The organism is Streptomyces pyxinicus, from assembly GCF_024753135.1.
In the GTDB taxonomy this organism is placed as follows: Bacteria; Actinomycetota; Actinomycetes; order Streptomycetales; family Streptomycetaceae; genus Streptomyces; species Streptomyces pyxinicus.
Window position 1 is genome coordinate 1 of the sequence record NZ_JANUGP010000009.1, and the last position, 57,671, is coordinate 57,671.

General features: G+C 71.1%; 51 protein-coding genes (1 of these 51 running past the window's edge). 21 read left to right on the forward strand and 30 right to left on the reverse strand.

Going from position 1 to position 57,671, the window contains the following annotated elements:
• The 8 genes from NX794_RS14125 to NX794_RS14160 all read right to left on the reverse strand — a co-directional run.
• Window positions 1-366 (reverse strand): ATP-binding cassette domain-containing protein (locus tag NX794_RS14125; protein WP_258778858.1); only part of this gene is annotated, 366 nt, incomplete at its 3' end.
• A gap of 19 nt (window positions 367-385) precedes the next feature.
• Window positions 386-1,450, reverse strand: coding sequence for an ABC transporter ATP-binding protein (locus tag NX794_RS14130; RefSeq protein WP_258778859.1), 1,065 nt, complete (start codon window positions 1,448-1,450; stop codon window positions 386-388).
• A 10-nt stretch (window positions 1,451-1,460) separates the two neighbouring features.
• On the reverse strand, window positions 1,461-2,441 hold the full coding sequence (locus tag NX794_RS14135; protein ID WP_258778860.1) for an ABC transporter permease: 981 nt from the start codon (window positions 2,439-2,441) through the stop codon (window positions 1,461-1,463).
• Between the two features lie 89 nt (window positions 2,442-2,530).
• On the reverse strand, window positions 2,531-4,339 hold the full coding sequence (locus tag NX794_RS14140; protein ID WP_258778861.1) for an ABC transporter substrate-binding protein: 1,809 nt from the start codon (window positions 4,337-4,339) through the stop codon (window positions 2,531-2,533).
• 126 nt (window positions 4,340-4,465) lie between these two features.
• A complete protein-coding gene (locus tag NX794_RS14145) occupies window positions 4,466-5,500 on the reverse strand; it encodes an ABC transporter permease (protein ID WP_258778862.1) in 1,035 nt (344 codons plus the stop codon).
• 567 nt (window positions 5,501-6,067) lie between these two features.
• Window positions 6,068-7,984 (reverse strand): translational GTPase TypA, encoded by a 1,917-nt coding sequence (typA, locus tag NX794_RS14150; protein WP_258778863.1) that lies wholly within the window; start codon window positions 7,982-7,984, stop codon window positions 6,068-6,070.
• 162 nt (window positions 7,985-8,146) lie between these two features.
• On the reverse strand, window positions 8,147-10,297 hold the full coding sequence (locus NX794_RS14155; protein ID WP_258778864.1) for an ABC transporter family substrate-binding protein: 2,151 nt from the start codon (window positions 10,295-10,297) through the stop codon (window positions 8,147-8,149).
• A gap of 425 nt (window positions 10,298-10,722) precedes the next feature.
• Window positions 10,723-11,865: a glycoside hydrolase family 18 protein gene (locus tag NX794_RS14160; RefSeq protein ID WP_258778865.1), complete on the reverse strand. Its 1,143-nt coding sequence runs from the start codon at window positions 11,863-11,865 to the stop codon at window positions 10,723-10,725.
• A gap of 84 nt (window positions 11,866-11,949) precedes the next feature.
• Here NX794_RS14160 and NX794_RS14165 point away from each other — a divergent pair, with 84 nt between their 5' ends.
• Window positions 11,950-13,389 (forward strand): hypothetical protein, encoded by a 1,440-nt coding sequence (locus NX794_RS14165; RefSeq protein ID WP_258778866.1) that lies wholly within the window; start codon window positions 11,950-11,952, stop codon window positions 13,387-13,389.
• A gap of 44 nt (window positions 13,390-13,433) precedes the next feature.
• Here NX794_RS14165 and NX794_RS14170 read toward each other — a convergent pair whose 3' ends face one another.
• From NX794_RS14170 to NX794_RS14190, 5 genes are all read right to left on the reverse strand, one after another.
• Complete coding sequence (locus NX794_RS14170; protein ID WP_258778867.1) at window positions 13,434-16,136, reverse strand: SpoIIE family protein phosphatase; 2,703 nt, start codon at window positions 16,134-16,136, stop codon at window positions 13,434-13,436.
• Window positions 16,137-16,461: 325 nt separating this feature from the next.
• The gene (locus NX794_RS14175; RefSeq protein WP_258778868.1) at window positions 16,462-16,890 is read right to left on the reverse strand and encodes an ATP-binding protein; all 429 of its coding nucleotides are present in this window, start codon (window positions 16,888-16,890) and stop codon (window positions 16,462-16,464) included.
• 144 nt (window positions 16,891-17,034) lie between these two features.
• Window positions 17,035-17,445 (reverse strand): (deoxy)nucleoside triphosphate pyrophosphohydrolase, encoded by a 411-nt coding sequence (locus NX794_RS14180; RefSeq protein ID WP_258778869.1) that lies wholly within the window; start codon window positions 17,443-17,445, stop codon window positions 17,035-17,037.
• 52 nt (window positions 17,446-17,497) lie between these two features.
• Complete coding sequence (locus tag NX794_RS14185) at window positions 17,498-17,689, reverse strand: SPOR domain-containing protein (protein ID WP_258778870.1); 192 nt, start codon at window positions 17,687-17,689, stop codon at window positions 17,498-17,500.
• A 516-nt stretch (window positions 17,690-18,205) separates the two neighbouring features.
• Complete coding sequence (locus tag NX794_RS14190) at window positions 18,206-18,958, reverse strand: GntR family transcriptional regulator (RefSeq protein ID WP_258778871.1); 753 nt, start codon at window positions 18,956-18,958, stop codon at window positions 18,206-18,208.
• A gap of 320 nt (window positions 18,959-19,278) precedes the next feature.
• Between NX794_RS14190 and NX794_RS14195 the strand changes: the two genes are divergently transcribed.
• Complete coding sequence (locus NX794_RS14195) at window positions 19,279-20,490, forward strand: serpin family protein (RefSeq protein ID WP_428985903.1); 1,212 nt, start codon at window positions 19,279-19,281, stop codon at window positions 20,488-20,490.
• Between the two features lie 644 nt (window positions 20,491-21,134).
• On the opposite strand, the gene NX794_RS14200 is transcribed toward NX794_RS14195, so the two are convergent.
• The 3 genes from NX794_RS14200 to NX794_RS14210 form a co-directional block, all read right to left on the reverse strand.
• Complete coding sequence (locus tag NX794_RS14200) at window positions 21,135-21,389, reverse strand: Txe/YoeB family addiction module toxin (RefSeq protein WP_258778873.1); 255 nt, start codon at window positions 21,387-21,389, stop codon at window positions 21,135-21,137.
• A complete protein-coding gene (locus NX794_RS14205; RefSeq protein WP_258778874.1) occupies window positions 21,386-21,667 on the reverse strand; it encodes a type II toxin-antitoxin system Phd/YefM family antitoxin in 282 nt (93 codons plus the stop codon). Before NX794_RS14205 ends, NX794_RS14200 begins: the two co-directional genes overlap by 4 nt.
• A gap of 301 nt (window positions 21,668-21,968) precedes the next feature.
• Window positions 21,969-22,097 (reverse strand): hypothetical protein, encoded by a 129-nt coding sequence (locus NX794_RS14210; RefSeq protein ID WP_258778875.1) that lies wholly within the window; start codon window positions 22,095-22,097, stop codon window positions 21,969-21,971.
• 186 nt (window positions 22,098-22,283) lie between these two features.
• Here NX794_RS14210 and NX794_RS14215 point away from each other — a divergent pair, with 186 nt between their 5' ends.
• Window positions 22,284-22,865 carry a Uma2 family endonuclease gene (locus NX794_RS14215; protein ID WP_258778876.1) on the forward strand — a complete coding sequence of 194 codons (582 nt, stop codon included), beginning with the start codon at window positions 22,284-22,286 and terminating at the stop codon, window positions 22,863-22,865.
• A gap of 111 nt (window positions 22,866-22,976) precedes the next feature.
• On the opposite strand, the gene ychF is transcribed toward NX794_RS14215, so the two are convergent.
• The gene (ychF, locus tag NX794_RS14220) at window positions 22,977-24,065 is read right to left on the reverse strand and encodes a redox-regulated ATPase YchF (protein WP_258778877.1); all 1,089 of its coding nucleotides are present in this window, start codon (window positions 24,063-24,065) and stop codon (window positions 22,977-22,979) included.
• A gap of 180 nt (window positions 24,066-24,245) precedes the next feature.
• On the opposite strand from ychF, the gene NX794_RS14225 reads away from it, so the two are divergent.
• Window positions 24,246-24,860, forward strand: coding sequence for a DUF6542 domain-containing protein (locus NX794_RS14225; RefSeq protein ID WP_428985904.1), 615 nt, complete (start codon window positions 24,246-24,248; stop codon window positions 24,858-24,860).
• 31 nt (window positions 24,861-24,891) lie between these two features.
• Here NX794_RS14225 and ppgK read toward each other — a convergent pair whose 3' ends face one another.
• Window positions 24,892-25,638, reverse strand: coding sequence for a polyphosphate--glucose phosphotransferase (gene ppgK, locus NX794_RS14230; protein WP_258778879.1), 747 nt, complete (start codon window positions 25,636-25,638; stop codon window positions 24,892-24,894).
• Window positions 25,639-25,679: 41 nt separating this feature from the next.
• On the reverse strand, window positions 25,680-26,705 hold the full coding sequence (locus tag NX794_RS14235) for a 4-hydroxy-3-methylbut-2-enyl diphosphate reductase (protein WP_258778880.1): 1,026 nt from the start codon (window positions 26,703-26,705) through the stop codon (window positions 25,680-25,682).
• 65 nt (window positions 26,706-26,770) lie between these two features.
• Between NX794_RS14235 and NX794_RS14240 the strand changes: the two genes are divergently transcribed.
• The 4 genes from NX794_RS14240 to NX794_RS14255 all read left to right on the forward strand — a co-directional run bounded on the left by NX794_RS14240 (window position 26,771) and on the right by NX794_RS14255 (window position 30,369).
• Window positions 26,771-28,156, forward strand: a complete 1,386-nt coding sequence (locus NX794_RS14240) for an APC family permease (protein ID WP_258778881.1) — start codon at window positions 26,771-26,773, stop codon at window positions 28,154-28,156.
• A gap of 20 nt (window positions 28,157-28,176) precedes the next feature.
• Window positions 28,177-29,385, forward strand: coding sequence for an exodeoxyribonuclease VII large subunit (gene xseA, locus NX794_RS14245; protein WP_258778882.1), 1,209 nt, complete (start codon window positions 28,177-28,179; stop codon window positions 29,383-29,385).
• A 16-nt stretch (window positions 29,386-29,401) separates the two neighbouring features.
• On the forward strand, window positions 29,402-29,638 hold the full coding sequence (locus tag NX794_RS14250) for an exodeoxyribonuclease VII small subunit (RefSeq protein WP_258778883.1): 237 nt from the start codon (window positions 29,402-29,404) through the stop codon (window positions 29,636-29,638).
• Window positions 29,639-29,778: 140 nt separating this feature from the next.
• Window positions 29,779-30,369 carry a malonic semialdehyde reductase gene (locus NX794_RS14255; protein WP_258778884.1) on the forward strand — a complete coding sequence of 197 codons (591 nt, stop codon included), beginning with the start codon at window positions 29,779-29,781 and terminating at the stop codon, window positions 30,367-30,369.
• 107 nt (window positions 30,370-30,476) lie between these two features.
• Here the strand turns inward: NX794_RS14255 and NX794_RS14260 are convergent, their stop codons facing one another.
• Window positions 30,477-31,004, reverse strand: a complete 528-nt coding sequence (locus NX794_RS14260; protein WP_258778885.1) for a DUF4245 domain-containing protein — start codon at window positions 31,002-31,004, stop codon at window positions 30,477-30,479.
• A gap of 126 nt (window positions 31,005-31,130) precedes the next feature.
• On the opposite strand from NX794_RS14260, the gene glpX reads away from it, so the two are divergent.
• A complete protein-coding gene (gene glpX / locus NX794_RS14265; protein WP_258778886.1) occupies window positions 31,131-32,165 on the forward strand; it encodes a class II fructose-bisphosphatase in 1,035 nt (344 codons plus the stop codon).
• Window positions 32,166-32,258: 93 nt separating this feature from the next.
• Here glpX and NX794_RS14270 read toward each other — a convergent pair whose 3' ends face one another.
• On the reverse strand, window positions 32,259-32,639 hold the full coding sequence (locus tag NX794_RS14270; protein WP_258778887.1) for a WhiB family transcriptional regulator: 381 nt from the start codon (window positions 32,637-32,639) through the stop codon (window positions 32,259-32,261).
• Window positions 32,640-32,804: 165 nt separating this feature from the next.
• A complete protein-coding gene (locus NX794_RS14275; protein WP_258778888.1) occupies window positions 32,805-33,518 on the reverse strand; it encodes a DUF1707 SHOCT-like domain-containing protein in 714 nt (237 codons plus the stop codon).
• 167 nt (window positions 33,519-33,685) lie between these two features.
• On the opposite strand from NX794_RS14275, the gene NX794_RS14280 reads away from it, so the two are divergent.
• From NX794_RS14280 to NX794_RS14295, 4 genes are all read left to right on the forward strand, one after another.
• Window positions 33,686-35,356, forward strand: coding sequence for a fumarate hydratase (locus tag NX794_RS14280; protein WP_258778889.1), 1,671 nt, complete (start codon window positions 33,686-33,688; stop codon window positions 35,354-35,356).
• A 1,127-nt stretch (window positions 35,357-36,483) separates the two neighbouring features.
• Window positions 36,484-37,881: a class II fumarate hydratase gene (locus NX794_RS14285; protein WP_428985905.1), complete on the forward strand. Its 1,398-nt coding sequence runs from the start codon at window positions 36,484-36,486 to the stop codon at window positions 37,879-37,881.
• Between the two features lie 84 nt (window positions 37,882-37,965).
• Window positions 37,966-38,655, forward strand: a complete 690-nt coding sequence (gene fomD, locus NX794_RS14290; protein ID WP_258778891.1) for a cytidylyl-2-hydroxypropylphosphonate hydrolase — start codon at window positions 37,966-37,968, stop codon at window positions 38,653-38,655.
• Window positions 38,656-38,946: 291 nt separating this feature from the next.
• Entirely contained in the window at window positions 38,947-41,025 is a 2,079-nt protein-coding gene (locus NX794_RS14295; RefSeq protein WP_258778892.1) for a SpoIIE family protein phosphatase, read from the forward strand.
• 81 nt (window positions 41,026-41,106) lie between these two features.
• Here the strand turns inward: NX794_RS14295 and NX794_RS14300 are convergent, their stop codons facing one another.
• Window positions 41,107-43,419, reverse strand: coding sequence for a transglycosylase domain-containing protein (locus NX794_RS14300; protein WP_258778893.1), 2,313 nt, complete (start codon window positions 43,417-43,419; stop codon window positions 41,107-41,109).
• A 260-nt stretch (window positions 43,420-43,679) separates the two neighbouring features.
• On the opposite strand from NX794_RS14300, the gene NX794_RS14305 reads away from it, so the two are divergent.
• The 5 genes from NX794_RS14305 to NX794_RS14325 all read left to right on the forward strand — a co-directional run bounded on the left by NX794_RS14305 (window position 43,680) and on the right by NX794_RS14325 (window position 48,462).
• On the forward strand, window positions 43,680-44,573 hold the full coding sequence (locus NX794_RS14305) for an SPFH domain-containing protein (protein WP_258779101.1): 894 nt from the start codon (window positions 43,680-43,682) through the stop codon (window positions 44,571-44,573).
• Entirely contained in the window at window positions 44,570-44,803 is a 234-nt protein-coding gene (locus NX794_RS14310; protein WP_258778894.1) for a type II toxin-antitoxin system antitoxin, read from the forward strand. The genes NX794_RS14305 and NX794_RS14310 overlap by 4 nt, the downstream gene beginning before the upstream one ends.
• Before the next feature lie 94 nt (window positions 44,804-44,897).
• Entirely contained in the window at window positions 44,898-45,422 is a 525-nt protein-coding gene (locus tag NX794_RS14315) for a PadR family transcriptional regulator (protein ID WP_258778895.1), read from the forward strand.
• A complete protein-coding gene (locus NX794_RS14320) occupies window positions 45,419-46,108 on the forward strand; it encodes an ABC transporter ATP-binding protein (protein ID WP_258778896.1) in 690 nt (229 codons plus the stop codon). The genes NX794_RS14315 and NX794_RS14320 overlap by 4 nt, the downstream gene beginning before the upstream one ends.
• Window positions 46,105-48,462, forward strand: a complete 2,358-nt coding sequence (locus NX794_RS14325; protein ID WP_258778897.1) for an FtsX-like permease family protein — start codon at window positions 46,105-46,107, stop codon at window positions 48,460-48,462. Before NX794_RS14320 ends, NX794_RS14325 begins: the two co-directional genes overlap by 4 nt.
• Window positions 48,463-48,533: 71 nt before the next feature.
• On the opposite strand, the gene NX794_RS14330 is transcribed toward NX794_RS14325, so the two are convergent.
• Complete coding sequence (locus tag NX794_RS14330) at window positions 48,534-49,484, reverse strand: LysR substrate-binding domain-containing protein (RefSeq protein WP_258778898.1); 951 nt, start codon at window positions 49,482-49,484, stop codon at window positions 48,534-48,536.
• Window positions 49,485-49,617: 133 nt separating this feature from the next.
• Here NX794_RS14330 and NX794_RS14335 point away from each other — a divergent pair, with 133 nt between their 5' ends.
• The 3 genes from NX794_RS14335 to NX794_RS14345 all read left to right on the forward strand — a co-directional run bounded on the left by NX794_RS14335 (window position 49,618) and on the right by NX794_RS14345 (window position 51,186).
• The gene (locus tag NX794_RS14335; RefSeq protein ID WP_258778899.1) at window positions 49,618-50,172 is read left to right on the forward strand and encodes a peroxiredoxin; all 555 of its coding nucleotides are present in this window, start codon (window positions 49,618-49,620) and stop codon (window positions 50,170-50,172) included.
• Window positions 50,173-50,175: 3 nt separating this feature from the next.
• A complete protein-coding gene (locus tag NX794_RS14340) occupies window positions 50,176-50,718 on the forward strand; it encodes an alkyl hydroperoxide reductase (RefSeq protein ID WP_258778900.1) in 543 nt (180 codons plus the stop codon).
• A 144-nt stretch (window positions 50,719-50,862) separates the two neighbouring features.
• Window positions 50,863-51,186, forward strand: coding sequence for a DUF6234 family protein (locus NX794_RS14345; protein ID WP_258778901.1), 324 nt, complete (start codon window positions 50,863-50,865; stop codon window positions 51,184-51,186).
• Between the two features lie 49 nt (window positions 51,187-51,235).
• Here the strand turns inward: NX794_RS14345 and NX794_RS14350 are convergent, their stop codons facing one another.
• The 6 genes from NX794_RS14350 to NX794_RS14375 all read right to left on the reverse strand — a co-directional run.
• The gene (locus NX794_RS14350) at window positions 51,236-52,567 is read right to left on the reverse strand and encodes an AI-2E family transporter (RefSeq protein ID WP_258778902.1); all 1,332 of its coding nucleotides are present in this window, start codon (window positions 52,565-52,567) and stop codon (window positions 51,236-51,238) included.
• 148 nt (window positions 52,568-52,715) lie between these two features.
• Window positions 52,716-53,417: a lytic transglycosylase domain-containing protein gene (locus NX794_RS14355; protein ID WP_258778903.1), complete on the reverse strand. Its 702-nt coding sequence runs from the start codon at window positions 53,415-53,417 to the stop codon at window positions 52,716-52,718.
• A 431-nt stretch (window positions 53,418-53,848) separates the two neighbouring features.
• The gene (gene phoH2, locus NX794_RS14360) at window positions 53,849-55,174 is read right to left on the reverse strand and encodes an RNA 5'-3' helicase PhoH2 (RefSeq protein WP_258778904.1); all 1,326 of its coding nucleotides are present in this window, start codon (window positions 55,172-55,174) and stop codon (window positions 53,849-53,851) included.
• 377 nt (window positions 55,175-55,551) lie between these two features.
• Window positions 55,552-56,325, reverse strand: a complete 774-nt coding sequence (locus NX794_RS14365) for an isoprenyl transferase (RefSeq protein WP_258778905.1) — start codon at window positions 56,323-56,325, stop codon at window positions 55,552-55,554.
• Window positions 56,326-56,850: 525 nt separating this feature from the next.
• Complete coding sequence (locus tag NX794_RS14370) at window positions 56,851-57,636, reverse strand: methyltransferase domain-containing protein (RefSeq protein WP_258778906.1); 786 nt, start codon at window positions 57,634-57,636, stop codon at window positions 56,851-56,853.
• A 23-nt stretch (window positions 57,637-57,659) separates the two neighbouring features.
• Window positions 57,660-57,671, reverse strand: the 3' end of a protein-coding gene (locus NX794_RS14375) for a GNAT family N-acetyltransferase (protein WP_258778907.1). Its footprint extends 474 nt past the window's final position; only the last 12 of its 486 coding nucleotides appear in the window; the start codon falls outside the window, past its right edge; it ends in the stop codon at window positions 57,660-57,662.

Sequence of the window (57,671 nt, forward strand, 5' to 3'; positions counted from 1 at the left end):
CGAGTACGGGTCCTGGAAGATCATCTGGATCTCGGAGCGGATCGGCGCCAGCTCTTTGCGCGAGGCGTGGCTGATGTCCCGGCCCTGGTAGGTGATCGTGCCGCTGGTCGGCTCCATCAGCCGGGTGATCAGCCGGCCGGTGGTCGACTTGCCGCAGCCCGACTCGCCGACCAGACCGAAGCTCTCGCCCGCGTGCACGGTCAGGTCCAGGCCGTCCACGGCCTGTACGGCGCCCACGGTACGGCGGATCGGGAAGCCGCCCTTGACCGGGAAGTGCTTGGTCAGCCCCGAGACCCGCAGCAGCGGCTCCCCGTCCGCGCCGGCGCTCTTCTCGCGGGGGGCCGGGAGGACCAGGTCCTCTTTCATGACGGTGTCCTCCTATGACCTAGCCCAGTCGGGGCTTGATCTCCTCGACGAAGATGGTCCGCTTCTGGTCGGCGGTGAGATGGCAGGCCGACGCCCGGTCCGGGCCCAGCAGCGGGCGCTCGTTCACACAGCGACCGGCGCCCGCCACCCGGTCCTGGAAGGTGCAGCGCGGGTGGAAGCGGCAGCCGGACGGCGGGTTGAGCAGCGAGGGCGGGGATCCGGGGATCGGGGACAGCTGGGCGTGCGGGTCGGAGTCGAGGCGCGGCATCGAGTTGAGCAGACCCCAGGTGTAGGGGTGCTGGGGCGCGCGCAGCACCTGGTCCGTCGTGCCGCGCTCCACCGCGCCGCCCGCGTACATCACCATGATGTCGTCGGCCATGTCGGCGATCACGCCGAGGTCGTGGGTGATGAAGACGATGCCGGAGCCGAACTCCTGCTGGAGGTCCTTGAGCAGGTCGAGGATCTGGGCCTGGACCGTCACGTCGAGGGCCGTCGTCGGTTCGTCGGCGATCAGCAGGTCGGGGTCGCAGACCAGGGCCATGGCGATCATCGCCCGCTGGCGCATACCGCCGGAGAACTGGTGCGGGTAGTCCCCCGCGCGCTCCCGGGGGTTGGGGATGCCGACCTTGCCGAGCATGTCCACGGCGCGCGCCCAGGCCACCTTCTTGGCGGCGCCGGTGTGCTTCATGTACGGCTCGGCGATCTGCCGGCCCACGGTGTAGTACGGGGAGAGCGCGGTGAGCGGGTCCTGGAAGATCATGGCGACCTTGTTGCCGCGCAGCTTCTCCATCTCGGACTCACGGGCCGTGATCAGCTCCTGGCCGTCCAGCAGGATCTCGCCCTCGACCGTGCTGAACATCGGGTTGTGCAGGCCGAGGATGGTCAGGTTGGTCACCGACTTGCCGGACCCGGACTCGCCCACGATGCCCAGCGTCCTGCCGCGCTCCAGGTCGAAGGAGAGCCCGTCCACGGCCTGGACGACGCCGTCCTCGGTCTTGAAGCTGACGTGCAGGTCCCGTACCGAGAGCAGGGGCCCGGTGCCGGCCGGGTTCGGAGCGCCGGCTTCCTTGGTGAGAGTGGTCACGACAGTGCTCCTAGGCGAGCCGCACGCGCGGGTCGATGAAGGCGTAGGCGGCGTCGACGATGATGTTGAACAGCAGGATCATGGTGGCGGAGAAGAGCATCACGCCGAGCAGCAGCGGAAGGTCGCTGAAGAAGACGGACTGCACGGCGAGCTGGCCCAGGCCCGGCAGCGAGAAGGTGTACTCGGTGATGATGGCGCCGCCGAGCAGCGAGCCGAGGTCGATGCCGAAGATGGTGACGATCGGGATCAGCGAACCGCGCCAGGCGTAGCGGAAGAAGACGTACCGCCGGGACATGCCCTTGGCGCGGGCGGTGCGGACGTGCTCCTCCTGGAGCTGTTCGATCATCGAGGACCGCGACATACGGGTGTACTGCGCCGCGAAGATCGTGGAGAGGACCACCCACGGGATGATCAGTCCCGCGAACCAGGTGGCGGGGTCCTTGGTGAAGTCGGTGTACGACGGCTTGTCGAACCAGTGGGTCTGGTAGACGAGGATGGCCAGCGCGAGCGGGCCGAGGAAGTAGATCTGCAACGCGCTGACGATCATGGCGCCGCCGGTCGCCGCCTTGTCGATCAGCGTGCCGCGCCGCCAGGCGGCGAGCAGCCCGGTGCCGAGCCCGACGATCAGGAAGCACACGGCCGCGCCGAGGGTGAGCGAGACGGTGGTGGGCAGCCGGTCCATCAGCGTGCCCCAGACCTGCTCGTTGGTGTGGTACGAGTAGCCGAAGCAGGGGGCGGGGCACGGGCCCTGGGCGAACTGGTCGCTGCCCATGACGAGGTTGTGCAGGAAGATGCCGTACTGCTCGGGGATGGACTTGTCCAGGCCGAGCACGTGATGGATGTTCGCGATGCTGTCCGGGTTGCAGGTCTTGCCGCACATCAGCAGTGCCGGGTCCCGGGGCACCCCGAAGAACAGCAGGAACGTGACGATGCTCAGCAGGAACAGGATGACGACGGCACCGATGATCCGGCGGACGAGGAAGCGCAGCATGACAGGTGGCAGCTCTCAGACGTCGGCGGTCCGGGCGGTACCCGGCGCACCCGTGGGGTGAGGGCGCGCCGGGTACCGGCGGTGGACGGTTACTTGATGTAGAGACGACGCGGGTCGATGCCGCCGATCACGTCGTCGTAGACGAGCCCGCCGACCTTGGACCCGGCGATCTGGGTCTGCTTGTAGTAGGCGGTCGGGACGACGTTGACGACGTCCTTGACGATGTACTGGTCGAGCTTCTCCCACTCGGCCGCCGACTTGACCGGGTCGGTGATCTTGTTGATCCGGTCGATCTCGCTGTTGACCTTCGGGTCGTTGACCTGCGAGTAGTTCTGCGCGCCGTCGGCGATCACGCGGCCGTCGTACAGCGGCGGGATCACGGTCGAGGCGGACGGCCAGTCGGCGCCCCACGCGGTGTGGAAGATGTCGTAGGTGTTGTTCAGCTTGGAGACCTGGTCGTAGAAGGTCTCGGCCGGGATCTCCTGGCGCTGGACGTTGAAGCCGGCCTTCTTCAGGCCCGCCGCCATGGCGGTGGAGTACTGCTGGCCCTCAGGGGTGTTGATGTAGCCGAAGGTCAGCTTCATGTTGAGCTTGCCGGCCTTCTTCAGCAGTTCCTTGGCCTTCTCCGGGTCACCGGCCGGCTTCTTCTTCTTGCCGAACGGGTCGAAGGCGGAGTCGTAGCCGGAGACGGTCGGGGAGATCAGCCCGCCCGCGACCTCCATGGCGTCGTTGCCGCCGTAGGCACGCACGAAGGGGGTGATCGGCAGGGCGTAGGCGATGGCCTCGCGGACCGTCTTGTCCTTCATGGCCGGGTGGCTCATGTTGATGTTCATCTGGCCCACGTACGGCTGGTAGCCGGAGACAGTGCGGGACTTGAGCTTCGCGTCGCGCAGCACCTGGGACAGGTTGCCCGCGTCCACCTGGTTGTTGAAGCTGACGCCGGTCTGGTCCGCGCCGCTGTCGGCGAGCAGGGCCTTGGTGGAGGTCTCGAACTGCTGGTTGAACGTGATGTTGAACTTGTCCACGTACTGGTGGCGGATCGGGTCCGTCTTCGGGTCCCAGTTGGTGTTCTTGACCAGCACCATCGACTTGCCGGACTTGAACGACTGGACCTTGTAGGGGCCGGTCGTGACCGGCGCCTTGTCGTACTTCTCCTTGGTGTCGCCCTTCTCCGAGACCACCGCGTAGCCCGCCATGGCCAGCGCGTAGGGCAGGTCGGGGTGCGGGGTCTTGAAGTGGAAGACGATCGTCTTGTCGTCCGGCGTCTCCAGCAGGGAGCCGGGCAGGTGCTTGCCGTTGTACGGGCCGTCCTTGAGGAGCTTGCGGTAGGCCGTGCCCGGGGTGTCGGCCAGCCACTGCTGGAGGTAGGTCGGGCCCTGGTTGATGAAGGGCGCGAACAGGCGCTCGACGGTGTGCCTGACGTCCTTGGACGTGATCGGCGAGCCGTTGGCGAACTTGATGCCGTCCTTGAGGGTGTACTTCCAGGTCTTGCCGCCGTCGGTGGTGGTGCCCGCGTCGGTGGCGAGGTCGCCGACCACCTCGTGCTTGCTGCCGTCGCCGCTGGTGGCCTTGTAACCCGTCAGGCCGCGGTGGATGAGGGAGGCGAGGGAGCCCTCGTCCGAGACGTAGATCTGGGCCGGGTCGAGGTGGGCGTAGCTGTCGCGCTGGAGCACCTCCATCGTGCCGCCGGACTTGGCGCCGGGCACGTCCGCGGCCGGGCCGGTGGAGTCGGCGGCGTCGCCGAACCTGATGGACGCCTGCTGCCGCTTGGCGTTCTCCTGCTGCTTCTTGTCGTCGCCGCTGCCGTCGCTGCCGCCCTTGCTGCAACCGGTGAGCACAAGCGCTCCGGCCGCGAGCACGGAGAGTGCGCCGTAGACATGGCGTCCGCCCCTACTCATCACGAAGATTCCCACCCATCTGTGTGTCACCAGTGCGCTGTGTGTGTCACCAGTGCGAAAAGAAAACTGCGGTAAGCGCAGTCGGAGAGAACGGAACTGACGTCCCGTGTGATTGCGGTGCTGAGGTCAGCGCGCGGTCTTGGGATCGAATGCGTCTCTGACCGAGTCCCCGAGCAGGTTGAACGCGACGACGAAGATGATCATCGAGATGCCGGGGAAGAACATGTAGGTGATGTCGTTCTGCATCACCAGTTCGGTGGACGCCTTGGAGAACATCTGCCCCCAGTCCGGCGTCGGTTCGACGATGCCGACGCCCAGGTAGGACAGGCCGGCCTCGGCGGTCACGAAGCCCGGGAGCAGGTACGTCGACTGCACGAGCAGCGGGGTGACGATGTTCGGCAGGATCTCCTTGCGGATGATCCGCCACGGCGAGGCCCCGCTGACCTTGGCCGCCTCGATGAACTCCCGTTCCCGCAGGGCGAGTGCGGTGCCGCGCAGCAGGCGCCCGAGGCCCATCCAGCCCAGGAACCACTGGACGAGGATCAGCGCCACCACCCGGACGTAGGTGGGGGTCTCGTCACGGGGGCTGACGAACAGCGAGACCACGACCGGCATGCTCGCGATGAAGAACAGCTGCGCGGGGAAGGCGAGCAGGAAGTCGATGAACCGGCCGAGGAAGTAGTCGGTCTTGCCGCCGACATAGCCGGCGGTGACGCCGAGCAGAATGCCGGTGACGACCACGGCGAGGGTGACGGCGACCGAGATCATCAGCGAGGTGCGGATGCCGTAGATCAGCTTGGTGAAGACGTCGTAGCCGTTGCCGGGTTCCAGGCCGAACCAGAACTCGCCGCTGATACCGCCGTTGGGCTGCACCGGCACGCCCGCGCTGTCGAACAGCTCCGGGCGCTCGTCCGCGTACACCGTGTACGGGTTCTTGCCGTAGAGCTTGGAGATCAGCGGGGCCAGCAGGCCGACCAGGAAGAAGAAGCCCACGACGTAGGCCGAGATCACGCCGGTGCGGTCTCGCTTGAATCGCGTCCACATCAGCTGGCCGGGTGACCGGCCTTCGAGCTTGACGGTGTCGCTCTTCGTCTCCGGCTGCGGTTCGCCGTCGACGACGACCGACGTCCCGCCGCCCTCAATGTCGATAGGACTTGTCACGGTTCGTCCGTTTCACAGGTATGGGTGTGAGAGGTGCCCGGGCATGCCGGGGCCGCGCGGAACCGCAGTCGGACGCGCGTAGTTCTACAGCCGAATCACACCGCTGGAAGCGACGAACTGACCCACCTGGTGCTTGTGACACCGCGCATGGGGGGTTCCTCCTCATGACTTCACGTGTTCACCAACAGGAGGGGGTTACCGTCTACCCTCCGACACCCCTGACGGAGGGTCAGACACCCCCTGGTGCTCGTGAGTCGGCGCGCTGTCCCCACAGCACGAGACCCATTGACCCGAGCGCTACGCGGCTAACTATCTGCCATGAGCCAGGTGGCGACCACCGTCTTTAAATCTCAATTCAGTCACGGCTGCGCCGGAGAACTTCCAAAAACTGGACAAACTGTTCGAGGGGAGAAGGCCACGAAACGGACGTGTTACATGGCTATCGGTCCAGGATCTCCGCATTTCGGACACCGAACCCCGGGTGTTCGATCATCCGTCACCGGAAAACGGGTTGAAAAAAGCCCGGGTCCCCCCAACGGGGGGGACCCGGGCTCAAATGCCCCTCGGTCAGCCGTGCTTGGCGCGGCTCGCGGCGCGGGCGCGTTCGCGCTGGTCGAGGTTGACCTTGCGGATGCGGACGGCCTCCGGGGTCACCTCGACGCACTCGTCGTCGCGGCAGAATTCCAGCGACTGCTCAAGCGACAGCTTGCGCGGCGGGACGATCGCCTCGAAGGAGTCGGCCGAGGACGACCGCATGTTGGTGAGCTTCTTTTCCTTGGTGATGTTGACGTCCATGTCGTCGGAACGGGAGTTCTCGCCGACGATCATGCCCTCGTACACCTCGGTGCCCGGGTCCACGAAGAGGACGCCGCGCTCCTGGAGGTTGGTCATGGCGAACGCGGTGACGGCGCCGGAGCGGTCGGCGACCAGCGAGCCGTTGTTACGGGTCTGCAGCGCGCCGAACCAGGGCTCGTGGCCCTCGTGGATCGAGTGGCCGATACCGGTGCCGCGGGTCTGGGTGAGGAACTCGGTACGGAAGCCGATCAGACCGCGCGACGGCACGACGAACTCCATGCGGACCCAGCCGGAGCCGTGGTTGGACATGTTGTCCATCCGGCCCTTGCGGACACCCATGAGCTGCGTGACGGCGCCCATGTGCTCCTCGGGCACGTCGATCGTCATGCGCTCGACGGGCTCGTGGACCTTGCCGTCGACCTCCTTGGTGACCACCTGCGGCTTGCCGATGGTCAGCTCGAAGCCCTCGCGGCGCATCTGCTCGACCAGGATGGCCAGCGCCAGCTCACCGCGGCCCTGCACCTCCCAGGCGTCCGGGCGCTCGGTGTCGAGCACGCGCAGCGAGACGTTGCCGATCAGCTCGCGGTCGAGGCGGTCCTTGACCTGGCGGGCGGTGACCTTGCGGTCCTTGACGGCCGCCTTCGCGTCGGCGCCCTTGCCGGTGCCGCCCCGGCCGACCAGCGGCGAGGTGTTGGTGCCGATGACCATGGAGATCGCGGGCTCGTCGACGGTGATCAGCGGCAGCGCGACCGGGTTCTCCGGGTCCGCCAGCGTCTCGCCGATCATGATCTCCGGGATACCGGCGACCGCGCAGATGTCACCGGGGCCGGCCTTCTCGGCGGGCTTGCGGGTGAGCGCCTCGGTCATCATCAGCTCGGAGATGCGCACGTTCGCGATCGTGCCGTCGCGCTTGATCCAGGCGACGGTCTGACCCTTGCGCAGCTCGCCCTGCTCGACGCGGAGCAGCGCGATACGGCCGAGGAAGTTGTCCGCGTCCAGGTTGGTGACGTGCGCCTGGAGCGGGGCCTCCTCGTCGTAGGTCGGGGCCGGGATGTGCGCCAGGATGGTGGAGAAGAACGGCTCCAGGCTGTCGCTGTCGGCCGGGACCGTGCCGTCGTCCGGCTTGGTCAGCGAGGCGATGCCGTCACGGCCGCAGGCGTAGACGATCGGGAACTCGATCTGCTCCTCGTCCGCGTCCAGGTCGAGGAAGAGGTCGTACGTCTCGTTGACGACCTCGTCGATCCGGGAGTCCGGACGGTCCGTCTTGTTGATGCACAGGATCACGGGCAGCCGCTGCTGGAGGGCCTTGCGGAGCACGAACCGGGTCTGCGGCAGCGGACCCTCGGAGGCGTCCACCAGCAGCACGACACCGTCCACCATCGACAGACCGCGCTCGACCTCGCCGCCGAAGTCGGCGTGGCCGGGGGTGTCGATGATGTTGATCGTGATCGGGTCCCCGCCGTCCTTCGGGTGGTACTTGACCGCCGTGTTCTTGGCGAGGATCGTGATGCCCTTCTCACGCTCCAGGTCGTTCGAGTCCATGACCCGGTCGTCGACCTGGTCGAGCTGGTGGGCGGCGAACGCACCGGCCTGCTTCAGCATGCCGTCGACGATGGTCGTCTTGCCGTGGTCGACGTGGGCGACGATGGCGACATTGCGAATGTCGTGACGTGTCGCGGACACAGTCATATTGCGACGTACTCCCGGAGTGTGAGGAAGGCCCTCTAGGTACGTCCGTGTGACGCGGGCCCTGCCGGGCTTGACATGCCACGGCCTCACCCCATGTTACGTGGCCCCGAGGGGGGAGGCCTCCGCAGGGCCACGCGGCCCCTCGCGCGGGGCGCTCCCGGCTCAGCTGTGCGAGGGGCTCGGGGCGACCTTCGCCCCCTTCTTCAGGTAGCCCATGTCCTCGTAGACCGGTGTCTGGAAACCGAACGCCCCGGCGTTGACCAGGTTCTTCCTCACGCCCACCAGCTGGGGCCGCTGGTAGAGCGGGATCGAGCCTGCCGCCGCCCAGATCCGCGCGTCGGCCTTGCGGATCAGCGAGCGCGCCTCGCCCTCGTCCAGGGTGGCCGCCGCCTGGTCGAAGAGCTGGTCGACCTGGTCGGTACCGACCCGCGTGTAGTTCTGTTCGACGTTGACGGACCCGTCGGCCGAGGGCACCGGCTTGGCGTAGATGGGGCGGGCGTCGGTGGCCGGGAAGGCGGAGGCCGGCCAGGAGTAGAGGGCGAGGTCGTAGTCCCCGGAGGCGATGTGGTCCTTGAAGTAGCTCTCGTCCGACACCTTGGTGATCGTCGACCGGATGCCGACCCGCTCCAGCATCGCGCCGATCCGCTCGGCGACCGTGTTCAGCGTCTCGGAGCCGGGCCCGGAGGGCAGCACGAAGCGCAGCGCGAGCGGCTTGCCGTCCTTGGCGAGCGGCGCGGCGGGGGCGGCGGCCGGCGCGGCCGTGCCCTTGGGGGCGTAGGCACCGGGCGCGCCGCCGTGCTTGCCCTCCTGCGCGAGGTGCCGCTCGCCCTCCTCGCCGCCCTCGTGCTGCTTGCCCTTGCCGTCCTCGCCGACGATGTACTCGCCGTCCGTGCCGCCCTCGGACTTCTCCTCGTCCTTCTTCCCGCTGTCGCCGCTCTCCGGTCCGGCCGCCTTCTCCCCCTTCTTCGGCTCCTTGACCGGGCCGCCGGGCACCCAGCCGGCGTCGGCGAGCAGCGCCTGGGCCTCCTTGGTGTCCTGGCCGCCGACGGCACCGCTGCCGTCGGCGTAGGCGGGCTGCCCGGACAGGGCGAGGTGGCTGCCGACCGGTACGGCGGGCAGCCCGAGCGGGGTGAGGACCAGCCGGGCCAGTTCGTCGCGGTCCAGCGCGCGGGCGACGGCCCGGCGGACCCGCTCGTCGGTGAGCGGGCCGGAGGCGCCGTTGAGGGCGAGCTGGGTGTAGGCGGGCTCCAGCGAGCGGCGGACGTCGAAGTCCTTCAGCTCCTGCTGCTCCTTCAGGTACGTCGTGACGGCCTTGGCGAGCTTCTCGCGCCCGGCCTTCACCTTCCCGGAGGGGAAGCCGTGCGCGAGCGCCCAGGAGCGCAGCTTCTTCACGGAGGTCTTGCCGCTGCCCTGGAAGGGGGAACCGCTCTTGCCGCTGACGGCCAGGCCGATCCGCTGGGCCTCGGCGGCGTCGATCTCGGCGAGGTCCACGCTGCCGTCGGCGAGCGCGCCGGCCCGCTTGTCGCGGGAGACGGCGTGCAGCACGATCTCGTTCAGCTTGGCCGGCTCGCCCCACCAGCGCGGGTTGCGGGTGAGGACCACGTCCTTCTTCGCGGTGTCGACCTTGCCGACCCGGAAGGGCCCGGCGCTGACGTTCAGCTTGCGCCGGGCGCCGTCGTTGAAGGCGTCCGGGGTGCCCATGACGTCCTTCGGGTACAGCGGGGAGAACAGCGACTTCCAGTCGGCGTAGGGGCGCGAGAAGGTGACCTGGACCTGGAGGTCGTTGGCGCCGCGCTCGATCTTGGCGATGCGGTCGTACCCGGCGTTGCGGGCGGTCCAGTAGGCGCTGTCCTTGCCGGACAGGGCGCGCCACTGGGCGACGAAGTCGGCGGCGCCGATCTCCCGGCCGTCGCTCCAGACGGCCTGCTGGTTCAGCTTGTACTGGACCACCTGGCGCGGTTCGGTCTCGATGACCTTGGCCGACTCCAGGTAGGCGGGGTTGGCCACCGGGCGGCCGTCGGCGTCGAGCCGGAACATCGACGGCAGCACGGCCTGGGCGACCCGGGTGGTGCCGGCGTCGGCGTCGGCCTGGAAGGTGTTCAGCGTCTCCGGCACGGCGTCCACGGCCCACTTCAGGGTGCCGCCGTCGGCGACCTTGTCGCGGGCGACGAGGGCGATGTCCTGGCCCGCGAGGGGCTTGCTGGGCTCCTCGTCGGAGCCGCAGCCGGTGAGCAGCGGCACCGCGAGCGCGCCCGCGGTGAGGAAGGCGACCGAGCGCGTGACCGCGCGCGGACCGACGCCGTCGTAGGACATCTCTGCTACCTCCGGAAGGCCGCGGGCTCTGTGCTCACTTGTGTCGGTATGTGGAGCTGATCACTTATGGCGGTATATGGAGCTGATCAGATCTATGCGGCCACTGAAGAGGAAAGGTTCCGGCGAGGCCGGGAGACACGGCGGGACGGGGCGCCAAGCCCACCCGTGCGGCGCAACACCCGGGGCAGGCCGCCCGGTCGTGCCGGAGCCGTGTGCGTGTGGGGCACGCCGTGACCGGGCACGACGACATCACCTCGGTCCAGCGGTGCCTGGACGACCTCCACCGCCCGCCGGCCCGGCCTCGTCACCCTCTCGGACACGCCCTGCGACATCACCCTGCGGACGGACTCGGACGACGAGGGCCTGGGCGCCCGCGACCGCGGCGCCCCCTCAGCTCAGCGCCCATCCGCGCCGATCCGCGCCGGTCAGTCCACCCAGTCCCGCCGGTAGGCGCGCCAGTCCGCCTCGGTGGCCGCGAAGTCGACGTACAGGGCGACCCCGAAGCGGGCGCGGCCGGCGTCGGTGCGGGACAGGCCCAGCCGGACCCCGCGCACGGCGGCCGGGACGGTCTCGGCGTGCGCCCGGTGCCCGAAGCGGTTCTCGTGGTAGAAGGGCAGGCCCATGAGCAGGTCGGTGGAGTCCGGTGTGACCTCCAGCGCGAGGCTGGTCTGCTGGGCGACATAGCCGCCGTACAGGCTCTCCAGCGGCTGCATGGTGTCGTACGACATCACCGCGATCTGGTCGACACGGCGGGCCACCTGCCCGAAGAAGGCCTGCGACCACCACTTGGGGTGGCCGGTGGTGGCACCCCAGAAGGAGTGGAAGGCGGGCAGCGGGTCGATCTGGTGGGCGGCGACGGAGAGCAGGGCGTGCCGCTGCCGGGTCAGGGCGCGCAGCCGGTCCAGCAGGGCGAGGTAGTCGCGGTCGCCGGAGTGCAGGGGCTCCAGGTCGAAGTGGACGCCCTCGAAGCCGGCGTCCAGGATCCGGCGGGCCGAGCCGAGGATCGCGGCACGGGTCGCGGACCGCTCCAGCCGCATCCCGTCCGGGCTCTCGGTGGCCAGCTCGTCCCCGAGCCAGGCCTGCACCCGGACGCCGGGCAGCTCCCGGTGCACGGCCGCGATCAGCCAACGCGCCTCGTGGTAGGCCGAGTCGGGCAGGCTCCCGTCGTGCTCCAGCGGCCCGGAGTGCACGTACAGATCCCGGACCCCGGTCCCCCGCAACCTCCGCGCGAGCACCTCGACGTCCTGGTCCCTCTTCCGCCCGTCCACCCAGGCATGCCCCAGCCAGAGAGCGTCCCGGTGCCGGGTACGGGTGCCGGCGGCCGGATCACCGCTGTAGTTGACACGCAGGGCGGCTTCGGCGGTGAGGAGGGGGAGCAGGAGGAGGGCCAGTAGGGCGGCGGACCAGCGGAGGAGGCGGCGGGGGGGGCGGCCGGGCGGGGGGGGGGCGGGGGCTTCGGCGGTGGGTGGGGGCGAGGTGGGCGCCTCGGGTGCGGGTGGGGGCGGGGCGTCCGCATCGGGGGGCGCGGATCGCCGGCGTTCGCCGGTGGGCCGTATGTCGTCGTCCATCCCGTCCGTCCTCGTGTCCGCTCGCTCCCCCACCCGCGTCCGTCCCGCTCGCGGTGCCGCCTACCGCCCCATACGCTCCGAAAGGTGACGTCCTCCCCGATCCGCGGCCGGCCCCGGCACGCCAAGGCGCAGATACCGGTGCGGGTGGCGCACGCCGTGCTGGGTGCCGTGGCGGGCGCCGGGTGGCTGATGTCGCCGGTGATGACGGTCGCGGCCGGTGATCCGGTTCCCGCACCCGGGGCCGTACCGGTGGCGAGTGCCGCCGCGCCGGAGCAGGACGAGACGTCCACGACCGACCTCGTGCTCCCCCTGGTGGCGGGCGGTGCGGCGGTGGTGCTGGCCGGCTACGGCTATCTGCGCCGCACCCGGCGGGCCCGCACCCGTACGACTCCGGGCAGGATCTCCGCGCAGCCGCCCGTCCCGTCGCCGGCCGACTCCGAACGCCAGGCGCGGGCCGCGCTGGTCCTGGCCGACGACTGCGTACGGACCAGCCGGGAGGAACTCTCCTTCGTACGCGAGCGGTTCGGGGACGAGGAGACCGAGCCGTACGCGGACGCGCTGCGGGCGGCGGAGACGGAGCTGGCGGCGGCGTTCGCGATCTGGCTGCGGTACGAGGAAGGGGTGGCGCAGGAGGCGACGGCCCGGCGGCAGACGCTGGTCGGGGTGGTCGGCCGCTGCGCGGAGGCGGGCCGCCTGCTGGACGCGGCGGCACCGGGCCTGGACCGGCTGCGGTCCCTGGAGTCAGACCTGGACGGAGCCGTGCAGACGGCCGAGGCCCGCTTCCGCGCCCTGACGGCCGCACCGGCCGCTCGCGGCGAGGAGGGCGTCACCGACCGCCTGGTCCTGGCCACCACCCACCTCAACGGGGCGCGCCAGGCCACCGACCCGGAGACGGCGGCGGCCCACCTCCGGGTGGCGGAGGGTGCCGTCGCCCAGGCGGACGTGCTGGTGACGGCGGCGGAGGAGCTGCTGTCCCGGCTGGACCGGGCGAGGCGCCTGATACCGCCGGCCCTGACCGACGCGGAAGCCAGACTCGCGGCGATCCGGGCCGCGAGGACACCGGTGGGCCTGACCGCCCGGCTCGCTCACGCGGACACCGTGCTGGCCGCCGTCCGCACCGAGCTGACCGGGGGTTCCTACGACCCGCTGGACGCCCTGCGCCGGATCACCCGGGCCATGGGACGGCTGGACGCGGCCCGGTCGGGCGTACTGGACACCGCCGCGCGGCTGGTGGCCGAGGCGTCCCTCGCCGGCGCGGAGTCCTTCGTCGCGGTGCACCGGGGCGCGGTGGGCGTGGAAGCGCGCTCCCGGCTGGCCGACGCGGCCGGCTCCCTCGCCGCCGACGCCCCGGAGCCGGCCGACACGCGTGCCCGCGAGTCACGGGAACTGGCGGAACGCGACGTACGGTCGGCCGAGTCGACGGCCACACCGACCGCCGTCCTGGCCGGCCTCCTCACACCGACCGACCCACCTGCCTACGGCGGCCCGGCAACCCGCGCCAGACACCGGTTCGCACCACCCTGACCGAGTCCTCGGCACGGGCCGAGCCGGGCGGGTGGGAAAAAATGTCAGAACAGGCTCAGCAGCGCCTCTGCCGGGTCGGTCAGGCCCTGGTCGCCGCCGGGCAACGGCAGCTCGAACCACACCGTCTTGCCGCGAGGCGTCCGCCGCGATCCCCACGCCGCGCTGAGCAGCCCGACCAGCTGCAGCCCCCGGCCGCCCTCGTCCGTGTCCCGGGCCCGGCGCCGACGGGGCTGGACCAACCCGGAGTCCCACACCTCGCAGACCAGCGTCCGGTCCAGCAGCAGCCGTAGCCGTATCTCCCCCTCGCCGTACCGCAGGGCGTTCGTCACCAGCTCGCTCACCAGCAGTTCCGTGGTGTCGACCAGCGGCTCAAGTCCCCAGCTGAGCAGTTGCCCGCGCGCGTACTCCCGGGCCCGCCCCACACTCCGCGGCTCGCGCGGCAGCGTCCAGTCGCCGACGGACTCGGCCGGCAGCCCCTGCACCCGTGCCATCAGCAGCGCGATGTCGTCCTCGCCGTGATGGGTGTCGAGGGTGCTCAGCACGTGGTCGCAGACGTCCTCCAGGGGCTGGGAGGGGTCGGTGAGGGCGCCGACGAACGCCTGGAGCCCCTCGTCGAGGGGATGGTCACGGGACTCGACCAGGCCGTCCGTGTAGAGCGCGAGCAGCGCCCCCTCGGGCAGCTCGACCTCCACCTCCTCGAAGGGCTCGCCGCCCACCCCGAGCGGCATGCCGGGCGGCACGTCCAGCATCAGCGCCGGCTCCCCGGGCTCCACCAGCACCGGTGGCAGATGGCCCGCGTTGGCGAACGTACAGCGCCGGGTGACGGAGTCGTAGACGGCGTACACGCACGTCGCGAGGTACACCTCGGACAGGTCGGCGTCCCGCGGCTGCCGTGCCGTACGTGTGGCCTGCTGGACGCCGCCCGGTGTGCCGAGGCCGCGCGCGATCTCGTCCAGCGCGGAGAGCACCTCGGCCGGTTCGAGGTCGAGCAGCGCCAGCGTCCGTACCGCCGTGCGCAGTTCGCCCATCGCGACGGCCGCCCGCAGACCGCGCCCCATCACGTCGCCGACCACCAACGCCGTACGGTGGCCGGGCAGTTCGATGACGTCGAACCAGTCGCCGCCGACCTCGGTCGCCGCGTTGCCGGGCAGGTAGCGGCAGGCGATGTCCAGTCCGGACGCCTCCGGGTCGCCGGGCGGCAGCAGGGACCGCTGAAGTATCAGCGCCCGCTCGTGCTCGCGCCGGTACAGCCGCGCGTTGTCGATGCAGACCGCGGCCCGCGCGGCCAGCTCGACCGCGAGGTCCCGGTCCCGCTCGCCGAACGGCTCACTGCCCTTGGTCCGCGCGAACCGGGCCAGCCCGACGACCGTGTCGTGCGCGACCATCGGCACGGCCAGCGTGGACTGCACGAGCCCGCCGTCCTCGCCCGGCACGACCCGGGGCCGCGCGGTGCGCAGCGCGGCGGCGCACGGCGAGCCGAACGCGAAGTGGTGGACGGCGCCCACCGCGACGTCGTCACCCGCACCGCTGAGGGGCACGTCGGCGACGGCGCTGGCGAAGGCGACCCGGCGCAGCTCGGCGCTGCCGTCGGCGAGTCCGGGCGGGGTCTCGTCGCCGGTCAGCAGTCCCTGGTAGAGGTCGACGGTGGCGAGGTCGCAGAACCCGGGGACGACCACGTCGAGGAGTTCGCGGGCCGTGGTCTCCAGGTCGAGGGAGTTGCCTATCCGGGCGCCGGCCTCGTTGAGCAGGGCGAGGTTGCGCCGGGCGGCGGCGGCCTCCCGGGCGGCGGCGCGCCGGGAGGTGATGTCGGTGCCGAGCCAGGCGATGCCGATGGGCCGGCCACTGCCGCTGTGCACCCGGTAGAGGTTGACGGACCAGTGCCGGCGCTCCTCGGAGCCGGGGACGAACCCGGTGACGTGCATGTCGGTGATGGACTCGCCGGTCTCCAGCACCCGCCGCAGGGTGGCCGAGACCCGCTCGGCCTCGCCGCGCGGCAGGTAGTCGTGAACTCCCTTGCCGCGGTGCTCGTCCGGGCCGCCGCCGAAGGTGGAGGAGAACCGCTCGTTGGCCCGGCGCACCCGCAAGTCGGCGTCGATGAAGAGGAATCCGAAGGGTGACTGGCCGAAAATGGCCTGGGACGCGGCGAGATCGGTCTCGATGCTGCGCAGCGTGCGGACGTCCACGACGACGCACACGGCCGCCTTCTCGCCCTCGGCGGTGCGGGTGGGCATCACGTAGACCTCGGCCAGTCCGTCCGCGCCGCGCGTGCCGTCCGGCCGGTCCGGCAGCCGGAAGGGGACCACCCCGGTCCACTCGCGTCCGTCGAGGATCTCGGCCATCTTGCGCTGGCCGCGGTCGCGCAGGTCGGGGTCGATGAAGGCTTCGATGGGGTCCGTGCCGACGGCGCGTTCGGCGCTGATGCCGAGGAGCTGCTCGGCGCGCAGGCTCCACTGGTCGACCAGGCCGCCGGGGCCGATGGAGAAGGACGCGACCTTGATGTAGTCGTAGATCGAACCGGGCGGGCTGCTCTGCCACATGGCGTCACCGGGCATCGCGGAGCCCTCGGTGACGTCGCCGGGCATCGCGGAGTTCTCGCCTGCGCCGCCGGACGTCGCGGAGTTCTCGCCGGCGCCGCCGGGCATCGCGGAGCCTTCGTCGGCGTCCCCCGCGGAGCCCGCCGCGGCCTGCCGCCTCGCGCCGTCCGACGGGTCCTCGGACTCCGTCGCCTTCGCTGGTATCTCGCTCACGCGAACCGTCCCCTCCAGCTCACCGCGTCCGGTACCGGTCACCGAAAGGCGGCTGCCCGCAGTATCCAGCACTACGGCGCCGCACGACACGGTGTTCACGATCACAGCTCGGTCCAGGTCTTTTTCGGACCGTTCCGCGACCACACTCCCACTCTTCTAACCAGGGAACACACCCGCGAACCACCCTTCGTGACCCTGTTCGCGGGACCGGGGCGCACGGTGGACGACGCACCCGCGCCTGTACACCCCCTGTGACACCCCCGGTGTCGTCCCCTATGACACCCCCGGCGACTTCACTGGCGGCATCCCCGCCGGCCTCCGCTGTTCACCGGGGCACCGTCAGTTCGAACCAGACCGTCTTCCCGTCGGTACCGGGCCGGGTGCCCCAGCGGCGCGCGGAGCCGGCGACCAGTTGGATTCCGCGCCCGCTCTCGTCCTCGGGCCGGGCGACGCGTTCGCGGGGCGGGTCCGGGAGCGGGTCGGAGACCTCCACCCGCAGCGCCCCGTCGAGCCCGGCCGGCCGCACCAGCCGTACCCCGATGGGCCCGGTGGCGTGCCGCAGGGAGTTGGTGACCAGTTCGCTGACCAGCAACGCGGTCAGATCGGCGACGCAGTCGAGGTCCCAGCCGTGCAACTGGCCCCGCACCGCGGCACGGGCGGTGCGCACGGCGCCCGGTTCCGCGGGAAACGACCACTCGGCGCAGTCGCCATCGGTGTCGATCACGCCGATCACTTCCCAGGCCAGCGAGCCCACCCATGTCCGTTTTCATGGGGTTAATGGGCACATACCCGATTCCGGGTAGCCGCTACCGTGCAGATGGGCGCACTGTGGCACGAACGGCGTAGGAGGCGCACGAGGGGCCGCACCCGAGCGCCGGACGACTCCGCGCACACGGGGTCAGAAAGGGGCGAGTCGCTCGACCTCGCGCACCGCCGGCACGTCCTGGTCGAGCCAGGGCACGTCCCAGAGCGCGGCCGGGGCCAGCCAGCGCAGTTCGTCGTGGTCCTGGAGCGGTGCGGGGGCCCGGGAGCCGGGCAGCAGGCGGGCGGTCCACACCCACAGGACGTACGGCTCGCGCAGCGGCCACTGTCCGGGTACGCGCTCGACCGGCTCGGCGTCGACACCCAGTTCCTCACGCAGCTCGCGCGTCAGGGCGTCCTCGGGCCGCTCACCGGGCTCGACCTTGCCGCCGGGCAGCTCCCAGCGTCCGGCCAGGCCGGCGGGTGCGCTGCGGCGCGCGGCGAGCAGCCGGCCGGAGTCGAGCAGGGCGGCACCCACCACCACGAGGCGTTCGGACCTGGACGTCATGGGGCGGAGCCTACGGGAGCCCGCGACGGGTCACACGGGAGCCCGCGGCCGGTCAGTTGCGGACTCCGTCCCCGTTCTGCCCGAGGCGCTCGACCCAGTAGAGCTGTTTGTGTCCCCGGCCGTCGAGGCTGTCGGCGATCTTCTGAGCCTCGGCCCGGGTCGCGTACCGGCCGACCCGGTAGCGATTGCCGTTGTCGTCCTGCCGTATCACGATCCAGGGCAGGGAGACCGTCCCCTCACTCATGGCTCCCACCGCCCCAGGCACCGCTTCTCGCACCGCACCGCCCTCCCTCACGCCCGGCCGCTCCCCCACAATGCCCCAAGGAAACCGCAATCCGCATATGCCCGAGCGTACGCCCAACCTTTACGCAGCGAATACGCCTTTTCACAAAGAGGTACGCAACCAGCCAGAACGCCGGGGGCGCACAAGGGCGAATGCGCCGCCCCCGGAGGCACCGGCGGGGGTCAGCGCGCTGCGGAGCACACGGGCGCCACCAGGGAGAACGGCCGGATCGCGGCGCCCCGGCGGGCCGGATCACCACCCGCGCCGGGGGCGCTGCCCGCGAAGGGTGTGCGCTACCTCACTTCGGGGGCGCGCGGAACGCGACCAGGAACCCGGGCGATGGGCCGCCACCGGGAACCCAGGCGATGGGCCGCCACTGATAATCCAGATGACGGGTCGCCACCGGGATTTCAGATGACGGGACGTCACCGGGAATCCAGGTGCCGGGGCGTCATCTGACATGTGGTTGACGGGCCGTCACTTCACCGCCAGGTGATACGCGACCCGGTACCGGTCCGCCGGGATCACCACGTCGGCGGTCTCCACCGGGCGGCCGGAGGCGAAGTAGGTGCGCTGGATGACCAGGACGACATGACCGGGGACGCCACCGAGCACGTGCAGTTCCTCGGCAAGGCCCGGCCGGGCGCCGACCTCCTCGGTGACGTTGTCCACGATGACGTCGATGGCCCGCATCCGCTCGACCACGCCCATCCCGCCGAGCGGACCCTCCTCGGGCAGCATCACCGGGGTGCGGCCGGTGACGGCGAGGGGCTCCCAGGAGGTGGAGAGCATCATCGGCTCACCGGCCTCCCGGAACAGGTACCGCGTGCGCATGACGCGGTCGCCGGTCTGGATCGCGAGCCGCTCCGCGATGGCGGCCCCGGCCGGGGCCTGCTCGCTGCTGGACTCCCAGGTGCCGCGCGCGCCGGCGTCGGCCTGCTCCTGCCGGAAGGGGGTCGCGCCGCCGGACGGCCGGTATCCGGAGCGGGCCACCCGCCGGGGCACCGGGCGCTCGCGCACATAGGTCCCCGAGCCCGAGCGGCCCTCGACCAGGCCCTCGGCCATCAGCACCTTGCGGGCCTCCAGCGCGACGGTGTCCGAGACGCCGTACTCCTCGCGGATGCGCGCCTGGGAAGGGAGGCGGGTATGGGGCGCCAGCGAACCGTCGACGATCTTCTTGCGCAGATCACCCGCGACGCGCAGGTACGCCGGCTGCTCACCGAATGTCACTGGCCGCTCCCATCAGGTTGTACAGACAGCAACAGCGTGGCAACCGTGGGTTGTACCGTGCAAGCAAAGGCCAGAGAATCACTCGATGTGATGACAGCACGGCCGGAAGGGCTTTACGCAGGGGCTTTCTGCCTATAGAGGTGCTCGCGCCGAGGCCCGCTCACACCTGACGGGCGTGGCCGGTGGGGGCCAGGGGGCGGGGGGCCGGCACCGGTACGGTGCTCTCCGGGGGCGGCGGCACGGCACGGACCGGTGTGGCCGGGCCCCCGGACCGACGTACGACCGCCAGGCCCCCGGGGCATGGCGTGCACAAGGGGGAGTTGAGGGTGGGGAACCCGACGGGGACCAGCACGGACGGCAGGATCGTCCAGGCGGTGAACGCGCTCACCGCGCGATGGGCGGCGGCCACACAGGGGCAGGGCGGCACGGTCTTCTCGGCGGCCGGGGTCTGGCCCCTGCTGGCCTTCTTGGCCGACGGCGCGGCGGGCCCGGCGCGGGCGGAGCTGGCGGGCGCGCTGGGCGTACCGGCCGACCAGGCGGCGGGCGCGGCACAAGAGTTGCTGGCGGCACTGCGCTCGGTGAACAGCCTGGACGCGGCGCTCGGCCTGTGGACGCACCAGGGACTGCCGCTGCGTGAGGAGTGGCGGGCGGGGCTGCCGGCCGGCACGCAGGGGGCGTTCGGGGACGACCTCGTCACCGCGCAGGAACGCCTGGACGCCTGGGCGTACGAACGCACCGGCGGTCTGGTCGAGCGGATGCCGGTGTCGCTGACCCGGGACGCGCGGCTGGTGCTGGCCGCCGCCCTCGCGCTGGGCACGACCTGGCGGCAGCCGTTCGCCGAGGTGCCGCTACGACCGGACGCCGGCCCGTGGCAGGGCCGTACCCTGCGCGGACTGCACCGGCGCAGCGTGCGGCCGGACCGGGTGGGCGTGACCGGCACCCCGGACGGCTTCGTCACCGCGCTGACGGTCCCCGGCGACAACGGCGTGGACGTCCACCTGGTGCTCGGCGAGGAGCGCATGACTCCGGGCCAGGTCCTCACGGCCGGGGTCGGGGTCGTCCAGCGCGCGCTGCCGCTGACCGGCGGCGGCTCGCTGCCCCTCGGCCATGTCGGACCGGGCCTGTTCGTGGAACGGCAGCCGGCCGCGGAACCGGAACCGCTGACGCTGGACGTGCGGACGGTGGCGTTCGAGGTACGCGCCGACCACGATCTGCCGTCCCTGGCGGGCCTGTTCGGGCTCACGGCGGCGACGGACCCGCGCTACGGCCACTTCCCGGGCGTCAGCGAGGCCCCGCTCGCCCTGAGCGCGGCCCGCCAGTCGGCACTGGCCCAGTTCGGCGCGCGGGGCTTCCGGGCGGCGACGGCGACGGCCGCCATGGCAGCGCCGGGCGGCGCGCCCCCGCCGTACCGCTACGAGACCACCGTCGTCCGATCCCTCTTCGACCGCCCCTTCGGCTTCCTCGCCGTCGACCGCGAATCCCGGCTGATCCTGCTGGCGGGCTGGGTGACGGATCCGGCACCGGGCCGGTGACGGGGTTCCCGGGGACGGTACCGGGCATCTGACGGGCGCGGGCGCACTCACGGGGCCGGGACGGAGCGGCGGTCGCGCCGGCGAGTAGGGGTACGGCCCACATGACGTGGCCGGGCCGGAGCACATAGCCCTGTCCACCGGGTGCGCGCCCATACGATACGGCGGCGCCACGACGATCCTCGAAGTCCCCCTGCGGACCGGCCACATAGCCGAAGACCTCTCTCCCTTTGCGCCGCCCCAGTCCCTTCGCGACCTGTCCGACCTGGCACGGGACGGCGCCCGCCAGGTCACCGCCCTCGACGGGCCCCGCGCCCGCGGCGAATCCCCTCAGACGCGTGGTGGAGTGGGAAACCGCGGAGCGGGGTACGCAGCCGCAGAGCCTCGGGCTTTCCGCGCCGCTGACAGGACCTCTACTCGGTCGGGGCACACACCACAGGGAGCCCGTCGCGATCCAGCACATCCAACCGCGCCCGCACCCCCGCCTGCCGACGACCTGGGTGTGATGGCCGCCCTGAAAGAGGTGGACGACGCGGGTTGAACCGGAACTCAGCTACGGCGGAGCTGAACGCCGAAAACAGAGATCCCACGTGCGAAAACCGAGGTTTAACGTAGGTCATCGTCCCAGCGCACCGGACACTCACCGATCAGTAGTGGTACCGGGCAGCGAGGATGACGATCTCATCGTCCGTCACCAGATAGACGAGGCGGTGCTCCTCGTCGATCCGTCGCGACCAGGCCCCCGGCAGGTGATACTTCAGCGGCTCCGGCTTGCCTATGCCCACGAAGGGGTCACGCCTGACATCTTCGATGAGCTTGTTGATCCGGGCGAGCGTCTTGCGGTCGTTCTTGAGCCAGGACGTGTAGTCCTCCCAGCCCTGATCCTCGAAGACGAGCCTCACGCGGTACCCGCACCTGCGTCCGGCGACTCGGGATCGATCAGCTCACGCTCCGACACGTTGATGTGCGACAGGGCGTTCTCGTACGCCTTGAGCAACCGCCGGGCGTTCGCCGGCGAGCGCAGCAGGTAGGAGCCCTCGCGCAGCGCCATGTAGTCCTCGGCCGAGACAAGTACCGCGTTACCGTGCTTGGAGACGATCTCGATGGCCTCATGATTCTCGTTGACCTTTTTGATCAACGGAAACAGTTCCTTGCGCGCTTCACTCGCAGTGATGGACATGACCTCAACCCTCCCATCAAGTGGTACTCAATAACGTACCACTCTTGGTGTCATCCGAGAGGGAAACCGACTGATGGTGCCTCAGCTGATCTAGCACCCATCCAGCACGGGGAAAGGCCAGGGGACCACCTCCGGAGAGGTGGACCCCATCTGACCTGCATCTTTGTCGCGTCAACGACGTGGTGTCATTTCATCCGCTCAGACGTTGAACCGGAACGCGCAGCACAGGACTCCCACCTGCGGAAACATGGTCCTGAGAGGTCCGAGTCAGCACAGAATGAGCACGGGATCACCTCATCCATCACGCGAGAGCTTCGAGATCCACCGTGCAGGTGAGCGGGTCCACGCGACCGAAGGGGCCGTCCGACTCCACACGGAACTCGTAGACCTTGGGCAGCTCCGAGGAGAACAATTGATGGCCCACGTCCATGACGAGGAGGATGCGGCGCGTTGGAGGCAGGGTCGCGATGGGGCGACCAACAACGATCTGGACCGGTAAGTCGCTCGCGGCCGGATATCAGGTGGGGGGCTGGTCGTGGTGCGGCAAGTCGCCGATAGTCCTCCGGCGGGGATCGTTGGCTCTCCGGCCTCAGCTGCGGGCCGCTACGGTTGAGCCATGACCGCACTGCCCGACTGGATGCGCCCGCCTCGCGCGGAAGGCTGGTACGCGGAGGACTTGGACCACCTCCCGGAAGCACCGCGCCACACCGAGCTGATCGACGGAGCCCTCGTCTTCATGATGTCCCCTCAGCGGTCGTGGCACGGCCGTCTCGTCACCGCGCTGACCACCGCACTCATGGCGCAGGCACCGACGGGCTTCGAGGTCGAGCGGGAGATGACGATCCGCCTCGACGCCCGCAACCGCCCCGAGCCGGACCTCCTGCTGACAGACCTCCCCTACGATCCCGACCGCACGTGGTACGCCCCGGAAGACGTGAAGCTCGTCGTGGAGGCCGTGTCGCCCGAGTCCGCCCACCGGGATCGCACAGTCAAGCTCCGCAAGTACGCCGAAGCCGGCATCCCGCATTACTGGCGCATCGAGGACGAGGACGGGGCACCGGCCGTGCACGTATACGAACTCGACGAGCCGACCGCCACCCATGTACCCGTAGGCATCTTCAGAGGCTCACTGCACCGCCCGGTGCCCTTCGAGATCAACCTGAACCTCGACAAACTCACACCGTCCCGAAGCGGCTGAAAAGTCAGCACCAAGTCAGCACGGGAATCCGGAAGGGGCCGGGCTCACCAGAGCCCGGCCCCACCTGACCCGCCTATTTGACGAATTCGCTATCTCGCAGTAACGAACCGGCTACACATTGAACCGAAACTCCACCACATCCCCATCCCGCATCACATACTCCTTCCCCTCCATACGAGCCTTGCCCTTGGCCCGTGCCTCGGTGATCGAGCCCGTCTCGACCAGGTCGTCGAAGGAGATGACCTCGGCCTTGATGAAGCCCTTCTGGAAGTCGGTGTGGATCACGCCGGCCGCCTCGGGGGCCGTGGCGCCCCTCTTGATGGTCCAGGCGCGGGACTCCTTGGGGCCGGCCGTGAGGTAGGTCTGCAGGCCGAGGGTGTTGAAGCCGACGCGGGCCAGGGTGGCGAGGCCGGGCTCGTGCTGGCCGACGGACTCCAGGAGTTCCAGGGCCTCCTCCTCGTCCAGCTCGGCGAGGTCTGCCTCCAGCTTGGCGTTGAGGAAGATCGCCTCGGCGGGGGCGACCAGGGCGCGCTGCTCGTTCTTGAAGTCCTCGTCCACCAGTTCGTCCTCGTCCACGTTGAAGACGTAGAGGAAGGGCTTCGTGGTGAGCAGGTGCAGGTCGTGCAGCAGCTCGGCGCGCTCGGTGCCCTGGACGATGCCGTGCGTGAAGAGCGTGTCGCCCTTCTCCAGGATCTCCTTGGCCTCCTCGACGGCCTTGACCTTGGGCGCGATGTCCTTCTTGATCCGGGACTCCTTCTGGAGGCGCGGCAGGACCTTCTCGATGGTCTGGAGGTCGGCGAGGATCAGCTCGGTGTTGATCGTCTCGATGTCGTCCTTCGGCGAGACCTTGCCGTCGACGTGCACGACGTTCTCGTCCTTGAAGGCGCGGATGACCTGGCAGATCGCGTCGGACTCGCGGATGTTCGCGAGGAACTTGTTGCCCAGGCCCTCGCCCTCGGAGGCGCCGCGCACGATGCCGGCGATGTCCACGAAGTCGACCGTGGCCGGAAGGATGCGCTCGGAGGAGAAGATCGAGGCCAGCTTGGCGAGCCGGCCGTCGGGGACGCCGACGACGCCGACGTTCGGCTCGATCGTGGCGAACGGGTAGTTGGCCGCCAGCACGTCGTTCTTGGTCAGGGCGTTGAACAGGGTCGACTTGCCGACGTTGGGCAGGCCGACGATTCCGATCGTGAGCGACACGTTGCGACTTCCCGTTGATGAGTGGGCCAGGGGCTGCCAGGGGCCAGAGACACTGGCCGATCCACCAGTTTACGGCGTCCGGCGGGGGCGGCTCGCGGGAGCGGGGAACGTCCGGCCAAGCTCTGTTCACCGGCGTGTCTGTGGGCCGATTGAGCACATAAGCAGACCTAGGTTGGTCCAGTGGAGCAACACAGGACGCGGTCACCGCACGACGGAAGGCGATCGCACGAGGGAAGGCGACGAGGCATGCCACCCGGTTCCCTGCCGTCGCAGGGCCGCCGCAGGCCCGGCGGTGGCCCTGCGGCGGCCGGCGGTGAACGCGTCGGCAGGCCCCGCCGGCCGGCGGAGGGCGAGCGGCCCCGGGCCGCGCTGCGCGGGCCCCGGCCGCCCGCGCCGGGGCCGCGGCTGCCCAACCCCCGGCTCACCGGGCTGGGCAGCGGCCTGTTCTGCGCGCTGGCGATGTTCCTGCTCGGCTGTCTCGACCTGCTCCTGTTCGGCGGGTCCCTGACGGCCTACGGGGTGCTGTTCCTGCCGGTGTGCGCCCTGACCGCGCTGTGGGTGCACGACGGGGACCTGCTGACCGCGCCCGTGGTGGTGCCGATCGCGTTCGTGACCGGGCTCCTGCCCGTCGCCGACGGCAGCGGAGGGCTGCTCGGCCGGCTGATGGGCCTCGTCACCGCGCTCGCCACGCAGGCCAGCTGGCTGTACGGCGGGACGCTGGTCGCCGGTGTGATCGTCCTCGGCCGGCGGGTGCGGACGGTGCGGATGGTACGGCGGCGCCGGCGCCGGATCTGAAGGGCGTCGGCGACCGCCGGTGGCGTCTCCGCTACGCGTGTTCCGCCGCCCGCATCGCCGCCCCCACGATCCCCGCGTTGTTCTGGAGCTGCGCGGGGACGATCTCGGCGCGGATGCCCTCGATGTAGTGCAGGAACTTCTCCGACTTGCGGCTGACCCCGCCGCCGATGATGAAGAGCGAGGGCGAGAAGAGCATCTCCACGTGGGCCAGGTACTTCTGGACGCGGTGCGCCCACTGCTCCCAGCTCAGGTCGTGGTCCTCCTTGGCCTTGCTGGAGGCCCGCTTCTCCGCGTCGTGACCGCCCAGCTCCAGGTGGCCCAGTTCGGTGTTCGCGAGCAGGGCGCCGTCCGTGAAGACGGCGCTGCCGATGCCGGTGCCGAAGGTGAGCAGGATGATCGTGCCCGCGCGGTCCCGGCCGGCGCCGAAGCGCATCTCGGCGACGCCCGCCGCGTCCGCGTCGTTGACCACGTGCACCGGCAGGCCGCCGAGCCGGTCGCTGAACAACGCGCGCGCGTCCGTGTCGATCCAGCTCTTGTCGACGTTCGCCGCCGTACGGATCGTCGCGCCGCCGGTGACCACGCCCGGGAAGGTCAGGCCGACCGGGCCGGTCCAGCCGAAGTGGTCGATGACCTGCTTGACCCCGTCGGCGACGCCGTCGGGCGTCGCCGGGTGCGGGGTGAGCACCTTGCACCGCTCCTGGGCCAGGTCGCCCTTGTCCAGGTCCACAGGGGCGCCCTTGATCCCGGATCCGCCGATGTCCACGCCGAAGATCTGCATGGCACCACGTTACGACGCTCCACTGACCGTCACTACGCTCGTCACTCGGCGGGCTGCCCCTGGGCGCCCGCGCCGCCGCGCTCCGCGACCAGGGCGGCGGCCTCGTCGCGCAGGTCCCGGCGCAGCTCCTTGGGCAGCGAGAAGGTGATGGACTCCTCGGCGGCCTTGACCAGCTCGACGTCCGCGTAGCCGCGCTCGGCGAGGTAGGCGAGGACCTCCTCGACCAGCACCTCGGGCACGGAGGCGCCGGAGGTGACGCCGACGGTGCCGACGCCGTCCAGCCAGGCCTCGTCGATCTCGGCGGCGAAGTCGACCAGGTAGGCGGCGCGGGAGCCGGCCAGCTTGGCGACCTCGACCAGGCGCTTGGAGTTGGAGGAGTTGCGCGAGCCGACGACGATGACCAGCTCGGCCTCGGCGCCCATCTGCTTCACGGCGAGCTGGCGGTTCTGCGTGGCGTAGCAGATGTCGTCACTCGGCGGGGAGGTCAGGCCCGGGAACTTGGTCTTCAGGGCGTCGACCGTCTCCATCGTCTCGTCGACGGAGAGGGTGGTCTGGGAGAGCCACACCACCTTCGCGGGGTCGCGGACCTCGACCTTGGCGACGTCCTCGGGGCCGTCGACCAGCTGGATGTGGTCGGGGGCCTCGCCGGAGGTGCCGATGACCTCCTCGTGGCCCTCGTGGCCGATCAGGAGGATGTCGTAGTCGTCCTTGGCGTAGCGGACGGCTTCCTTGTGGACCTTGGTGACCAGCGGGCAGGTGGCGTCGATGGTGGCGAGCCGGCCCCGCGCGGCCTCGTCGTGCACCGTGGGCGCGACGCCGTGCGCGGAGAACATGACGATGTTGCCGGGCGGAACCTCCTCGGTCCGCTCGACGAAGATCGCGCCCTTCCTCTCCAGGGTCTGCACGACGTACTTGTTGTGGACGATCTCGTGCCGGACGTAGATCGGGGCCCCGTACTGTTCGAGGGCCTTCTCGACGGCGATCACGGCGCGGTCCACACCCGCGCAGTAGCCTCGGGGTGCGGCGAGCAGGACACGGCGGCCAGGCGAAGCGGTCATGCGTCCCATCGTAAGGCCGCGTTCGGCGGCGCGGAGATCGCGTCGGCGCGCTCCGCCGGGGAAGACTGTGTCCCATGTCCGACACCGGAACGACGTCCTCCGTGGTCGACGCCCGCCGGCGGCTGCGCCGCAGCCTGGGCTTCCGGGACCTGGTGGTCTACGGGCTGCTGTTCATCGCCCCGATGGCCCCGGTCGGCGTCTTCGGGGCGCTGGACGCGCGCTCGCACGGCGCGGTGGCGCTGGTGTACCTGGTGGCGACGGTGGCGATGGCGTTCACCGCGTTCAGCTACGCGCAGATGGTGCGGGTCGTACCGCAGGCGGGATCGGTGTTCGCCTACGCGCGCGCGGGGCTCGGGGACGGGGCGGGGTTCGTCGCGGGCTGGATGGTGATGCTCGACTACGTGCTGATCCCGGCGGTGGCGTACCTGTTCTCCGGGATCGCGATGAACGCGCTGGTGCCGGAGGTGTCCCGCTGGGTGTGGACGGCGCTCGCGGTGCTGGCGACGACGCTGCTCAACCTCTGGGGCGTACGGGCCGCCGCGCGCGTGGGCTTCCTGGTGTTGGCCCTTGAGGTCGTCGTCCTGCTGGTGTTCGTGGTGTCGGCGGTGGTGGTGCTGGCGCGGGACGGGGCCGCGCGGGGGTGGCTGTCGCCGCTGACGGGTGACGGCACGCAGGGGGCGTTCGCGTTGTCGGCGGTGCTCGGGGCGGTGTCGGTGGCGGTGCTGTCGTACCTGGGCTTCGACGCGATCGCGACGTTCGCCGAGGAGGTCACCGGCGGTTCGCGGAAGGTGGCGCGGGCGCTGCTGTGCTGTCTGGCGCTGGCCGGGGTGCTGTTCGTGGCGCAGACGTACCTGGTGGCGCTGCTGGAGCCGACGCCGTCCGCGCGGCTGGCCGCCGCGCCGGGCTTGCAGGGCTCGGCGTTCTACGACGCGGTCGACACCTCCGTCGGCGGCTGGCTGCACGACCTGGTCGCGGCGAGCAAGGCGGTCGGGGCGGCGTTCGCGGCGCTCGCGGGGCAGGCCGCGGCCGGGCGGCTGCTGTTCGCGATGGCCCGGGACCGGCGGCTGCCGCGGGTCCTGGCACGGACCGACTCGGGTGTGCCCCGGGTCGCCCTGCTGTGCGCGGCGGTGGTGACGCTGGTCGCGGCCGGGTGGGCGGCCCGGCGCGACGACGGCCTCGACAAGCTGGTCTCGGTGGTCGACGTGGGCGCGCTGACGGCCTTCACCCTGCTGCACGCCGCCGTGCTGGGCTACTTCGCGCTACGACGGTCCGGCGGCCAGGTGAGCTGGTGGCGGCACGTGCTGGTGCCGGTGGCGGGAGCGGCGATCACGCTGGCGGTGATCGTGGCGGCGGCCGGCGTCGCCCAGGCGGTGGGCGCGGTGTGGCTGGCGGTGGGTCTGGTGGTGCTGCTGATCCAGCGCCGCCGGTCCCGACAGCCGCGGAACCCCTCGCTGTCGTAGGGGACCGTTACCCTCGGCGCATGGCTGCCAACACGTCCCCCGACGCGCCGCTCCCCGTCGGTGAGGTGTCCCGGATGATCGGGGGGTGGATCGACCGGCTCGGCGCGGTGTGGGTCGAGGGGCAGATCACCCAGTTGTCGCGCCGCCCGGGTGCCGGCGTGGTCTTCCTGACGCTGCGCGACCCGTCGTACGACATCTCGGTGAGCGTGACCTGCTACCGGCAGGTCTTCGACGCCGTCGCGGACCTCGTCGGCGAGGGCGCCCGCGTCGTCGTCCTGGCGAAGCCCGAGTGGTACGCGCCGCGCGGTCAGCTGTCGCTGCGGGCCGCCGAGATCAAGCCCGTCGGCGTCGGCGAGCTGCTCGCCCGGCTGGAGCGATTGAAGAAGGCGCTGGCCGCCGAGGGGCTGTTCGCGCCGGAGCGCAAGAAGCCGCTGCCGTTCCTGCCGCAGCTGATCGGGCTGGTCTGCGGCCGTGCCTCCGCCGCTGAGCGGGACGTGCTGGAGAACGCCCGGCACCGCTGGCCCGCCGTCCGCTTCGAGGTGCGCAACGTGGCGGTGCAGGGCGTGCACGCGGTGCCGGGGGTCGTGCAGGCGGTGAAGGAGCTGGACGCGATCGAGGACGTGGACGTCATCGTCGTCGCGCGCGGCGGCGGCAGCGTGGAGGACCTGCTCCCGTTCTCCGACGAGCAGCTGGTGCGGGCGGTGGCCGCGTGCCGTACGCCCGTCGTGTCGGCCATCGGGCACGAGCCGGACAACCCGCTGCTCGACCATGTCGCCGACCTGCGCGCCTCCACCCCGACCGACGCGGCGAAGAAGGTCGTGCCGGACGTGGGCGAGGAGTTCGAGCGGGTGCGGATGCTGCGGGACCGGGCCCGGCGGTGTGTGGGCGCGTTCGTGGAGCGCGAGGCGCGGGGGCTGGCGCACGCGCTGGCCCGGCCCTCGATAGAGGACCCGCACCGGATGGTCGACGAGCGGGCCGACCACGTCGCGTCCCTGGTCGAGCGGAGCCGGCGCACCCTCGGGCATCTGCTGGACCGCGCGGACTCGGAGCTGACGCACACCCACGCGCGGGTGGTCGGCCTCTCCCCCGCGGCGACGCTCAAGCGCGGCTACGCGGTGCTCCAGAAGGCCGACGGGCATGTGGTCCGGGACCCGGCGGAGGCAGCCTCGGGAGAGGCGCTGCGGGCCCGGGTCGCGGACGGCGAATTCACGGTGAGGGTGGAGAAATGACCGGCAAGGTGGAGAAATGACGGGCACGGCGGACGAGGCGGCGCTCTCGTACGAGCAGGCGCGGGACGAGCTGATCGAGGTCGTCCGGCGGTTGGAGGCGGGTGGTACGACGCTGGAGGAGTCCCTCGCCCTGTGGGAGCGCGGCGAGGAACTGGCCAAGGTCTGCCGGCGCTGGCTGGAGGGCGCCCGGGCCCGGCTGGACGCGGCGCTGGCCGAGGAGGAGTCGGCGGCGGCGGGGGAGGACGGCGAGTAGCGGGCGCCGGAACGCGACGGGGCTGTGAAGCGGATCACCTGGCCCCGCTTTTTGTTGAACTTTGAAATTCTCCTGGCGTAGGGTCGGTGTGTCAGCCGGTCCGGAACCTCGGACCGGACGCACACCCCAGGAAGTCACGCATGTCTCTCGTTCTTGACCCCGCTGCCCAGGACCTGCTGTTCCGCGAGGCCCGCACCGCGAACACCTTCACCGACGAGCCGGTGACCGAGGAGCAGATGCAGGCGATCTACGACCTGGTCAAGTACGGGCCGACCGCCTTCAACCAGACCCCGCTGCGCGTCACCCTGGTCCGCTCCCCCGAGGCCCGCGAGCGCCTGGTGCCGCTCATGGCCGAGGGCAACCGGCCCAAGACCGCCGCCGCGCCGCTGGTCGCGATCCTCGCCGCGGACAACGAGTTCCACGAGGAGCTGCCGGCCCTGTTCCCGGCCTTCCCGGCCGCCAAGGACGCCTTCTTCTCCCAGCGCGCGGCCCGTGAGGGCTCCGCGGCCCTCAACGCCGCGCTCCAGGCCGGTTACTTCATCGTGGGCGTCCGCGCCGCCGGTCTCGCCGCCGGCCCGATGACCGGCTTCGACTTCGAGGGCGTCCGCAAGGAGTTCCTGGACGACGACCACACCCCGCTGATGATCGTCAACATCGGCCGCCCGGGCCCGGACGCCTGGTACCCGCGCTCCCCGCGCCTGTCCTACGACGACGTCGTCACCACCGTCTGAGCGGACATCGTCCGAGCGGACACCGGCGCGCGAACGTACGCATGGCGAAGGCCCCCTGGCATCGGCCGGGGGGCCTTCGTGGTGCTCGCCGGGCCGCGCGCCCCGGGCTACTTCATCTCCAGCGCCGTCGCCATCCGCTTCAGCTCCGTGAAGGACGCGGTGCCGGCCACCACCGTGGTGGCGCCGGGGGTGTCGCGCAGCACGAGGGCGTCGTAGCGGCCGCCGGTGTAGCGGGTCCAGGTGTGGTCGCCGATCCGCTCGGTCCGCTTGGTCGCCGAGGCGCCCTGGGTGGCGTCGTCGATGAACTCGGACGGCTTCAGGGTGGACTGCTCGACCTGCACGTACTGCTCGTCCGGGGTCTGGAAGCCGAGGTGCCAGCGGTCGGACTTCTCGCCCTGGAAGCGTACGGAGGTCGCCTTCCAGGTACTCGGCAGCCCCTCGGGCGCGGCGACGGGGTAGCTCACCGCGCGCCGGGCCGTGAGCAGCTCGACCCGGTAGTCGACCCGCTGGAGGTCGGGAGAGTGATCGTCGTGCGGGATGGCGAGGAAGTAGACGACCAACGCCGCGATCCCGATGAGCGCCAGGGAGAGGATCATGTCCCGGGCCGTCTTCTGCTTGCCGTTCGAACCTGCCACGCCCCCTATCGTCGCAGGTGCCCCGGGCGCTCATCCGTGGGGTCCCCTGCTCATTTTATCTGCCTGACGATAGAGTCGGAGGCAGACCCTCATCCGGCCGTCGTCGTATCAGAAAGGTGCGCTCCGATGACCGAAAATCATCACCTGCCGTCCGAGCTCGATGTCCCCTCCGAGGCACCCGACCGCAACCTCGCCCTGGAGCTCGTCCGGGTGACCGAGGCCGCCGCCATGGCAGCGGGCCGCTGGGTGGGGCGCGGCGACAAGAACGGCGCCGACGGTGCCGCGGTGCGTGCCATGCGGACCCTCGTCTCCACCGTGTCGATGAACGGCGTCGTCGTCATCGGCGAGGGCGAGAAGGACGAAGCCCCGATGCTCTTCAACGGGGAGCACGTGGGCGACGGCACCGGCCCCGAGGTCGACATCGCCGTCGACCCGATCGACGGCACCACGCTGACCGCCAAGGGCATGCCCAACGCCATCGCCGTCCTGGCCGCCGCCGAGCGCGGCGCCATGTTCGACCCGTCCGCCGTGTTCTACATGGACAAGCTGGTCACCGGGCCCGAGGCGGCGGACTTCGTCGACATCGACGCCCCGGTGGCGGTGAACATCCGGCGGATCGCCAAGGCCAAGCGGTCCGCGCCGGAGGACGTCACCGTCGTCATCCTGGACCGGCCGCGGCACGAGGGCCTGATCCGGGAGGTCCGGGAGGCGGGCGCGCGGATCAAGCTGATCTCCGACGGCGATGTCGCCGGCTCGGTGTACGCGCTGCGCGAGGGCACCGGCGTCGACCTGCTGCTCGGCATCGGCGGCACCCCCGAGGGCATCATCTCGGCCTGCGCCGTGAAGTGCCTCGGCGGCACGATCCAGGGCAAGCTGTGGCCCAAGGACGACGAGGAGCGGCAGCGGGCGATCGACGCGGGCCACGACCTGGACCGCGTCCTGACCACCGACGACCTGGTCTCCGGGGAGAACGTCTTCTTCGTGGCGACCGGCATCACCGACGGCGAACTGCTGCGCGGGGTGCGCTACCGCTCGGAGACCGCGCTGACCGAGTCGATCGTGATGCGGTCGAAGTCGGGGACGGTACGGCGGATCGACTCCGAGCACCGACTGCGCAAGCTGCGGGCCTACAGCGCGGTCGACTTCGACCGGGCCAAGTGACCGCCGGGCCTGCGGGCCCGAGCGGCTGAGCGGAGAAGGGGCACGCCCTCGGTGCGGAGCGGGCGCGCCCCTTCCGTCGGTCCGTGGCCTCGCTCAGCCCGCTATGCGGTCGGCCGCCGCGGTCGCCCGGGACGCCTTCTTCAGCTCCATCTCGCGGCGGCGGCGCCGGGCCAGGACCACGCGGCGCTCCGCGGCGGTGAGGCCGCCCCAGACGCCGTAGGGCTCGGGCTGGAGCAGGGCGTGTTCACGGCACTCGACCATGACCGGGCAGCGGGCGCAGACGCGCTTGGCCGCCTCCTCGCGGGAGAGCCGCGCGGCGGTGGGCTCCTTCGACGGTGCGAAGAACAGGCCCGCCTCGTCACGCCGGCACACCGCCTCGGTGTGCCAGGGCGCGTCTTGGTCCCTGTCCCGCGCCGGTACCCGCTGGGCCGGCACAGCAGCTACCTGCAGGGACGAATGCGGCGGTTGCAGCACGGCCTACTCCTGACGACGGCTTCGCGAGCGAGAGACGATGCAGCAAGGCCTACCCGCTGTACGCGCGCCTATGCACAGCGTCGACGGGCGCGGGCGCACGACGGCTCGTTCACGCCCCCCGGTTCGCAGGCGTCAACGGTCGTCACCGGTCGAGGTGCACGCTCGTCACCAGTCGAGGTGTCTGCGCAGCTTCCGGTCCAGCTTGTCCTGCACGCGGTCCTGGACGCGTTCGAGGATGTCGGCGACGAGCTTGCCGCGTCTGGGGCGCGCCTCCACGTTGCCGAAGACGGCCCAGCCGTCGACGTAGACCACGGGGGCGTCGGACTCCGCCGAGTCCAGCGGGCTCACCTCGAAGGCGCCCAGCACTCCGCCGCCGGTGCCGCGCAGCGAGATGTTCTCCGGCACCCGGATCTGGACCTTGCCGAAGACGGCGAAGGCCTTGATGACGACCTGCTGGTACTCGAAGATCGCCTCGCTGAGGTCGATCTCGACCGAACCGAAGACCGCGTACGCGTGCAGCCGGCGGCCGGCGCGCCAGCGGCCCCGGCGCACGGCGCTGGAGAACACCGCGACCACGTTGGCGTCGGCCTCGGCCGGTATGGCACCGGCGGTCGGCCGGGGCGGGACGGGTGTGTAGGCGGGGGCGCCCTGGCGCTGGTGGGCGGCGGGCAGGTCCCGTATGAAGACGTCCAGCTCGCCCACCGTCTTGGCGTGCAGCACCCCGTCGACACGCTCGGCGTGTTCGTCGGGGGTCAGGCGGCCCTCGGCGAGGGCCTCGCGGAGCATGTCGGCTACCCGGTCGCGGTCGGCGTCCGAGGCGCGCAGTTCGGTGACGCGCGGTCCGGCGTCCTGGATGGGGGCGGGCTTCTGAAGGTCCACGGCAGCAGCGTACCGAAACGCGATAGATCGCGACCAGGGGTGTGGATAACCCCGGGCGTGTCGAACTGAGCCTTACCTCACAGGTTCCGGCTCCGGAGCAGGTCCTACGCTGGACGGGCCCGCCAGCGTCGGCGGGGCCCGTCCGTCAGAGTGAGGAATAGGCTGAGATGCCTGAGTTCGCGTACACCGACCTGCTCCCCCAGGGAGAGGACACCACCCCGTACCGGCTGGTGACCTCCGAGGGCGTCTCCACCGTCGAGGGACCGGACGGGCGCACGTTCCTCAAGGTGGAGCCGGAGGCGCTGCGCAAGCTCGCCGAGGAGGCCGTCCACGACATCCAGCACTACCTGCGCCCGGCCCACCTCGCACAGCTGCGCCGCATCATCGACGACCCGGAGGCCAGCGCCAACGACAAGTTCGTCGCGCTGGACCTGCTGAAGAACGCCAACATCGCGGCGGCCGGGGTGCTGCCGATGTGCCAGGACACCGGCACGGCGATCGTCATGGGCAAGCGCGGACAGAACGTGCTGACGGCCGGCGAGGACGAGAAGCACCTCTCGCACGGCATCTACGACGCCTACACCAGGCTCAACCTGCGCTACTCGCAGATGGCCCCGCTCACCATGTGGGAGGAGAAGAACACCGGCTCCAACCTCCCCGCCCAGATCGAGCTGTACGCGGCCGACGGCGGCGCCTACAAGTTCCTGTTCATGGCCAAGGGCGGCGGCTCCGCCAACAAGTCCTTCCTGTACCAGGAGACGAAGGCCGTCCTGAACGAGGCCTCCATGATGCGGTTCCTGGAGGAGAAGATCCGCTCGCTCGGTACGGCCGCCTGCCCGCCGTATCATCTGGCGATCGTGGTCGGCGGCACCAGCGCCGAGTACGCGCTGAAGACCGCCAAGTACGCCTCAGCGCACTACCTGGACAACGTGCCGGCCGAGGGCTCGCCGCTCGGGCACGGGTTCCGGGACAAGGAGCTGGAGGAGAAGGTCTTCGAGCTGACGCAGAAGATCGGGATCGGCGCGCAGTTCGGCGGCAAGTACTTCTGCCACGACGTGCGCGTGGTGCGCCTGCCCCGGCACGGCGCGTCCTGCCCGGTCGCCATCGCCGTGTCCTGCTCGGCCGACCGGCAGGCCGTCGCGAAGATCACCGCCGAGGGCGTGTTCCTGGAGCAGCTGGAGACGGACCCGGCGCGGTTCCTGCCCGACACCACGGACGAGCACCTGGACGAGTCCGGTGACGTCGTGAAGATCGACCTCAACCAGCCGATGGACACGATCCTCGCGGAGCTGACCAAGTACCCGGTGAAGACGCGGCTCTCGCTGACCGGTCCGCTGGTCGTGGCCCGCGACATCGCGCACGCCAAGATCAAGGAGCGGCTGGACGCGGGCGAGGAGATGCCGCAGTACCTGAAGGACCACCCGGTGTACTACGCCGGTCCGGCCAAGACCCCCGAGGGCTACGCCTCCGGTTCCTTCGGCCCGACGACGGCCGGCCGCATGGACTCCTACGTGGCGCAGTTCCAGGCGGCGGGCGGCTCCAGGGTGATGCTCGCCAAGGGCAACCGCAGCAAGCAGGTCACCGACGCGTGCGGTGCGCACGGCGGCTTCTACCTCGGCTCCATCGGCGGTCCGGCCGCCCGCCTCGCCCAGGACTGCATCAAGAAGGTGGAGGTCGTGGAGTACGAGGAACTGGGCATGGAGGCGGTCTGGAAGATCGAGGTCGAGGACTTCCCGGCGTTCATCGTGGTGGACGACAAGGGCAACGACTTCTTCCAGGACCCGGCCCCGGCACCGACGTTCACGTCCATTCCGGTACGGGGGCCTGGGCTGGCCTAGGGCCTCTCGGGCGCGGCAGGGGCGGTTCTCGCCCCCGCCGCCCCTACCCGTCCCATCCCAGGGGCTCCGCCCCTTCGACCCCGCTGGGGCTGCGCCCCAGACCCCGCGCAGGCCTGGGCGGCCTTGTCCTCGAACGCCGGACGGGCTGACGGGTGCCGTCCGGCGAACAAGCTGACCGCGGAGGTCCGCCGAGGCGGCCGCCTCGGCGTTCCGGCGTGCGCCACGGCACCTCCGCGCGGCCGGTACCGCCCGCGCACCCCGGCAGCACGCCACCCCGGGCCCCTCCGGCCCGACGGCCACACGGGCCGGTGATGCCCTCCGACGGACAAGCCGACCACAAGGCGCAGCCGAAGCGACCCTCGCGACAGCGGAGGCCGCTCCGGCGCTCCGCCTCCCCCGGAAGAGCACCGTCCCGCGCCCCGGCAGCACGCCGGCCCGGGCCCCTTCCGCCCTGACGGCCACCTCCCCGGACACCGGGCGGGCCGAGTGACACCATCCGACGAACAAGCTGACCACGGGGGTCCGCCGAGACGGCCGCCCCGGCGCTCCGGCGTGGGCCACGACACCTCCGCGCGGCCGGTATCGCCCGCGCACCCCGACAGGGCGCCACTCCGGGCCCCTCCGGCCCGACGACCACACAGGCCGGTGATGCCCTCCGACGGACAAGCCGACCACAAGGCGCAACCGAAGCGACCCTCGCGACAACGGCGGCCACCCCCGCCTTCCGCCCCCGCAGGGCACCACCCCAGGCCCCTTCCGCCCTGACCGCCACCTCCCCGGACACCGGGCGGGCCGAGTGACGCCATCCGGCGAGCAGAACGAGCCGGAGACTCCACCGAGGCGGCCATCGCGGCGACGGAGGCCGCCCCCGCGTTCCGCCCCGGCAGGGCACACCCCAGGCTCCTTCCGGTCTGACCGCCACATCCTCGGACGCCGGGCGGGCCGAGTGGGGCCGTTCGGCGAGCGAGTCGAGCGAAGGGCTCCGACGGGGTGGCCATCGTGCCGGCGTCGGCCGTCCCCGCCTTCCGCCTCTCCGGGGGCGGGGTCGGCCCCGGGTGTACTGGCCGGCGGTTGCGCAGGGAATACGCATGCCGCGACGACCGCTCACGTCTGACGGAGGTATGACGATGACGACCGAAGAGCCGCAGTACCGGATCGAGCACGACTCCATGGGGGAGGTGCGGGTGCCGGCCGGTGCCAAGTGGCGGGCGCAGACGCAGCGGGCCGTCGAGAACTTCCCGGTGTCCGGGCAGCGGATCGAGCGGGCCCATATCGAGGCGCTGGCGCGGGTGAAGGCGGCCGCGGCGAAGGTGAACGCCCGACTGGGGGTGCTGGACAAGGACATCGCGGAGGCCATCCAGGAGGCGGCCGGGGAGGTCGCGGCGGGCAGGTGGGACGAACACTTTCCGGTGGACGTGTTCCAGACGGGGTCGGGAACCTCGTCCAACATGAACGCCAACGAGGTGATCGCGACCCTCGCCACCGAGCGGCTCGGCCGGGACGTGCACCCCAACGACCACGTGAACGCCTCGCAGTCGTCCAACGACGTCTTCCCGTCCTCCCTGCACATCGCGGCCACCGCGGCCGTCACCCACGACCTGGTCCCGGCCCTGGAGCACCTGGCCGCCGCCCTGGAGCGCAAGGCGGACGAGTTCGCGGACGTGGTGAAGTCCGGGCGCACGCACCTGATGGACGCCACCCCGGTGACCCTCGGCCAGGAGTTCGGCGGCTACGCGGCGCAGGTCAGGTACGGCGTCGAGCGGCTGCGCGCCTCGCTGCCCCGGCTCGCGGAACTGCCGCTCGGCGGCACCGCGGTCGGCACCGGCATCAACACCCCGCACGGGTTCTCCGGCGCCGTCATCGAGGAGGTCGCCCGCACCACCGGGCTGCCGCTCACCGAGGCCCGCGACCACTTCGAGGCGCAGGGCGCCCGGGACGGCGTCGTGGAGACCAGCGGACAGCTGCGGACCATCGCGGTCGGCCTGACGAAGATCGCGAACGATCTGCGCTGGATGTCCTCCGGACCGCGCACCGGCCTCGCCGAGATCCGGCTGCCCGACCTCCAGCCCGGCTCCTCGATCATGCCCGGCAAGGTCAACCCGGTGGTACCCGAGGCCGTGCTGATGGTCGCCGCCCAGGTCATCGGCAACGACGCCACCATCACCACCGCGGGCGCGGCCGGCAACTTCGAGCTGAACGTGATGCTCCCGGTCCTCGCCAAGAACGTGCTGGAGTCGATCCGGCTGCTCGCCAACGTCTCCCGGCTGCTGGCCGACCGGACCGTGGACGGCATCACCGCCGACCGCGAACGCACCCGCGAGTACGCCGAGTCGTCCCCCTCCGTGGTGACCCCGCTGAACAAGTACATCGGCTACGAGGAGGCCGCGAAGGTCGCCAAGAAGTCCCTCGCCGAGCGCAGGACCATCCGCGAGGTGGTCCTGGAGGGCGGGTACGTGGAGCGCGGCGACCTGACGCTCCAGCAGCTCGACGAGGCCCTGGATGTCCTGCGGATGACACGGCCGTAACACCGGACGAACCTTTCCGGCCGGCGCCGTACAACCGTGGCACGCGCCGGAGCGTCGTATGCCTACGGCACCTAATATCTGTGCATGACGGACGACGGAGCGGTGACACGAGTGGAAGCGGGACCTGTCGCGTACTGGACCCCCGGAACGCGCATCCTGTGGCGCTACCGGGAGAACGCCGGTGAGCACGTCCACATCGCCCGCCCCGTCACCGTCGTCCGGGACGACTCGGAACTGCTCGCCGTGTGGATGGCGCCCGGTACCGAGTGCGTCCGGCCGGTCATGGCCGACGGCACGCCGGTGCACCAGGAGCCGCTGCGCTCCCGCTACACCAAGCCGCGCACCGTCCAGCGGGACCGCTGGTTCGGCACCGGCGTGCTCAAGCTCGCCCTGCCCGGCCGGCCCTGGTCGGTGTGGCTGTTCTGGGAGCCGGGCTGGCGCTTCAAGAACTGGTACGTCAACCTGGAGCAGCCACTCGTCCGTTGGGCCGGTGGAGTGGACTCCGAGGACTATTTCCTGGACATCTCCGTGCACCCGGACCGCACCTGGCACTGGCGGGACGAGGACGAGTTCGCCCAGGCCCAGCGGGACGGACTGATGGACCCGGCGACCGCCGAGCGGGCGCGGGAGGCCGGGCGGGACGCGGTCGCGGCCATCGAGGCCTGGGTGCCGCCGTTCGGCGACGGCTGGCCGCGGTGGCGGCCCGATCCGTCCTGGGAGGTGCCCCCGCTGCCCGACGACTGGGACCGTACGCCCGCGCACGTGTCCTCATGAGACCCTTGATGCGCCCCCGGGCAAGAAACGTAGGATCGTCCTCCGCAAGAGCGCGCTAAGGCAACTGCCGGAGCACGGAACAGGCTTGATCTATCGTCACCGAGGGGCGGCAGACGTGAGCGAGGGGCACCAGGGCACAACCGCCGGCCGCCGCGGCCGCGCCGGTGGCACGGCGACAATCTCCGCGCCCGCGGGAAATCCGTTCCCGGGGCACGTATTGCGGGTATCGGGATTTCTGCGGGACCGACTGCGCGCCGGGCGCGCAGCCCCGGACGGATGGATGCGACACGCGTGACGGAGCAGCCCACCTCCTTCGAACGCCCCCAGCCGGGCGTCGACCCCGCGGAGAGCCGCGGGGCGCTTCCGCGTACCCGGAAGCCGCCCGGCGGCACCGGGTTACCGGTCCAGGCCCGGCCCGAGGGGACGGCCGCCGCTCCCCGCGGCAAGGACGGCGAGGACGGCAAGGGGAAGGAGACCCCAGTCAACGGCCCCGAGCACTCCCAGCCCGCCGCCACCGAGCCCGGCGCCCACCGCCCGCGCCCGGCACCGGAGGCCATCCCGCCGCAGCCCGGCGCCGAGCAGGACCGGGGCTCCGGCGGCCCGGAGCGCCGTACCGGCCGGGGGCTGCCCCCGGGCCGGCCGATGCCGATGCGGCGCGACGGCGACCGGCTGCGCTTCGTGGGCGCGGCCACCCGGCGGATCGCCCGCGGTCTCGACCTCGACGAGATCGTGATGGGCCTGTGCCGGGCCACCGTGCCGACGTTCTCGGACGCGATCCTGGTCTACCTGCGCGATCCGCTGCCGGTCGGCGACGAGCGGCCCACCGGTCCGGTGGTGCTGCGGCTGCGCCGTACCGACCGGATACCGGAGGAACGGGACACCGACGGCGTGCTGCTGCCGCCGGCCTTCGAGCCGGACCCGGAGGCGACCGCGCTGGCCGACCTGTCCGCGCTGACCACCGAGCTGTGCGAGGTACGGCCCGGCGGCGCGCTGAACGAGGTGCTGCGCGGGGTGCGCCCGGTGTTCGCGGACACCCCCGCCGCCCGGGAGGCGCTGCCCGAGCTGCTCGGTGAGGGCGGCGAGGAGGTGGTGCCGGACGGGCAGCACGCGATCCTCGCGCCGCTGCGCGGCCGGCGCCGGGTGATCGGCGCGGCCCTGTTCCTGCGCCGCCCGGAGCGGCCCGCGTTCGAGGCGGACGACCTGCTGGTGGCGGCGCAGCTGGCCACGCACAGCGCGCTCGGCATCGACAAGGCGGTGCTGTACGGCCGGGAGGCCTACATCGCCGACGAGTTGCAGCGCACCATGCTGCCCGAGACCCTGCCCCGGCCGACCGGTGTCCGCCTCGCGTCCCGGTATCTGCCGGCGGCGGAGACGGCGCGGGTGGGCGGCGACTGGTACGACGCGATCCCGCTGCCCGGCAGCCGGGTGGCGCTGGTGGTCGGTGACGTCATGGGGCACTCCATGACCTCGGCGGCGATCATGGGCCAGCTGCGCACCACCGCGCAGACCCTGGCCGGTCTCGACCTGCCGCCGCAGGAGGTGCTGCACCACCTGGACGAGCAGGCGCAGCGGCTGGGCACCGACCGCATGGCGACCTGTCTGTACGCGGTCTACGACCCGGTCACCCATCGCATCACCATCGCCAACGCCGGTCATCCGCCGCCCGTGCTGCTGCACCTGGGCGGCCGGGCCGAGGTGCTGCGGGTGCCGCCGGGCGCGCCGATCGGTGTCGGCGGGGTGGACTTCGAGGCGGTCGAGCTGGACGCGCCGGCCGGGGCCACGCTGCTGCTCTACACCGACGGCCTGGTGGAGTCCCGGCTGCGGGACGTGTGGACCGGCATAGAGCAGCTGCGTGAACGGCTGGCCGCGACCGCCCAGTTGACCGGCCCGGACCATCCGCCGCCACTGGAAGCCCTGTGCGACGAGGTGCTGGACATGCTCGGCCCGGGCGACCGGGACGACGACATCGCGCTGCTCGCCGCCCGCTTCGACGGGATCGCGCCGAGCGATGTCGCCTACTGGACGCTGGACCCGGAGGACTCCGCCCCCGGCCAGGCCCGCCGGCTGGCCCGGCGCGCGCTCAGCCGCTGGAACCTGGAGGAGCTGACGGACTCGGTGGAGCTGCTGGTCAGCGAGGTCGTCACCAACGCCGTCCGGTACACCGAGCGCCCGGTGACGCTCCGGCTGCTGCGCACGAACGTGCTGCGCTGCGAGGTCGGCGACGACGTGCCGCAGCTGCCCCGGCTGCGGCAGGCGCGGGCCACGGACGAGGGCGGCCGGGGTCTGTTCCTGGTCAACCGGCTGGCCCGGCGCTGGGGCGCGACCCGGCTGAGCACCGGCAAGGTGGTGTGGTTCGAGCTGAACCGCTGAGCACGGAGGACGGAGAGGGCGCCCGGCCTGTCGCCGGGCGCCCTCTTGTCGGGGTCCTTCGGTCGTCCTTGTCGTGGCCCGTCAGTCCTCGTCGGGGTTCAGCGGGTTCTCCGGCGGTGTGATCTCGCCGTCGCCCGTGGGCTCCCCGGTCGGGGTCCGGCTCGGCGTCGACGAGGGGGTGCCGGACGGCGTCTCGGTGGGAGTCCTGGACGGCGTCCGCGACGGGGCCGTGGACGTCGTCGACGGCGGTGCGCTGGACGGCGTCCGCGAGGGGGTCTCGGACGGCGTCTGGCTCCACGTGAGGCTCGGGGTCGGCTCGACCGCGGCGCCCTGCGTGGTGTTCAGGTCGAACTTGGCCTTGCCGCTGACCCCGAAGGTGTAGGCGGCCCAGACCTTCGCCGGCGGCCCGCCGCCGGCGATCCGGCCGTCTCCCATGGCGCCCTTGAGGGTGACCTGGTTGTGGTTCTTGGGGTTCTCGCCGAACAGGCCCACCGAGGTGACCAGGTCGGGGGTGTAGCCGGTGAACCAGGCGGACTTGTTCTCGTCCGAGGTTCCGGTCTTGCCCGCGACCTGCCGACCCTGGCGCAGCGGGTTGCTCGCCACCGAGACCTTGGCCGTGCCGTCGTCGACCACGCCGGTCAGCACGGAGGTGACGCTGTCGGCGGCCGTGCGGCTGATCACCGAGCCGCCGACCGGGTCGGGCATGTCGACGCTGCGGTCGCGCTGCTCCGCCGACTTGACGATGGTCGGGGTCACCTTCTCACCGTGGTTGGCGAGCGTGGCGTAGATCCCGGCCATCTCCAGCGGGCTCGCGCCCATCGAGCCGAGTGTCTGCGCGGGCACCGCCTGCATGCCGCTGGTGTCCATCCCCAGCGCCTTGGCGGTGTCCATGACCTTGGTCATGCCGACGTCCACGCCCATCTGCGCGAAGACGGAGTTGACGGACTGGTTCATCGCCTTCTGGACCGTGATCGGGCCGTAGTCGACGTGGTCCTCGTTGGGCGGACCGAAGCCGACCTTGGCGCCGTGGTCCACGACCTGCCGGCCGCTGGTGCCGTCGTAGACCGTGTCGGCGTTGATCGGCTTGCCGTCCTGGGTGGTGGCGTTCTGCTCCAGGGCGGCGGCCAGGATGACCGGCTTGAAGGTGGAGGCCGGCTGGTAGTCCTGGCGCGTGGCGTTGCTGTAGTAGTGCTTGAGGTAGTCCTCGCCGCCGTACAGGGCGACGATCCTGCCCGTCTTGGGGGACACCGACACGGCACCGGCCTGGACGTCGCCGTCGACCTTGCGGCTCTTCGGGTCCAGCTTGCCGGTCACCTCGGCCTTGACCGCCTTCTCCAGCGCGGCCTGCCTCTTCTTGTCGATGTTGAGCGTGATCGTCCAGCCGCGCTTGATCACCTGCTGGACGGCGTCGTTGCGGCTGATGCCCTCCTGCCGCATCAGCTGCGCCTCCAGCTGCTGGTTGGCGAGTTCGACCAGGTAGCCCTTCTGCCCTTCCTCGCCGGGCGCGCCCTTGGGCTCCTTCGGGACCGGGAACTTCATGGCCTGCCGCTTGTCCGGGTCGAGCCAGTGCTGCTTGACCATGTTGTCCAGCACATAGTTCCAGCGGGCCGTGACCAGACGCTTGCTCGTGGCGCTCGCGACCGCCCAGTCGTACTGGCTCGGCGCCTGGAGCAGGGCGGCGAGGTAGGCGCCCTGCTCGACGGTGAGCTTCTGGGCGTCCTTCTGGTAGTAGGCCTGGGACGCGGCCTGGATGCCGTAGGCGTTGCGGCCGTAGTAGCTGGTGTTGATGTAGCCGGCCAGGATGTGTTCCTTGGTCTCCTTCTGGTCGACCTTCAGGGAGATGACCATCTCCTTGAGCTTGCGGGTGACGGTCTGGTCCTGGTTCAGGTAGTAGTTCTTGACGTACTGCTGGGTGATCGTCGAACCGCCCTGGGTGCCCCGGCCGGTCACCGTGTTGAACAGGCCGCGGGCGAGGCCCTTCACGTCGATGCCGGAGTCCGTGTAGAAGCTCTTGTTCTCCGCGGCGACGAAGGTGTGCTGCACGTCCTTGGGCACCTTGGAGAGGTCGACGCTCTCGCGGTTGGTCTCGCCGACCCGGGCGAGGAGGCTGCCGTCGCTGTACTTGTAGACGTTGCTCTGCTGCTGCGCCTCCGGGTTGCCGGCGGGCACGTCCACGTACAGGTACAGCCCGACGAGTCCGAGGATGACCAGCAGGCAGCAGCCGAGGAAGGTGCCGAGGATCTTCTTCCAGGTGAAGAGCCTGCGTATTCGGCCCTTGGCGGGTGTGCCGCCGGCCGTGGGCGCGGCGCCCGCCTCGGGAGTGGAGCGGCGGCGTTTGGGCGCCGCGCGGTGGCCACCGCGCTGTCGCGCTCGTCTCTCTTCCGCTCGTCCCATGGGTCCCTACGCTCGCTTCCGTCTCGGGGTCAGCTCCGAAAGCTAACACCCCTCTATATGACAAAGTCCGCCCGATCCGCTCTTTTACGGACGTGACAATCAGCACCCGCCCCAGGAGAACCGACGTCTCAGGGGGCCGCGAGGTTGCTTCCGGGCGGGAAAGTGATATCACTTAGATAGAAGCATGCTAGGTGCCACGAGAACCCGGGGGGTCCCCTGTGTCCGTAACCGATCCGGCCGCCACCGCCGACGTACCCGAGATGCCCGCGCCGCGCGTGCGGGAGGTCGCCGCGCACAGCATCGGCGGCGGGCTCGCCCTGCTGCTCGGGCTGGTCGGACTCGGTGCCGCCGTCGCGCTGCTGGCCGGCGCCGCGGGGACCTCCGCCGCCGGGGCCAAGGCCGGGCTGATCGTCGGCGGTGTCCTCGTCTTCCTCGCCGCCGTCATCGCCATGCGCGGCCTGAACACCGTCGCGCCCGGCGAGGCCCGGGTGGTGCAGCTCTTCGGACGTTACCGGGGCACGATCCGCCAGGACGGCCTGCGCTGGGTGAACCCCTTCACCTCCCGCACCAGGATCTCCACCCGGGTGCGCAACCACGAGACCGCCGTGCTGAAGGTGAACGACGCCTACGGCAACCCGATCGAGCTGGCCGCGGTCGTGGTCTGGAAGGTCCAGGACACCGCGCAGGCGGTGTTCGAGGTGGACGACTACACCGAGTTCGTCGCCACCCAGACCGAGACGGCCGTCCGGCACATCGCGATCGAGTACCCCTACGACGCGCACGAGGAGGACGCGCTGTCGCTGCGCGGCAACGCGGAGGAGATCACCGAGAAGCTCGCGGTCGAGCTGCAGGCCCGGGTGGAGGCGGCCGGGGTGCACATCGTCGAGTCCCGCTTCACGCACCTCGCCTACGCGCCCGAGATCGCCTCGGCGATGCTCCAGCGGCAGCAGGCGGGCGCCGTGGTCGCGGCCCGGCGGCAGATCGTGGACGGCGCGGTGGGCATGGTCGAGGAGGCGCTGGCCCGGATCGCCGAGCGGGACATCGTGGAGCTGGACGAGGAACGGAAGGCGGCGATGGTGTCCAACCTGATGGTCGTGCTCTGCGGTGACCGGGCGCCGCAGCCCGTCCTCAACACCGGGTCGCTCTACCAGTGACGGAGTCCGGGCAGACGCCGGAGGGCCGGCCGCGGCAGCGCAAGCAGGTGCTGCTGCGGCTGGACCCCTCCGTGCACGACGCGCTGGCCCGGTGGGCCGGGGACGAACTGCGGTCCACCAACGCGCAGATCGAGTTCCTGCTGCGGCGGGCGCTCGCCGAGGCGGGCCGGCTGCCCAGGGACGCCGGGCCGCTGCCGCGACGGGGCCGGCCGCCTGTGTCGGAACCGTGACAATCGGCCCCCACCTGCGCGGACGTACGGACCGCCATGATCACCGCACACGGTGTATACATCCTGCGTATACACCGTGTGTAGAGTGCTTCTCATGTCCATCGGTCACACCCTCCTAGGGCTCCTGGAGTCCGGCCCGCGCCATGGTTACGACCTCAAGCGGGCCTTCGACGAGAAGTTCGGTCACGACCGGCCGCTGCACTACGGCCAGGTCTACTCGACGATGTCGCGGCTGCTGAAGCACGGCCTCGTGGAAGTCGACGGCATCGAGGCCGGCGGCGGCCCCGAGCGCAAGCGGTACGCGATCACCGACGCCGGCATCACCGACGTCGAGCGCTGGCTCGTCACCCCGGAGAAGCCGGAGGAATACCTCCAGTCGACCCTCTACACCAAGGTCGTCCTCGCCCTCCTCACCGAGCGCGACGCGTCCGACATCCTCGACACCCAGCGCTCCGAGCACCTGCGCAGCATGCGCATCCTCACCGACCGCAAGCGCAAGGGCGACCTCGCCGACCAGCTGATCTGCGACCACGCCCTGTTCCACCTGGAGGCGGACCTGCGCTGGCTGGAGCTGACCGCCGCGCGTCTGGACAAGCTTCGTGAGGCGGTAACCCGATGACTCCTCCCCCCGGTTCCCTGCTCGCCGCCGAGGACCTGCGCAAGGCGTACGGCCCGACGCTCGCCCTGGACGGCGCCGCCTTCTCCATCCACCCCGGCGAAGTCGTCGCCGTGATGGGCCCCTCCGGCTCCGGCAAGTCCACGCTGCTGCACTGCCTCGCCGGGATCGTGCCGCCCGACTCCGGCTCGATCACCTACGCCGGCCGTGAGCTGGCCGGCATGAGCGACGCCGAGCGCAGCGCGCTGCGCCGCAGCGAGTTCGGGTTCGTCTTCCAGTTCGGCCAGCTGGTGCCCGAGCTGACCTGCGTGGAGAACGTGGCGCTGCCGCTGCGCCTCAACGGCACCTCCCGCAAGCAGGCCGAGCGGGCCGCGCTCACCTGGATGGAGCGCCTGGAGGTCGACGGCCTCAAGGACAAGCGGCCCGGCGAGGTCTCCGGCGGCCAGGGGCAGCGGGTCGCGGTGGCGCGGGCCCTGGTCACCGAGCCGCGGGTGCTGTTCGCCGACGAGCCGACCGGCGCCCTGGACTCCCTCAACGGCGAGCGGGTGATGGAGCTGCTGACCGACGCGGCCCGGTCCACCAACGCGGCCGTCGTCCTCGTCACGCACGAGGCGCGGGTCGCCGCCTACTCGGACCGGGAGATCGTCGTACGCGACGGCAAGTCCCGGGACATGGAGCGCGCCGTATGAAGGTGAGGCAGTGGTCCAGGGATCTGGGCCTGGGGCTGCGCTTCGCCTTCGCCGGCGGACGCGAGGGCTGGTTCCGGGTGCTGCTGACGGCGGTGGGCGTCGGACTGGGCGTGGCGCTGCTGCTGCTGACCACCGCCATACCGAACGCGCTGGACGTACGGCACCAGCGGGACGAGGCCCGCCTGGACTACACCTACGACCAGACTCACCGGCCGAAGGGCGCCGACACGCTGGTGATCTCGGACATCGACGGTTCCTACCACGGCGCGGACCTCCGCGGCCGGCTGGTGGAGCCCGAGGGTCCGCGCGCGCCGCTCGCGCCGGGGCTGTCCAGGTACCCGGCACCGGGCGAGATGGTCGTCTCCCCCGCGCTGCGGCGGCTGCTCGACTCCGGCGACGGGAAGCTGCTGCGCGAGCGGCTGCCGTACCGGGTGGTCGGGACCATCGGCGAGCCCGGTCTGATCGGCTCGCAGGAACTCGCCTACTACGCCGGCGCGAAGGGCCTGGCGTCCCACATCAACGGCTGGCAGACGGCCCGGATCAAGGAGTTCGGGCGTCCGCAGGCGAGTGGGAGCAGCTCCGAGGGGCTTGACCCGGTGCTGTTCCTGCTGGTGCTGGTCGTCTTCGTGGTGCTGCTGATGCCGGTCGGCGTGTTCATCGCGGCCGCCGTGCGGTTCGGCGGCGAACGGCGCGACCGGCGGCTGGCGGCGCTGCGGCTGGTCGGCTCCGACAGCCGGATGACCCGGCGGATCGCGGCGGGCGAGGCGCTCGCCGGCTCCCTGGTCGGACTAGTCTTCGGGACGGTCTTCTTCCTGCTGGGCCGGCACCTCGCGGGGTCCGCCGAGGTCCTCGGCATCAGCGTGTTCCCCAGCTACCTCAACCCCTCGCCCGCGCTGGCGGTGCTGGTCGCGCTCGCCGTCCCGGCGGCGGCGGTGCTGGTCACCCTGTTCGCGATGCGCGGGGTCGTCATCGAACCGCTGGGCGTGGTGCGCACGGCCAAGCCGGCCCGGCGCCGGCTGTGGTGGCGGCTGCTGCTGCCGCTGGGCGGTCTCGCCATGCTCGCCCCGATGATCGGGCAGGGCGCGGACAACGGCGACTTCAACGAGTACCTGGTGGTCGGCGGTGTCCTGCTGCTGCTGGTCGGCGTGACCGCGCTGCTGCCCTGGGTCGTCGAGGCCGTGGTGGCCCGGCTGAACTCGGGCGGTGTCGCCTGGCAACTGGCGGTGCGCCGACTGCAGCTGAGCAGCGGTTCGGCGGCCCGCATGGTCAACGGCATCGCGGTCGCGGTGGCCGGCGCGGTCGCCCTCCAGATGCTGTTCACGGGCATCGAGGGCGACTACACGAAGGCCACCGGCAAAGACGTCAACAAGACGCAGATGCAGGTGCAGTTGCAACCGGGCGACGCGCTCGGGCCGGCCGCCGCGAAGTTCGCCGCCACCAAGGGCGTCCGGAAGGTCACCGCGCTGGGCGGCTTCCAGGTGGGCGACGGCAGCTTCAACACCGAGGAGGGGCCGAAGGTGCAGACGAGCGTCACCGTCGCCGACTGCGCCTCGCTGCGCACGGTGGCCACGCTGACGTCCTGCCACGACGGGGACACCTTCGTGGCCCGGGGCGGCGACAAGGAGATGGACGCCCAGGCCGCCCAGCTGACGAAGCCGGGCCGGAAGATCTTCTTCAACACGACCAGGGGTAATGTCGACGGCCCCGACTTCCGCTGGTCCGTGCCGGGCGGCCTGCGGCAGGTCCGCGCGGTCGCGGACGTGAACGGGAACGTCTCCCCCGGCTTCCTGATGACCCCGGCCGCCGTGCCGCACCGGATGAAATCGCTGATCAGCGGTCAGGTGTACCTCTCACTCGACGAGTCCGTGCCGGACGTGCACGAGTACGTGCGCAACACCGCGGCCCGGGTCGACCCCATGTCGGACACTCAGATGTGGGCGGCCACCGAGCGCTCCGACAAGTTCACCTCCATCCGGACCGGCCTGCTCGTGGGCGCCGCCTGTGTCCTCGCGCTGATCGGCCTGAGCCTGCTGGTCTCCCAGCTGGAGCAGTTGCGCGAGCGCAAGAAGCTGCTGTCGGCGCTGGTGGCCTTCGGCACCCGGCGGCGCACCCTGAGCCTGTCGGTGCTGTGGCAGACGACGATCCCGATCGCGCTCGGCCTTGCGCTGGCCCTGGCCGTGGGGCTGACGCTGGGCGCGGTGCTGCTGAAGATGGTCAACGCGACGGTGGGCATCGACTGGGCGAGTGTGCTGACCATGACCGGCATCGGCGCCGCCGTGGTGCTCGTGGTCACCCTGCTGAGCCTGCCGCCGCTGGTGCGGCTGATGCGGCCGGAGGGGCTGCGCACGGAGTAGGCGCGGGTGCGAGACGGTACGCGGACATGGGCCTTCCTTCCGGAGGGCCCATGTCGCGTTCCCGGGGTGCCTCAGTCGCCGTCGAGGACCCGGACCGGCAGCGGGCGCATGGCCTCGCGCAGGGCCGCCGCGAGTTCCGTGTACTCCGCGGCGCGGGCCGCGCCGGTGCGCATGGCGAGGGCGATCCGGCGGCTGGGGGCGGGCTCGGCGAAGGACCCGGTGAGCAACTGGCTGCTGCGGGTGGTCTCCAGCTTGAGCGCGGTGCGCGGCAGCAGGGTGCAGCCGAGACCGCCGGCGACGAGCTGGACGAGGGTGGACAGACCGGCGGCCGTCGTGGTCACCGGGGCGTCCGCGCGGCCCGCCTCCCGGCAGATGTCGAGGGCCTGGTCGCGCAGGCAGTGCCCCTCGTCCAAGAGCAGCAGGTGGAGTTCGCGCAGCGCCTCGCGCCCGATGCCCTCCCGGCCGCCGAGCCGGTGGTCGACCGGCGTGACGAGCACGAAGTCCTCGTCGAACAGCGGGAGTTCGGTGACACCGGGCACACCGAGCGGGACCGCAAGCAGCAGCAGGTCCAGGCGCCCGGAGTGCAGGCCGTCGACCAGGCTCGCGGTCTGCTCCTCGTGCACCTGGAGGTCCAGGTCGGGGTAGCGTTCGTGGACCAGCCGCAGCACCGTCGGCAGCAGGTACGGCGCGACGGTCGGGATCACCCCGAGCCGCAGCGCCCCGGTGAAGGGCGCGCGCACCGCCTCGGCCTCCTCCAGCAGCGCCCCGACCGCGTCCAGCACCGCCTTGGCGCGGACGGCGAGCCGCTCGCCGGCGGGTGAGAGCAGGACCTTGCGCGTCGTACGCTCCAGGAGGGTCACGCCCAGGGTCTCCTCCAGCGCCGAGACCGCGCCGGACAGGGCGGGCTGGCTCATCCCGATGGCCGCCGCCGCGTCCCGGAAGTGCAGGTGCTCGGCGACGGCGGCGAAGGCACGCAGCTGGGCGAGGCTCGGCTGCCGCCGTTTGCCGTTACTGATGGTCACTGATAGATACCTCCGATCAACACGGCCGAGTGTAGCTATTTCTGTAATCAATCGTGGCTGTGCCAACATCATCAGAGTCCAACCCATGGGAAGGATCCTCAAAAGGGATCTTTCTTCGCTGCAAGGAGAGCGTGTGCTCACTGTCGGTGACAAGTTCCCCGAGTTCGAACTGACCGCCTGCGTCTCGATGGAAAAGGGCAAGGAGTTCGAGCAGATCCACCACAAGTCCTACGAGGGCAAGTGGCTGGTCGTGTTCGCCTGGCCGAAGGACTTCACCTTCGTCTGCCCGACCGAGATCGCCGCGTTCGGGAAGCTGAACGACGAGTTCGCCGACCGCGACGCCCAGATCCTCGGCTTCTCCGGCGACTCCGAGTTCGTGCACCACGCCTGGCGCAAGGACCACCCGGACCTGACCGACCTGCCCTTCCCGATGCTGGCCGACTCCAAGCACGAGCTGATGCGCGAGCTGGGCATCGAGGGCGAGGACGGCTTCGCGCAGCGTGCCGTGTTCGTCGTGGACCCGAACCACGAGATCCAGTTCACGATGGTCACCGCCGGTTCCGTGGGCCGTAACCCCAAGGAGGTCCTGCGGGTCCTCGACGCCCTGCAGACCGACGAGCTGTGCCCGTGCAACTGGAGCAAGGGCGACGAGACCCTGGACCCGGTCGCGCTGCTGGCTGGTGAGTGACCCATGTCGCTCGACTCGCTGAAGTCCCGCGTTCCGGACTACGCCAAGGACCTCAAGCTCAACCTGGGCTCGGTCATCGGCAACTCGGACCTGCCGGCGCAGCAGCTGTGGGGCACGGTGCTGGCGACCGCCATCGCGTCGCGGTCCCCGATCGTGCTGCGTGAGCTGGAGCCGGAGGCGAAGGCGAACCTGACGCCGGAGGCGTACACGGCCGCCAAGGCCGCCGCCGCGGTGATGGCGATGAACAACGTCTTCTACCGCACCCGCCACCTGCTGTCCGACCACGAGTACGGCACGCTGCGCGCGGGCCTGCGGATGAACGTCATCGGCAACCCGGGCGTGGAGAAGGTCGACTTCGAGCTGTGGTCCTTCGCGGTCTCCGCGATCAACGGCTGCGGCATGTGCCTGGACTCGCACGAGCAGGTGCTGCGCAAGGCCGGTGTGGAGCGCGACGTGATCCAGGAGGCCTTCAAGATCGCCTCCGTGGTCCAGGCGGTGGGCGTCACGCTCGACGCCGAGGCCGTGCTGACCGACGCGGCGGAGTAGTCCGCCACGCCACAAGGCCCCTGCCCAGGACGGGCAGGGGCCTTGTGCCTTTTCCGGCGTGACGTGCGCCACCCGGAAGCAAGAGGTGGGGCTTGAGTACGCGTACTCAAGCCCCACCCGGTCACGCAGGGCGAAACTGTCCCCATGAACGACCTTTCGCCGTCCCGCCGCGGCACGGGCGAGGACGTGCTCCTCACGGTCCTGCTGTGGTTCCTGGACACGGTCGTCGGGATCGTCGTCCTGCTGACTGGCCTGGGAACCACCGGCTTCAACGCGTTCGAGCCGGACCGCCATGCGTCCCTGACACCCGTCTTCGCCTACGTGGCGGGTTTCGCCGGCGTCGTGCTTCTCTCGGCCATCGGCCTGTATCGGCGGGGATACCGGGTGAGTGTGACGGCCCAGGTCATAGCCGGTGTCGCGGCACTGGCCCTCTGCGCCGCCGGGCTGAGCGGACACCTGACCCTGTGACCGGCCGGCCCAGCGTCACCGCCCTGGTCCATCCGCTACAGCCGGCAGGCTAGGCGTCCTCGTCCGGGGCCGGTGGTGTCGGGGTTTCCGCCGGGGCCGTGAGGGCCGGGGCGGGGGTCGCTGGTGGGGCCGTCGTCGGGGCCATGGCCGCCGCCAGGGAGTACTGGCGCAGATAGCCGACCACCGTGTTCGTCACCGCCACCAGCGGTACGGCCACCACCGCGCCGCCGATGCCGGCCACCATTCCGCCCGCCGCGACGGTCAGGACGACCGCCAGCGGGTGGACGCGGACCGCGCGGCCGAGGATGAACGGCTGCAGGATGTGCCCCTCGATCTGCTGCACGGCGAGGACGACCGCGAGGGTCATGACCGCTGTGAAGACACCCTGGGTCACCAGGGCCACGATCACCGCGAGCGCGCCGGAGGCGACCGCTCCGACCAGCGGGATGAAGGAGAACAGGAAGATGAACACGGCCAGCGGCACGGCCATCGGCACGTCGAGGAAGTAGATGCCGATGCCGATGAAGACCGCGTCGATGAGGGCGACCAGGACCGTGCCCCGGACGTAGGCGGTCAGGGTACGCCAGGCGCGCGGACCGGCGCCGGCCACGCCCGGCCGGGCGGCCGAGGGCACCAGCTTCAGGAACCAGGCCCAGATGCGCTTGCCGTCGTAGAGCAGGAACAGCGTCGAGAAGAACACCAGCAGGATGCCGGTGAGCGCCTCGACGATGACCTGGACTCCCTCCAGGCCGGCGGACGTTATCTGGTCGGTGTTGGCGCCGATCGCCTCGCGGAGGTTCTTGGCGATCTGGTTGATCTGCTTGTCGGTGACGTGGAAGGGGCTCTTCAGCAGCCAGTTGCGCAGATCGTCGATGCCGGACTGGATCTGGGTGGAGAGCGTGTCGATGTTCTCCATGACCTGCCAGGTCACGAACCAGCCCATCAGCCCGATGACCACGAAGCCGCTGATGGCGGTCAGCGCGGTGGCCAGCCCCCGGGGCACCCCGCGCCGGGTGAGCCGGGCGACCGTCGGCTGGAGCAGGGCGGTCACCAGCAGGGCGATGACGAACGCGAGCACCACCAGCTGGATCGCGCTGATGACCCGCATGAGCACCCACACGGTGCCGGCCAGCACCAGCAGCCGCCAGCCGGCCTCGGCGGCGACCCGTACCCCCCAGGGCACGGCCTGCGCCGGGTCGGGCCGGGGCCCGGCGGGCGACACCGCGCGCGGTACGGCCGTCGAGGGGTCCGTGGACGCGTCATGGTGCGGCTCGGGCTCGTCGTGTTCCTTCTCCGCTGCGGCGCGGCGCTCCTGGAGGCGCTCGCTCATCTCGGTGAGACCGGCCCCGAGCCGGCCGAGCCATCCTGGCACTCGCGACATGATCCGTCCTCTTCCCCCGAGTCCCGGGTGTACGCCCGCACTCCCCCCGGGGAGCCCTTCCGCTACGACCGTACAGTGCGAAAGCCCCTCCCCCGGGAACGGGGAGGGGCTGTGCGAGGCCGAGCCGCGGCCGGAGAGGCCGGCGGGCCTAGTACCAGTGGTTCGCCGACCAGAACGACCAGGCCTGGCAGGGGCTGCCGTACCGCTCGTTCATGTAGTTGAGGCCCCACTTGATCTGGGTCGCGGGGTTGGTGCGCCAGTCGGCGCCCGCGGAGGCGTACTTGCCGGCGGGCAGGGCCTGGAAGAGACCGTAGGCACCGGAGGAGGCGTTGACCGCCTGGTAGTTCCAGCTCGACTCGTGGTCCACGATGTTGCTGAAGCACTGGAACTGGCCGCCGGCCACCATCTGCCGCGCCATCGCCTGGATCTGCGCCACCGAGTAGCTGTCCCGGGTCGGGAAGCTGGAGGAGTCGCGGGTCTCGCTGCGGCTGGCCGCGGTGGACTTGGCCTCGATGCGCTCCTTGGCCTCCTTGGCGGCCTTGTCGGCCTCGGCCTTCTTCGCGATCGCGGTCTCGGCGGCGGCCCTGCGGGCCGCTTCCTCGGCGTCCTTCTTGGCGCTCGCGTCCGCGGCGATGGCCTGTGCGTCGGCCTGCTGCGTGAGGGACGCGGTCTGCACCTGCGCCTGCTGTCCCGCGGGGATGTCCGCGAGGAGCGTGGTGTCGGCTGCCGTCGGCTCGGCGTCGTTGTTGTTCTGCGCGACGCTGCCCGAGGCAACGCCCACGACGCTTCCGACGGCGGTGACCGCGGTGGCCGAGGCCACTGCGAATCCCCGGACCGAAATCCGGCTCACACGGTTTCCTTCCAGCATCGCCCGCTTCGGTGACCCTGGCGGACGCAATCGTGCCCCTTGGCACTGGCCTCCCAACTGCGGGGTCACGGGAGGCGCGGGCCCGGTGGGCAACTCCCGCGAGGGGAGTGCCGCGTGGTGCGCGGGCGGCATACGACGAACTGTATGGAGTTGATGGTGCCTGTGTGGTGCGGTCCCTCCCCCACTGCCTTAAAGGCGTGGGAGGGACCCCCAGGGGTACACGGGTGTCGTATGCGGGGCCTGACAGGACTGAGACTCTGCCGTAACCCGACGCCGGGTGGCAATCTTGAGTTGCGTGTGAAAGCTCACATCCCGTTTGGCCCTAGGGAATTCAGGAAAGTCCCGCACAAGGAGACACCGCCCGGCTAGGCTCTTGCGCCTTTGCCGGACGGTGTCAGTGACGGGCCAATCGCTCAGATGTGCCCCTCTTCGAGCATTTCGGTCACCAGGGCGGCGATCTGGGACCGCTCGGAGCGGGTCAGCGTCACATGGGCGAAGAGCGGATGCCCCTTCAGTTTCTCCACCACGGCGACCACGCCGTCGTAGCGCCCGACGCGCAGGTTGTCCCGCTGTGCCACGTCATGGGTCAGGACGACCCGGGAGTTGGCGCCGATCCGGGACAGCACGGTCAGCAAAACGTTCCGCTCCAGGGACTGCGCCTCGTCCACGATCACGAACGCGTCGTGCAGCGAGCGTCCGCGGATGTGGGTGAGCGGGAGCACCTCCAGCATGCCGCGCGCGGTGACCTCCTCGATGACCTCGCGGCTGGTGACCGCCGAGAGGGTGTCGAAGACGGCCTGCGCCCAGGGGCTCATCTTCTCGGCCTCGCTGCCCGGGAGATAGCCCAGTTCCTGCCCGCCGACCGCGTACAGCGGACGGAAGACCATCACCTTCTGGTGCTGGCGGCGCTCCAGGACCGCCTCCAGGCCCGCGCACAGCGCCAGCGCCGACTTGCCGGTGCCGGCCCGGCCGCCCATCGACACGATCCCGATGTCCGGATCGAGCAGCAGGTCGAGCGCGATGCGCTGCTCGGCGCTGCGGCCCTTGATGCCGAACGCCTCCCGGTCGCCGCGCACCAGCCGGACGTTGCCCTCGGCGGTGACGCGGCCGAGCGCCTTGCCGCGCTCGGACTGGATGGTCAGGCCGGTGTGCACGGGGAGGCCGGCCGCCTCCGGCACGTACACCTGCCCCTCCTCGAAGAGGACATCGACCTGTTCGCCGGGGAGCGTCAGTTCGCTCATCCCCGTCCAGCCGGAGTTCTCCGTGATGGCGAGTTCGGCCCGGTACTCCTCGGCCAGCAGACCGACCGAGGAGGCCTTGATCCGCAGCGGGAGGTCCTTCGACACGACGGTGACGTCGAACCCCTCGGCCTGCAGGTTGCGGGCCACCGCGAGGATGCGGGAGTCGTTGTCCCCCAGGCGGTAGCCGCTGGGCAGCACGCTGGGGTCCGAGTGGTTCAGCTCGACACGGAGCGTGCCGCCGAGTTCCCCGATCGGGATGGGGGCGTCGAGACGGCCGTACCGCACCCGGTAGTCGTCCAGCAGGCGCAGGGCCTGGCGGGCGAAGTACCCGAGTTCGGGATGGTGCCGCTTGGCCTCCAGTTCCGTGACCACGACGATGGGGAGCACGACCTCGTGCTCGTCGAAGCGGGTCAGGGCGTTCGGGTCGGCCAGCAGGACGCTGGTGTCGAGAACATAGGTGCGCCGGTCTGGCTTGTGGCGCTTTGTGCTGGTCACCACGGAAGGACGTACCCCCTCGGATGAGGTCGGGGAGCGACGAAGTGGAAGCCGGGCCGGGAGGGCTGAAGCAGTGCGGCCGGTCCCAGGGCCCCGCGCGGGGCGGGCCGGACACCGGCCCCGCCACGGCTGCTTCCGCGCGATGGCCGCACGGTCGGGCTGGTGCGCAAAGGGCCTCCCGGGCGGACGGCCCCGTGCCGCCCGCTGAGGATGCGACACCCGTGGTTCGGGCGTCGACCTGCTTGCCTTATGCCCTTTCGGAAGCGCGGCCATGCAAATGCGGCCAACAGCGCGCCTGTGAACTCCTCGTTACGCCCGCCCGAACGGGGGTAGACGCAGACGCCCCGTCACCGGTGGCGGCGGGGCGTCGGGGGGTGCGGTCAGCCGCCGAAGCGGCGGTGGCGTGCGGCGTAGTCGCGCAGGGCGCGCAGGAAGTCGACCTTGCGGAAGGCGGGCCAGAACACGTCGCAGAAGTAGTACTCCGAGTGCGCGGTCTGCCAGAGCATGAATCCGGACAGCCGCTGTTCGCCGCTGGTGCGGATCACCAGCTCCGGGTCGGGCTGGTCGCTGGTGTAGAGGTGACGGCCGATCATCTCGATGTCGACGGATTCGGCGAGGTCGTCCATCGCCACGCCCTTGTCGTGGGCGTCCAGGAGCATGGAGCGGACGGCGTCGGCGATCTCCTGCCGGCCGCCGTAGCCGATGGCCACGTTGACGAGTATCCCGCCGACCCCGGAGGTGGTCTCCTCGGCCTCCTTCAGGGCCCGCTGCATCGGCTCGGGCAGCAGGTCGCGCGCGCCGACGTGGTGCACGCGCCAGCGGCCGTCGGCCGCGAGGGTGCGTACGACGTCCTCGATGATGCCGAGCAGGGGGACGAGTTCCTCCTGCGGGCGGTCGAAGTTGTCGGTGGACAGCAGCCACAGGGTGACGACCTTGACGTCGGTCTCGCTGCACCAGCCGAGGAACTCCTCGATCTTCTCCGCGCCGGCCCGGTGGCCGTGCACGGTGGAGGAGCCGGACGCCTTCGCCCAGCGGCGGTTGCCGTCCATGATCACGCCGATGTGCCGGGGCACCTGGTCGTGGTCGAGGTGACCTTCCACCCGGCGCGCGTAGAGCCTGACGAGCAGGCCGCGCAGTTTGTCGCGCAGGTTCACGTGGCCCTCCGGGGGTGTGACGGCGGTGAGCGGTGCCGGGCGTCGAGCCTACCGTTGCTTGAGGGTTGCTCAAGGCACGGGGCTGAGGCGGGGAACGGCGGTGCGGGGACCCGCCGGGCAGGGCGCGGGACGGCGGGGACAAAAAACGGGCCGGTCCGTGGGGGGGAGACGGACCGGCCCGAGGGGGGGTTTCCACCATAACCCTTTGTGAGGGATGACGGGTGCATCGGCGCGCCACAACTACTCTCCGGAGCCGTCCCGCGACGGCACAGTGACGGCGGAGCGCTGGATTCCGGGGTCCTCATGGCCGATTCACAGCACATTCCCAGGTAAATCCGATCAGATATGAACGGAACCAGAGGAATCCCGCCAATCGGTGGACTCCCCGGCGACGTGCCCGGAGGTCCCTCCGATGGGCTACCCGGCGGTGAACGGTGACTTGACGGTTCCGCTACGCCCGGACGGGTGGAACAGCCGCACGGCTTTCCTCCCGGCTCACCGGTACGACGCCCCCGGGCCGTCCGTTCAGCCCCCGGGCTTGCGCGCGTCGAACAGATGCCGGCTGCTGTGGGCCACGAACGGCCCCTCCCGCCCGATCCGCTCGTGCAGCTCCCGCAACCGGGGCTCGTACGCCTCGACGCTGAACCCGGGGACCATCCACACGACCTTCCGCAGGAAATGCACGACCGCGCCGACGTCGTGGAACTCCATCCGCAGCCGCTCCGCCCGCAGGTCCACCACGTCCAGGCCCGCGGCCTCGGCCTCGGCCCGCTCCCGCCCGGGGTCGCGGGCGGCCCGGACCTCCTCCGGCTGCGGTCCGAGGAAGTACTCGACCAGCTCGAAGACGCTGGCCGGACCGACGTGCTGGGCGAAGTAGGTGCCACCGGGCGCGAGCACGCGGGCGATCTCCGACCAGTGCGGGCGCACCGGATGCCGGCTGAGCACCAGGTCGAAGGCGCCGTCGGCGAACGGCAGCGGTGCGTCGTCGGCTGCGGCCACGACCACCACCCCGCGAGGCCGCAGCAGTGCCGTGGCCTTCGCGGCGTTCGGCGGCCAGCCCTCGGTGGCGGCGACCGTCAGCGGCCGGCCCGGCTCCGCCGCACCCAGCGCGAGGTCCAGCACCTCCCCGCCACCGGTCTGGACGTCCAGCACGGCACCGGCACCGGCCAGCCGCTCCCCCGCCGAACGGGCGTACCCCCACGAGGGCCGCGCCTCGTCGGCCCGCCCCTCGAACCAGGAGAAGTCCCATCCCTCGGTGGGCACGGCGGCGCCCTCGGCCACGAGATCCTCGAAGGAACGGTTCGCTGTCATGCCACCATGCTCGCAGGGATGGCTCAGTCGAGGAC

Coding starts and splice junctions, on each gene's coding strand:
- NX794_RS14345 (WP_258778901.1), top strand. CDS start 50,863: ATGAACGACCTTTCGCCGTCCCGCCGCGGCACGGGCGAGGACGTGCTC.
- NX794_RS14185 (WP_258778870.1), bottom strand. CDS start 17,689: ATGAGTGAGGGGACGGTCTCCCTGCCCTGGATCGTGATACGGCAGGAC.
- fomD (WP_258778891.1), top strand. CDS start 37,966: ATGACGGACGACGGAGCGGTGACACGAGTGGAAGCGGGACCTGTCGCG.
- NX794_RS14340 (WP_258778900.1), top strand. CDS start 50,176: ATGTCGCTCGACTCGCTGAAGTCCCGCGTTCCGGACTACGCCAAGGAC.
- NX794_RS14210 (WP_258778875.1), bottom strand. CDS start 22,097: ATGGACGTGGGCCATCAATTGTTCTCCTCGGAGCTGCCCAAGGTCTAC.
- NX794_RS14350 (WP_258778902.1), bottom strand. CDS start 52,567: ATGTCGCGAGTGCCAGGATGGCTCGGCCGGCTCGGGGCCGGTCTCACC.
- ppgK (WP_258778879.1), bottom strand. CDS start 25,638: ATGCAGATCTTCGGCGTGGACATCGGCGGATCCGGGATCAAGGGCGCC.
- NX794_RS14160 (WP_258778865.1), bottom strand. CDS start 11,865: ATGGACGACGACATACGGCCCACCGGCGAACGCCGGCGATCCGCGCCC.
- NX794_RS14215 (WP_258778876.1), top strand. CDS start 22,284: ATGACCGCACTGCCCGACTGGATGCGCCCGCCTCGCGCGGAAGGCTGG.
- NX794_RS14140 (WP_258778861.1), bottom strand. CDS start 4,339: ATGAGTAGGGGCGGACGCCATGTCTACGGCGCACTCTCCGTGCTCGCG.
- NX794_RS14280 (WP_258778889.1), top strand. CDS start 33,686: ATGCCTGAGTTCGCGTACACCGACCTGCTCCCCCAGGGAGAGGACACC.
- typA (WP_258778863.1), bottom strand. CDS start 7,984: ATGACTGTGTCCGCGACACGTCACGACATTCGCAATGTCGCCATCGTC.
- xseA (WP_258778882.1), top strand. CDS start 28,177: ATGGCTGCCAACACGTCCCCCGACGCGCCGCTCCCCGTCGGTGAGGTG.
- NX794_RS14155 (WP_258778864.1), bottom strand. CDS start 10,297: ATGTCCTACGACGGCGTCGGTCCGCGCGCGGTCACGCGCTCGGTCGCC.
- glpX (WP_258778886.1), top strand. CDS start 31,131: ATGACCGAAAATCATCACCTGCCGTCCGAGCTCGATGTCCCCTCCGAG.
- NX794_RS14285 (WP_428985905.1), top strand. CDS start 36,484: ATGACGACCGAAGAGCCGCAGTACCGGATCGAGCACGACTCCATGGGG.
- NX794_RS14205 (WP_258778874.1), bottom strand. CDS start 21,667: ATGTCCATCACTGCGAGTGAAGCGCGCAAGGAACTGTTTCCGTTGATC.
- NX794_RS14315 (WP_258778895.1), top strand. CDS start 44,898: ATGTCCATCGGTCACACCCTCCTAGGGCTCCTGGAGTCCGGCCCGCGC.
- NX794_RS14250 (WP_258778883.1), top strand. CDS start 29,402: ATGACGGGCACGGCGGACGAGGCGGCGCTCTCGTACGAGCAGGCGCGG.
- NX794_RS14240 (WP_258778881.1), top strand. CDS start 26,771: ATGTCCGACACCGGAACGACGTCCTCCGTGGTCGACGCCCGCCGGCGG.
- NX794_RS14135 (WP_258778860.1), bottom strand. CDS start 2,441: ATGCTGCGCTTCCTCGTCCGCCGGATCATCGGTGCCGTCGTCATCCTG.
- NX794_RS14300 (WP_258778893.1), bottom strand. CDS start 43,419: ATGGGACGAGCGGAAGAGAGACGAGCGCGACAGCGCGGTGGCCACCGC.
- NX794_RS14325 (WP_258778897.1), top strand. CDS start 46,105: ATGAAGGTGAGGCAGTGGTCCAGGGATCTGGGCCTGGGGCTGCGCTTC.
- NX794_RS14235 (WP_258778880.1), bottom strand. CDS start 26,705: ATGGGACGCATGACCGCTTCGCCTGGCCGCCGTGTCCTGCTCGCCGCA.
- NX794_RS14255 (WP_258778884.1), top strand. CDS start 29,779: ATGTCTCTCGTTCTTGACCCCGCTGCCCAGGACCTGCTGTTCCGCGAG.
- NX794_RS14180 (WP_258778869.1), bottom strand. CDS start 17,445: ATGACGTCCAGGTCCGAACGCCTCGTGGTGGTGGGTGCCGCCCTGCTC.
- NX794_RS14320 (WP_258778896.1), top strand. CDS start 45,419: ATGACTCCTCCCCCCGGTTCCCTGCTCGCCGCCGAGGACCTGCGCAAG.
- NX794_RS14305 (WP_258779101.1), top strand. CDS start 43,680: ATGCCCGCGCCGCGCGTGCGGGAGGTCGCCGCGCACAGCATCGGCGGC.
- NX794_RS14370 (WP_258778906.1), bottom strand. CDS start 57,636: ATGACAGCGAACCGTTCCTTCGAGGATCTCGTGGCCGAGGGCGCCGCC.